A 47,048-nucleotide genomic window follows, 5' to 3' on the forward strand; every position below is an offset into this window, starting at 1 on the left:
GACATCCTTCAAAGCGGGTGTCGCGTCTTCTTGATAGCTAAATTCAATTTGATTGATTTCAATAATTGGCTTCATGGTTACACCTTCCCACTTCTTTGCAAATCTGTTCTAAGCCTAGCAAAAAAGCTACGTTTTATCAATCCTTGATACTCGATAAAATGCTTTTGTATACCGATCTGTCTTGACAGTATTTTTGGGTATAAAAAAACACTTTATGATGAGTGCCGGCTTCCCAGTCAATCTGGGAAGCGGCGCTGAGCTAGACTCGGAGAAAATCTCCAACATCATAACACTCTAAAAGAATCATCTATAAAGTGAAGAGTGATTATTATACAAGTTCTAAAACGACCATAGGCGCGTTATCGCCACGACGAGGTTCAGTTTTCAAGATACGAGTGTATCCACCTTGACGTTCAGCGTAACGAGGAGCGATATCGTTGAATAATTTTTGTAATGCAGATTCAACAACGATTGCTTCGTTTTCTTCACGAACATCAGCGACTTCATTACGTACAAAGCTAGCAGCTTGACGACGTGCATGAAGATCCCCGCGTTTTCCTAAGGTAATCATCTTTTCAGCAGTTGAACGAACTTCCTTCGCACGAGCTTCAGTCGTAACGATGCGTTCGTTGATAATTAAGTCAGTTGTTAAGTCACGCAACATCGCTTTACGTTGGCTAGATGTGCGTCCTAATTTACGGTAACTCACGTAGGTTTCCCTCCTTTGTAAACAATATTAATCGTCTTTACGTAATCCTAAACCAAGATCATGCAATTTAGCTTTCACTTCTTCAAGTGATTTACGACCCAAATTACGAACTTTGATCATTTCAGGTTCAGACTTATTCGTTAATTCTTGAACCGTATTAATTCCAGCACGTTTCAAGCAATTGTACGAACGTACAGACAAGTCTAGTTCTTCGATGGTCATTTCTAACATTTTTTCTTTTTGCGTTTCTTCTTTTTCAACCATGATTTCAGCGTTTTTCGCTTCATCAGTAAGATTTACAAAAATATCTAAATGTTCAGTCAAAATTTTCGCTGCAAGACTCAATGCTTCTTGAGCAATGATTGATCCATCAGTCCAAATTTCCATCGTTAATTTATCGAAGTCATCACGACGGCCAACACGTGTATTTTCAACTTGGTAGTTTACTTTACGTACTGGTGTGTAAATAGAATCGACTGGAAGGACACCAATTGGCATGTCTTCCTTTTTATTTTCGTCTGCTTGAACATAGCCTCGACCAGGTTTTACTGTTAAGCGAGCATGGAATGTCGCTCCTTCAGCAACAGTACAAATGTACATATCTTTATTCAAGATTTCAACGTCACTGTCAACAATAATATCGCCGGCAGTTACCGTAGCTGGTCCAGTAATATCGATCTCAAGGGTTTTTTCTTCTTCAGCGAATAATTTCAAAGCCAAACCTTTGATATTCAAGATGATTTGTACAACGTCTTCTCTTACACCTTTGATGGTTGAAAATTCGTGTAACACCCCATCGATTTGAATATTGGTAATGGCAGCGCCTGGTAAAGAAGAAAGTAGAATACGACGTAGAGAATTACCTAAAGTAGTTCCATAACCTCTTTCCAAAGGTTCAACAACGAACTTGCCATAATCTCTGTCTTCATCAATTTTTGTGATTCTTGGTTTTTCGAATTCAATCATTCTTGTCTTTTACCCCTTTCAAAACGAAAAGTGTCTTGTTCAATGACGTTCCTGTAAAACTCATAGAGTGGGGCACTCATTAAACACGACGGCGTTTTGGAGGGCGGCATCCATTATGAGGTACTGGAGTCACGTCACGAATTGCAGTTACTTCTAAACCAGTTGCTTGCAATGAACGAATCGCTGCTTCACGACCAGAACCAGGTCCTTTAACAGTTACTTCAACACTTTTCAATCCATGTTCCATTGCAGCTTTTGTTGCAGTTTCAGCAGCCATTTGAGCAGCGAAAGGAGTTGATTTTTTACTACCTTTGAACCCTAATGCACCTGCAGATGACCATGCTAAAGCATTTCCGCTTGCATCAGTAATCATGACGATTGTGTTATTGAAAGTCGAATGAATATGAGCAATACCAGTTTCGATATTCTTCTTCACACGACGTTTACGGTTGACTTTCTTTGCTACCATGAAGATTTAAACCTCCTTCACTAATTATTTTTTCTTGCCGGCAATAGCGCGAGCTGGGCCTTTACGAGTACGAGCGTTGTTCTTAGTGTTTTGTCCACGTGTAGGCAAGCCACGACGATGACGGATTCCACGGTAAGAACCGATTTCCATCAAACGTTTGATGTTTAAGTTAGTTTCACGACGAAGATCGCCTTCAACTTTTAATTTATCAACTTCAGCACGGATAGCGTCTGTTTGTTCGTTGGTTAAATCACGTACACGAACGTCTTCAGAAACGCCTGCATCGGCTAAAATTTGTTTCGCTGTAGTATTTCCAATACCGTAAATATAAGTAAGTGAAATTACCACGCGTTTATCACGAGGAATATCTACTCCTGCAATACGAGCCATACTTAATTACACCTCCAATTATCCTTGACGTTGTTTATGTTTTGGGTTTGCTGGGCAAATCACCATAACACGTCCATTACGACGAATTACTTTACAATGTTCACACATTGGTTTTACTGATGGTCTTACTTTCATGATTATACCTCCTGAAGTTTTACGGAGTACAACTTACTTAAAGCGATAGGTAATGCGACCACGGCTCAAATCATATGGAGAAAGTTCAACTGTAACCTTATCTCCAGGCAAGATTCGAATATAATACATCCGGATTTTACCAGATACGTGTGCAAGAACTTCGTGTCCGTTTTCCAATTCGACTTTAAACATTGCATTCGGCAAAGTTTCGACGACTGTTCCTTCGATTTCAATCATATCTTCTTTTGCCACGCAGAGTACCTCCTTGTAGTTGTTTCGCATTTTCACACGATAAAATGGCGGAAACTGCAGTTCCCACCCTAATTCTTAAGTTAACTTCTAAAAAAAGCTAGAAGTCGGACTGACAAATTCTATCATAAAACATCGAACTTGGCAAGATAAACTGCATCTCAAGTCGGTAGGCAAATTATTTTTCGATAATCTTTTCTACATCCGCAAATACGGCATCAATTTCACGATCTCCATCAACTGGATATAACAGACCTTCTTCATCATAATAAGCTAAAATTGGTTCACTGTTTTTAATGTTTACAGATAAACGATTTTTAACTGTTTCTGGCTTATCGTCTTCACGTTGGTAAAACTCATGACCACCGCAACGGTCGCAAGTTCCCTCTACTTTTGTAGGGTTGAAGATTTTATGATAAGTTGCACCGCAGTTTCGGCACATGAAGCGTCCTGCCAAACGTTCAACTAACACTTCTTCTGCTACTTGAATTTCAATCACAGCATCAATCTTTTTATTCAAGTCCGTTAACATTTCAGCTAATGCTTTGGCTTGATCTAAAGTACGAGGGAAGCCGTCTAACAAGAACCCTTTATCAGTGTCCTTTTGAGCTAAACGTTCCTTCACGATACCGTTAGTAACTTCGTCTGGGACCAAATCCCCTGCATCCATGTAAGATTTTGCTTTCAATCCGAGTGTTGTCTCGTTCTTGATTGCTTCTCGGAACATATCCCCCGTGCTGATATGTGGAATATTGTACGTCGCAACAATTCTTTCTGCTTGTGTTCCTTTTCCTGCTCCTGGCAGTCCCATTAAGATCAGGTTCATTGCTTTCCCTCCTAAGTATTTGAAGTGAGAACGGCGTTGAGGAAACCCTCAACACGCGAATCTACTCTTCATCCATGAATCCGACATAACGTCGTTTCAACATGAGTCCTTCTAATTGTTTTGCTGTTTCGAGTGCTACACCAACTACGATCAAAAGACTTGTACCACCTAAACCGATTGATTGAGGCAGGTTCCAAACCATTTGTGCAATAATTGGAATCAAAGCGATCAAACCTAAGAAAATGGCTCCGACTACGCTTAAACGCATCAAAATTGCAGAAACATATTCTTCTGTCCCTTTACCTGGTCTTACACGAGGAATGTAACTTCCTTGTTTTTGTAAGTTCTCAGCCAATTTTTCAGGATTAACCTGAACAAAGGCATAAAAGAAAGTAAAGGCAACAATAAGAACCGTATAAATCGCAGCACCAGGCACTGTGTTATAACTAAATAATTTGGTTAAAACATCGTACCAGCCTTCCGCGCTATACTTGCTAGCCAATGCTTGTAACACCGCATTTGGTGTCGCAATGAATGAGCTGGCAAAGATAACTGGGATAACCCCCGCAGCATTCACTTTTAATGGTAAATAGCTACTTGTGGGCGCACCAACGACTTGTTTTGTATATTGTATCGGAATTTTTCTTTCTGCTTGTTGAAAGTACGTTACAAAAACGACAATCAATACAATAGCAATAAGTAAAATCACAACAAAAATAACCGATTTCCATAGATCACTAGGATCGATATTTACGAAATAATCATCATAGATATCTTTGATACTTTGCGGCAATCGAGAGATGATACCCGCAAAGATAATCATTGATACACCATTACCGATTCCTTTTTCAGTAATCTGTTCTCCCAACCAAGTAACAAACATGGTACCTGCTGTAAGAATAATACCGATCGTAACGAATGTTTGAACATTACGATTTGGTACAAAACCGAATTGTGCAAAATAGTCAAATCCAGCTGTAATACTTACAGACTGAATGAAAGCCAAAACCAAAGTTAAATAGCGAGTCGCTTGATTCAACTTTTTACGTCCAACTTCCCCTTGTTTTGACCATTCGACAAATTTAGGGATGATATCCATCTGCAGCAATTGAATCACAATTGAAGCCGTAATATATGGAGAAACCCCCATCGAGAAGATCGAAAAGTTTTGCATAGCTGAGCCGCTGACCATATTCAACATTCTGAAAAATGGCATTTCGCTCAGGCCTTGCAATCCATGTGCATCAACTCCCGGTACAGTGATTTGCGCACCTAATCGGAAGACTAATAGCATCATGACAGTAAACAGGATCCGTGATCGGATGTTCTGAACTTTGAATGAATCTTTTAAAAGTTTGAACATTAAATCACCTCGATTGAACCACCAGCAGCTTCAATTGTTTCTTGAGCATGTTTAGAGAATTTTGCTGCTTTAACGGTTAGTTTTTTATCTAATGATCCGTTTCCTAAAACTTTGATTCCAGCTTTTTCGTTTTTCACGATTCCAGCTTCGACTAAAGCAACTGGAGTTACTTCAGCTCCATCTTCAAAACGATTTAAGACATCTAAATTGATAACAGCATATTCTTTACGATTCACGTTAGTAAATCCACGTTTTGGTAAACGACGGAATAAAGGAGTTTGACCACCTTCAAAACCTAAACGTACACCACCGCCTGAACGAGCCTTTTGACCTTTTTGACCACGTCCAGCTGTTTTTCCGTTACCTGATGAAGTACCACGTCCAACGCGGTTGCGAACTTTACGTGAACCTTCGGCAGGTTGTAATTCATGAAGTTTCATTATATTGGGCACCTCCTTAGATTTTAATCATCATTGTTTATTAAACTTCTTCTACGTCCACTAAATGAGACACGGTGTTAACCATACCTTTGATTGCATCATTGGCTGGTTTAACAACAGTGCTGTTCATTTTTTTAAGACCCAACGCTTTAACAGTGTCACGTTGGTTTTGAGGACGTCCGATAATACTGCGTTTTAAAGTAATTTTTAATTCAGCCATGTCATTCGTCCTCCTTAATTAGCTAAGTTTTCAACAGAGATGCCACGTAATTGTGCCACTTCTTCTGCCTTTTTCAATTGAGTTAAACCTTCAACAGTTGCGCGAACAACGTTGATTGGTGTGTTTGAACCTAAAGATTTAGAAGTTACATCGGCAACCCCAGCTAATTCCAAGACGGCACGAACTGGTCCACCAGCAGCAACCCCAGAACCTTCAACGGCTGGTTTCATCAAGATACGGCCGCCGCCGAATACACCAATAACTTCGTGAGGAAGCGTAGTTCCTACCATTGGTACTTCGACTAGGTTTTTCTTAGCGTCTTCGATTGCTTTACGAATTGCTTCAGGTACTTCTTGTGCTTTACCTGTACCAAAGCCTACGTGACCGTTTTTGTCACCGACAACAACAAGTGCTGCGAAACGTAGACGACGTCCACCTTTAACAACTTTAGTAACACGGTTGATCGCTACAACGCGGTCTTCTAATTCCAAATGTTTTGGATCGATATAAACCATGAATGGTGTTCCTCCTTCTCCTAAAATTCTAGTCCATTTTCGCGAGCTGCTTCAGCTAAAGCTGCTACACGGCCATGGTAAAGGTATCCACCACGGTCAAAGACTACTTTCTTAATACCTTTTTCTGAAGCACGTTCTGCCACTAATTTCCCAACAGCTTGTGCTTGTTCAGTTTTTGTTCCACCTGAAATTTCTTTATCCAAGGCAGAGGCACTTGCTAGCGTCACACCCGCTACGTCATCAATTACTTGCGCGTAGATGTTTTTGTTAGAACGAAAAACGTTCAAGCGTGGGCACTCAGCAGTACCAGAAATTTTGTTACGTACACGCATGTGGCGCTTTTGGCGTGTTTTATTCTTGTCTGGTTTTGTAATCACAATTGTCACCTCTTTAATTAAGCTGGCCTAAGCCGCGTGTAGGGTCAACCTACTATTTACCAGTTTTACCTTCTTTACGACGTACGTATTCGCCAACATAACGGATACCTTTGCCTTTATAAGGTTCTGGAGGACGAGTTCCGCGGATTTTCGCAGCTAATTCGCCTACTACTTCTTTATTAGATCCCTTAACAATTACTTGAGTGTTTGCAGGGACTTCGATTGTAACGCCTTCTGGAGCTACGATCTCAACTGGATGTGAATAACCAACGTTCAAAACAAGTTTTGATCCTTGTAATTGCGCACGGTATCCGACCCCGATTAATTCTAATGCTTTTTGGAACCCTTCTGAAACACCAACAACCATGTTATTGAAGTTTGCACGAGTTGTTCCGTGAATTGTTTTCATTTCTTTGCTGTCGTTTGGACGAGTAAATGTTACTTCGTTTCCTTCGATACTCATTTTGATATCAGAAGAAAAAGTACGAGTTAATTCACCTTTAGGTCCTTTAACAGTAATGTCATTTCCGTTTTGAGTTACTTCAACTCCTGCAGGTAAAACGACTAATTTATTACCAATACGGCTCACTTAAAGACACCTCCTCATGGATTGTTTGTTCTTACCAAACGTAAGCTAGCACTTCGCCGCCGACGTTTTTGCCTCTAGCTTCTTTATCAGTTACTAAACCTTCAGAAGTAGAGATGATTGCGATACCTAAACCATTTAATACTTTTGGCACTTCGTCAGCTTTGACATAAGCACGTAAGCCAGGTTTAGAGATACGTTTTAAGTTCGTGATAACACGTTCGTCATTTTTACCGTATTTAAGGAAAACACGGATCATGCCTTGTTTGTCATCTTCGATATATTCAACATCACGTACGAAACCTTCACGTTTAAGGATTTCTGCGATATCACGTTTGATTTTTGAAGCAGGTACTTCCACTGAATCGTGTTTTACCATGTTGGCGTTACGAATACGAGTTAGAAAATCTGCAATTGGATCTGTCATGACCATTGAACTGTTTACCTCCTTTATGCGAGTTTATTTTACCAGCTAGCTTTCTTCACGCCGGGAATTTGACCTTTGTAGGCAAGTTCGCGGAAGCAAATACGGCAAAGATGAAATTTACGATAAACTGAATGTGGACGTCCACAACGTTCGCAGCGAGTATATTCTTGCGTTGAATGTTTTGCAGGACGTTTGTTTTTAGCAATCATTGATTTTTTAGCCAATTTTTTCGCCTCCTTGATTATTTTTGGAATGGCATTCCAAGTTGTGTTAATAATTCGCGAGATTCTTCGTCTGTTTTAGCTGTTGTAACCACAACGATATCCATACCACGAACTTTATCAACTAAATCATAATCTACTTCAGGGAAGATCAATTGTTCTTTAACACCTAAAGTAAAGTTACCACGGCCGTCGAAGGATTTTTTGCTTACTCCGTGGAAGTCACGTACACGGGGAAGTGATACAGACACTAATTTGTCTAAGAATTCATACATTCTTTCTCCACGTAGTGTTACTTTCGCACCAATAGGCATTCCTTCACGTAAACGGAAACCAGCGATTGATTTTTTAGCTTTTGTAATGATTGGTTTTTGACCAGAGATCAAGGCTAATTCTTCAACAGCTTTGTCTAAGTTTTTTGCGTTTGATACCGCATCACCAACACCCATGTTGATGACGATTTTCTCAACTTTAGGAACTTCCATAACTGAATTATAGTTAAATTTTTCCATCAAAGATGGTGTAATTTCACTTACAAATTTTTCTTTTAGGCGGTTCATCTATAAGATCCTCCTTCCTTGTTTAATTATTTATCTAGAGCTTCGCCGGTTTTCTTAGAAACACGGACTTTCTTACCGTCAACCACTTTGTAGCCAACGCGTGTCGCTTCTCCATTTGAAGGGTCGATCACCATAACATTAGAAGCATGAATTGGTGCTTCTACCTCAACGATTCCTCCTTGAGGAGCTTCTTGAGAGGCTTTTTTATGTTTTTTCACGACATTGACGCCTTCAACAACGACTTTGTCTTTTTTAGGAAGGGCTTCTAATACTACGCCTTCTTTATTTCTGTCTTTACCAGAGATAACTTTTACTTTATCGCCTTTTTTAACGAACATTACTGTTGCGCACCTCCTTTGGTTGAATCTTTCGATTATAATACTTCCGGTGCCAATGAAACGATCTTCATGAAGTTGCCTTCGCGTAGTTCACGAGCGACAGGTCCGAAGATACGTGTTCCTCTTGGGCTCTTGTCATCACGAATGATAACAGCTGCATTTTCATCAAATTTGATATAAGAACCGTCAGTACGACGAGCGCCTGATTTAGTTCGAACGATAACGGCTTTTACAACGTCACCTTTTTTGACAACACCACCTGGCGTTGCTTGTTTAACCGTAGCAACAATCACATCACCGATATTTGCAGTTTTGCGACCAGATCCGCCAAGAACTTTAATAGTTAAAATTTCACGAGCGCCTGAGTTGTCCGCGATTTTTAAACGGCTTTCTGCTTGGATCACTTGTGTATCCTCCTTTCAGATTTAAGAAACATCTATATAGGAAAATCTCGTGTGATTAGATAATCACTGCTTTTTCAACGACTTCAACCAGACGGAAACGTTTGGTAGCTGATAATGGACGAGTTTCCATGATTTTCACGATATCGCCAATTTTTGCTTCATTGTTTTCATCGTGAGCTTTGTATTTTTTAGAATATTTCATACGTTTACCGTAGATTGGATGGTTCTTCTTGGTTTCAACGACAACAGTGATCGTCTTGTCCATTTTGTCAGATACCACACGTCCTTGATAAACTTTACGTTGATTTCTTTCTTCAGTCATACTGGAAATGGCCTCCTTCCACTATTTGTCAGCTTGTTCACGCAACACAGTTTTGATGCGTGCAATCGATTTACGTACTTCTTTAATACGTGCAGTGTTTTCTAATTGACCTGTTGCTAATTGGAATCTAAGATTGAACAATTCTTCTTTCAATTGTTTTTCTTGATCTAGCATTTCGGCAGTGGTTAATTCTCTGATTTCTTTAACCTTCATTCGATTCACCACCCATTTCCTCACGTTTTACGATCTTAGTCTTCATTGGTAATTTGTGAGAAGCAAGACGTAATGCTTCACGAGCAACTTCTTCAGGAACGCCGGCGATTTCAAACATGATCTTGCCGCGTTTAACTGGTGAAACCCAGCCTTCAGGAGCACCTTTACCAGATCCCATACGTACACCAATTGCTTTGGCAGTATAAGATTTGTGAGGGAAAATTTTAATCCATACTTTCCCACCACGTTTCATGTAACGAGTCATTGCAATACGGGCAGCTTCGATTTGGCGGTTAGTGATCCAATGTGAATCAACAGCTTGTAAGCCGTATTCTCCAAATGCGATTTCTTTACCACCTTTAGCTTCCCCACGCATTTTACCGCGGAATTCACGACGGTGTTTTACACGTTTAGGTACTAACATGATTATTTCCCTCCTTTCTCAGTGTTTTTCTTTGTAGGAAGAATTTCTCCACGATAAATCCACACTTTAACTCCTAGTTTTCCGTATGTTGTATCTGCTTCTTCCCATGCGTAGTCAATATCGGCACGCAATGTATGAAGAGGAACTGTTCCTTCAGAGTATCCTTCTGAACGAGCGATATCCGCACCATTCAAACGACCAGATACTTGTGTTTTAATTCCTTTAGCGCCTGAACGCATAGTGCGTTGGATCGCTTGTTTTTGTGCACGACGGAAAGCAACACGGTTTTCTAATTGACGTGCGATTCCTTCTCCGACTAATTTTGCATCTAAATCTGGTTTTTTGATTTCAACGATGTTGATGTGAACTCGTTTACCAGTTAATTTATTTAATTCTTTTCTTAGGCTCTCAACTTCAGATCCGCCTTTACCGATAACCATACCAGGTTTGGCTGTGTGAATTGAAATGTTTACACGATTTGCAGCGCGTTCGATTTCAACAGTTGACACAGCGGCATCAGCAAGTTTAGTTGCGATGAACTTACGGATTCTCAAATCTTCGTGTAGAAATTCAGCATACTCTTTTTCAGCATACCATTTAGCATCCCACTCACGGATGATGCCTACACGCATTCCAATAGGATTTACTTTTTGACCCACTGATTATCCCTCCTTATTTTTCTGATACCACAACGGTAATATGACTTGTACGTTTGTTGATTGGTGAAGCTGATCCTTTTGCACGTGGACGGAAACGTTTCATTGTTGGTCCTTCGTTAACAAATCCTTCAGAAACTACCAAATTTTCAACATCTAAGTCAAAGTTGTTTTCTGCGTTAGCAACTGCTGACATCATTACTTTTTCAATGATTCCTGCAGATTTGTTCGGTGTGAATTTCAAAATTGAAATTGCTTCTGCTACGCTTTTTCCTCTAATAAGATCCATTACTAAACGTGCTTTACGAGGAGAAGTGCGAACTGTTTTTGCAGTTGCCTTAGCTGATGTAATTTGTTCTGCCATGTTAATATCCTCCCCTCAAAATTAACGTCTTGTTTTCTTATCGTCGGCGGCATGTCCACGATAAGTTCTTGATGGTGCAAATTCACCTAATTTATGTCCTACCATGTCTTCTTGGATGTAAACTGGTACATGTTTGCGTCCGTCATAAACAGCAATTGTAAATCCTACAAAACTAGGGAAAATTGTTGAACGACGAGACCAAGTTTTAATAACTTTTTTCTTTTCAACACCTTGTTGCGCTTCAACCTTTTTCATCAAATGATCATCGACGAAAGGTCCTTTTTTCAAACTACGACCCATGGTGTACCTCCTCTCAAAATATGCGACACATAGTCAATGGTTCTATTTAGTCTTACGACGACGTACGATAAGCTTGTCAGATGCAGCTTTCTTATTACGAGTTTTGTAACCCAATGCAGGTTGTCCCCAAGGAGATACTGGAGCTTTACGTCCGACTGGAGCTTTACCTTCACCACCACCGTGTGGGTGATCGTTAGGGTTCATTACGCTACCACGTACAGTTGGACGTTTGCGCATCCAACGAGAACGACCAGCTTTACCGATATTGATCAATTCATGTTGTTCATTACCAACAGAACCGATTGTCGCACGGCAAGTAGCTAAGATCATACGAACTTCGCCAGAGTTTAAACGTACTAATACGTATTTTCCTTCTTTACCAAGTACTTGAGCACTTGTACCAGCTGAACGGATTAATTGTCCGCCTTTGCCAGGTTTCATTTCAATATTGTGGATCACAGTACCTACTGGAATATTTTCTAGTGGTAATGCATTTCCGATTTTGATATCTGCATCTGGTCCAGAAACGATTGTCATACCTACTTCTAAGCCTTTAGGGGCTAAGATGTAAGCTTTCACTCCGTCTGAATAATGAACTAATGCAATGTTTGCTGAGCGGTTTGGATCGTACTCGATCGTTTGAACTGTAGCAACCACGTTATCTTTATTACGTTTGAAGTCGATAACACGGTATTGACGTTTATGTCCGCCACCTTGATGACGTACAGTGATACGACCGTTGTTGTTACGACCGGCGTTGTTTTTCAATGGTTGTAATAACGTCTTTTCAGGCGTTGAAGTAGTGATTTCAGCGAAATCAGAACTTGTCATATTACGACGACCATTTGAGGTAGGTTTGTACTTTTTAATCGCCACGTCTAGTTTCCCTCCTATTTACTAGTGATTTTCTAACGCTTATTCAGCGTCGAAAAGTTGGATTTCTTTTGAGTCTTCAGTTAAAGTCACAACAGCTTTGCGACGTTTTTTTGTGAAGCCTTGGTATTTACCCATACGTTTTGCTTTTGGTTTAGCATTCATAATGTTTACGTTTTTTACTTTAACGTCGAAAGCAGCTTCTACTGCTTGTTTCACTAAAGTTTTGTTTGCGCGAGTGTCAACTTCGAAAGTATATTTCTTTTCGTCCATGTCTAACATAGATTTTTCAGTGATCACCGGGCGTTTAATTACGTCTAGTAAGTTCATTATGCAAGCACCTCCTCAATTTGAGTAAGAGCAGTTTGCGTTGCTAAGATTTTGTCATTAGCGACTACATCTAATACAGTAACGTTGTTTGAAGTAGTAACAGTTACGTTTGATAAGTTACGAGCAGCTAAACCTGCAACTTCGTTTTCTGTTTCTAATACAACCAATACTTTAGAATCAATAGACAAGCTAGTTAAAACTTGTTTAAATTCTTTTGTTTTAGGTGCGTCAAAGCTTAAAGCATCAACAGCAACTAAGTTATTTTCAGCAACTTTTTCTGATAATACAGATTTAATTGCTAAGCGACGAACTTTTTTAGGAAGTTTGTAGCTGTATGAACGTGGTGTAGGTCCGAAGACAACGCCACCCCCACGCCATTGTGGTGAACGGATAGAACCTTGACGAGCACGTCCAGTTCCTTTTTGACGCCATGGTTTGCGACCACCGCCACGAACTGCGCTACGATTTTTCACAGCGTGTGTTCCTTGTCTTAATGAAGCGCGTTGCATAACAATTGCATCGTAAACAACACTTTCATTTGGTTCAATTCCGAAGATTTCTTCATTTAAAGTGATGTCACCGTTTTGAGTTCCATCTTGTTTGAATAATGCTACAGTTGGCATTCCTTAGTTCCTCCTTTCCTCTAACTAATTATTTAGCTTTCACAGCTGATTTGATAGTGATTAAAGATTTTTTAGCGCCAGGAACATTTCCTTTTACTAAGATAACGTTGCGGTCAGCGTCAACACGAACAACTTCAAGATTTTGAATTGTCACGCGATTGCCACCCATACGGCCAGCTAAACGTTTATTTTTAAATACACGGTTCGGTGCAACAGGACCCATAGATCCAGGACGACGGTGGTAACGAGAACCGTGAGCCATTGGGCCGCGGCTTTGTCCGTGACGTTTGATAACGCCTTGGAATCCTTTACCTTTAGTCGTTCCGGTAACATCAATGATGTCTCCAGCTTGGAAAGTATCAACTTTCACTTCTTTACCTACTTCATAGTCTCCTAGCTCAACATCTTTGAATTCTCGAATGAAGCGCTTAGGAGCCGTGTTTGCTTTTGCAACATGACCTTTCGCAGGTTTGTTAGACAAAACTTCACGCATATCTTGGTAACCTAATTGAACAGCTTCGTAGCCATCATTTTCCATTGTTTTCACTTGTAAAACAACGTTTGGAGTAGCTTCGATAACAGTAACTGGAATAAGTTCGCCAGATTCAGTGAAGATTTGAGTCATTCCCACTTTTTTCCCTAAGATTCCTTTGGTCATGATTACACCTCCATCTTCTTAATTATAGTTTGATTTCAATATTCACACCTGATGGTAAGTCAAGCTTCATTAAAGCATCAACTGTCTTCGGTGTTGGGTTCACAATGTCAATCAGACGTTTGTGAGTACGCATTTCGAATTGTTCGCGTGAATCTTTGTATTTATGAGTCGCACGGATTACAGTGTAAAGACTGCGTTCAGTTGGTAATGGAATTGGACCAGACACGCTAGCTCCAGTTCTTTTTGCAGTTTCCACGATTTTATCCGCTGATTGATCTAAAATACCATGTTCATACGCTTTTAAACGGATACGAATTTTTTGTTTTGCCATCTTGTTCCCTCCTTCGCCTATTTTAAAAAGTAGACATAGCTCCACGAAAATCTCCGTCACGCTCGTTCGTGGCAAAGCGTCCGGGCGTGTCGCAACCTCTCGTTTCAAAGCCGACGGATTCTTTTCAGAACCCCCCCAGTGTCAGTTGCACTTCTGCAAACAGCACCTTTATGATTATATTATATGGCATCAATGATTGCAAGGATTTTCTCAGTTTTTTTGAATTTTCTATTACGTTTTCAGAAAATCAAAATATTACCTGCTTGATATGTTTCCTACTATATAATATAGCATTTCACTTTATCATCTATAACTAACGACAAGTTCTTCAGTCTTTGTAAAATCAAGACCAAACCAGATATCAATATTCGATCCAAAAAAAGAGTCACTGGAATTCCAGTGACTCTTTGCGTCCGAGCATAATAATTAAACTATAAAGCTAATTAAGCTTTGATTGTTGTTACAACGCCTGAACCAACAGTACGTCCGCCTTCACGAATAGAGAAACGAGTTCCGTCTTCGATCGCGATTGGGTGGATTAATTCAACTTCCATAGTTACGTTATCACCAGGCATTACCATTTCAGTACCTTCTGGTAGATCAACTACACCAGTTACGTCAGTTGTACGGAAGTAGAACTGAGGACGGTAGTTAGTGAAGAATGGAGTATGACGTCCGCCTTCTTCTTTAGTTAAAACGTAAACTTCTGCAGAGAATTTTGTATGTGGAGTGATTGAAGCTGGTTTAGCCAATACTTGTCCACGTTGGATGTCTTCACGTGCAACACCACGTAATAATGCACCAATGTTGTCGCCCGCTTCAGCGTAATCCAACAATTTACGGAACATTTCAACACCTGTAACAGTTGTTTTAGCAGTTTCTTCAGCAATACCTACGATTTCAACTTCGTCACCAACGCGAACTTGTCCACGTTCAACACGACCAGTTGCAACAGTTCCACGACCAGTGATTGAGAATACGTCTTCCACTGGCATCATGAATGGTTTGTCAGTATCACGAACTGGTGTTGGGATGTATTCATCAACAGCAGCCATTAATTCTAAGATTTTTTCTTCGTATGAAGCGTCGCCTTCTAAGGCTTTCAAAGCTGAACCTGCGATAACTGGAGTGTCGTCGCCTGGGAAGTCGTATTCAGTTAATAAGTCACGAACTTCCATTTCAACTAATTCTAGTAATTCTTCATCGTCAACCATATCCATTTTGTTTAAGAATACAACGATGTAAGGAACACCAACGTTACGAGATAACAAGATGTGTTCACGAGTTTGAGGCATAGGGCCATCAGCAGCAGATACTACTAAGATAGCTCCGTCCATTTGAGCAGCACCAGTGATCATGTTTTTAACGTAGTCCGCGTGTCCTGGGCAGTCAACGTGAGCATAGTGACGGTTGTCAGTTTCGTACTCAACGTGAGCAGTGTTGATAGTGATTCCGCGTTCGCGTTCTTCAGGAGCTCCGTCGATTTGAGCGTAGTCCATAGCTTGCGCTCCGCCTTGTTTAGCAAGTACAGTTGTAATTGCAGCTGTTAAAGTAGTTTTACCATGGTCAACGTGTCCGATAGTACCAATGTTAACATGGGGTTTTGAACGGTCAAATTTTTCTTTAGCCATTTAAAATGTTCCTCCTAAGTAAATGAGATTAGTTTTTTTATCTGATAGGTCCGCACCACACAAGCGATGCGAGCCCATATCATCAGTTAATTATTTTACATGAAACGTTACTAAAAATACAGTTCTTTTCGGAAAAGCAGTCAAAAACAATTGACTTTTAAGAATTAATCAGCTTTGCCGCCGTTTTTCTTAATAATTTCTTCTTGAACTGATTTTGGTACATCTTCATAGTGGTCAAAGACCATCATGAATGTACCGCGTCCTTGAGTAGAAGAACGAAGCGTTGTTGCGTAACCAAACATTTCAGCTAACGGCACAATAGCGTTAACGATTTGTGAATTACCATGTGCTTCCATACCTTCAACACGACCACGACGTGCAGTTACATGCCCCATAACATCACCTAAGTAATCTTCAGGAACAGTAATTGTAACTTTCATCATTGGTTCAAGAATTGATGGACTCGCTTTTTTCGCAGCCGCACGTAGCGCCATAGACGCAGCTACACGGAAGGCTGTTTCATTTGAATCGACATCATGGTATGAACCGTCATAAAGTTTAGCTTTGATATCAACTAATGGATAACCTGCTAACACACCGTTTGCCATAGCGTCTTCTAAGCCTTTTTCAACTGCTGGAATGTATTCACAAGGAACCACACCACCGACAATTGCGTTTTCGAATTCGAAGCCGGCACCTTCTTCGTTTGGTGTAAATTCAATCCATACGTGACCGTATTGACCTTTACCACCAGACTGACGTACAAACTTACCTTCTGCATTTGTCGCAGAACGGAATGTTTCACGATAAGATACTTGAGGTGCACCAACGTTTGCATCCACTTTAAATTCACGACGCATACGGTCAACCAATACGTCTAAGTGAAGTTCACCCATACCAGCGATAACAGTTTCGCCAGTTTCAACGTTTGTTTCAACGCGGAATGAAGGATCTTCTTCAGCAAGTTTTTGTAAAGCAACACCCATTTTATCTTGGTCAGCTTTTGATTTAGGTTCAACAGCCACTTCGATAACTGGATCAGGGAATTCAATTGATTCAAGGATAACTGGTGCTTTTTCGTCACACAATGTATCCCCAGTTGTTGTGTCTTTCAACCCAACAGCTGCAGCGATATCTCCTGAATAAACTGTTTCGATTTCTTTACGTGTATTCGCGTGCATTTGCAGAATACGTCCGATACGTTCACGTTTCCCTTTAGAAGCATTCAATACATATGAACCTGAGTTTAGAACACCAGAGTAAACACGGAAGAATGTCAAACGACCTACGAACGGGTCAGTCATAACTTTAAACGCAAGTGATGAGAATGGAGCAGAATCATCAGCTGGACGTTCAGTTTCTTCGTCTGTCTTAGGATCAAAACCTTTGATCGCAGGTACATCAGTCGGTGCTGGAAGATAGTCAATGACTGCATCCAACATCAATTGAACACCTTTGTTTTTGAAGGCTGATCCACAAAGAACAGGGTAGAAGTCTACTGCTAAAGTTGCGTTACGGATACCTGCTTTTAATTCTTCTTCAGTGATTTCTTCACCTTCTAAGAATTTCATCATTAGGTCTTCATCAGTATCAGCGACTGCTTCAACTAATTTTTCACGCCATTCTTCAGCTTGTTCTTGATATTCAGCAGGAATTTCAGTTTCTTGAATTTCCGTACCTAAATCGTTTGTATAGATTTCAGCTTTCATTTTAACTAAATCGATAATACCAGTGAAGTCATCTTCAGCACCAATTGGTAATTGGATTGGATGAGCATTCGCTTGTAAACGATCATGTAAAGTGCTTACTGAGTAAAGGAAGTCTGCTCCAATTTTGTCCATTTTGTTACAGAATACAATACGCGGAACACGGTATTCTGTTGCTTGACGCCAAACAGTTTCTGTTTGTGGTTCTACACCTGATTGTGAGTCCAGTACAGTTACTGCGCCGTCTAGTACACGTAATGAACGTTGAACTTCAATTGTAAAGTCCACGTGTCCAGGGGTATCAATAATATTTACGCGGTGACCCTTCCATTGTGCAGTTGTTGCAGCAGAAGTGATCGTGATCCCACGTTCTTGTTCTTGTTCCATCCAGTCCATTTGAGAAGCGCCTTCGTGGGTTTCTCCAATTTTATGGATTTTACCAGTGTAGTATAAAACACGCTCTGTCGTAGTTGTTTTACCAGCGTCAACGTGAGCCATGATACCGATATTACGAGTGTTTTCTAGAGAAAATTCTCTTGCCATTTCTTTGTTTGCTCCTCTCTTAAATTAAATTTAGCATTGTCTGGTCAGTTTTCTGTTGACCTTCGCCAGCAGAAAAAATCTTACCAACGATAATGAGCAAATGCACGGTTGGCTTCCGCCATTTTGTGTGTATCTTCGCGTTTTTTCACAGAAGCCCCAGTGTTGTTAGCAGCATCCATGATTTCTTTCGCTAAGCGTTCTTCCATTGTATGTTCGCCGCGTAAACGAGCGAAGTTAACAACCCAACGCAAACCTAAAGTAGTACGACGTTCTGGACGTACTTCAACGGGCACTTGATAGTTAGAACCTCCAACACGGCGAGCTTTAACTTCTAGTACAGGCATGATATTTTCCATTGCTTGTTCGAAAACTTCCAATGGATCATTCCCTGTTGATTCTTTGATAGTGTTAAAAGCGTTGTATACGATATTTGAAGCAGTTCCGCGTTTTCCATCAACCATTACACGGTTGATTAAACGAGTTACTAGCTTAGAGTTATACATAGGATCTGGCAAAACGTCGCGTTTTGCGATAGTTCCTTTACGAGTCATACGTAACTCCTCCTTCCGAAAATATGTCTTTATCTATTCGTTTGATTAAGCTTTAGGTTTTTTAGTACCGTATTTAGAACGGCTTTGTTTACGATCGTTAACACCGGCAGTATCTAGTGCACCACGAACGATATGGTAACGTACCCCTGGTAAGTCTCTTACACGACCACCACGTAATAGAACAACACTGTGTTCTTGTAGGTTATGGCCGATACCTGGAATATAAGCTGTTACTTCGATCAAGTTTGACAAACGAACACGAGCATATTTACGCAATGCTGAGTTGGGTTTCTTAGGTGTCATAGTCCCCACACGTGTACAAACTCCACGTTTTTGTGGTGAGTTCACGTTTGTTTGAGCTTTTTTAAAGCTATTATATCCTTTGTTCAATGCTGGTGAATTTGATTTTTCCACCTTTGATTTACGAGGTTTACGTACTAATTGATTAATTGTAGGCATTCCTTGTTTCCTCCTTCCTCGATCCGCTTTCTAGTACCACACATCCTGGTGGTTCTTTTTCAGCGATAAAAAATAATGCATCCCTGCATTCTCTATCAAGCGTACCTTGACACAGTCAGCACGTCTCTATTGAGAGACCTGTTCACAAAGCACCTTTGATAGCATACCATGATTGATTTTCGCTGTCAACAAACTATCTAGAGTTTTTTTACTTTGGATCAGCGTTTAGATTTTATATTAGAATAAAAAAATTTATTTAGATTAAGCAGCTTCTCTTGATGATTTATATATCAGCAAATAAAGCGGATTCACTTTTTTGGTCTTTTTTACTTAAAAGGCTATCTTTTTTCTTTTTTTGCGATTACAATAAACGTAACTTAGCAAAAGGTGGGATTTTTCAATGAATTTGAAAGAGTTAGTTGGGATCGAAGCAGCAAAATTTGTCAAAGATGGAATGATTGTTGGATTAGGCACAGGATCAACTGCTTATTACTTAGTAAAAGAATTAGGTCGCCGTGTCAATGAAGAAGGATTGAAGATCACAGGTGTTGTTACTTCTATTAAAACAGAAGAACAAGCAAAAGAATTAGGTATTCCCCTAAAAGCTATCGATGAGGTAGTGTCTGTTGATCTCACAATTGATGGCGCAGATGAAATTAGTGAGGACTTCCAAGGAATCAAAGGCGGCGGTGCTGCCCTGCTTTTCGAAAAAGTCGTAGCCACTTATTCAAAAGAATGTATCTGGATCGTTGATGAAAGCAAGATGGTTAATAAGCTTGGAAAATTCCCTTTACCAGTCGAGGTTGTTCCCTTCGGCAGCCACAACGTGTTTCGATTATTTGAAGCAAAAGGATACCATCCTTCTTGGCGATTGAACGATGCAGGAGAACTTCTAACTACCGATGGCGGTCATTACATCATTGATCTACATCTAGACATAATAGAAGACCCTCATGCGCTTGCAGCAGAGTTAGACACTTGCGTTGGTGTCGTTGAACACGGGTTATTTATTGATATGATCTCACGTGTTATTGTTGGTACTCCTAAGGGACCAAAAATTCTTGAGGTTCCAGCGAAATAATTCTCTAAAATTCCTGGCAAAGCTTGTGATTTGATAAAAAACACACTCAATTTAATGGAAATCACGACCGAAACATTGTACAATGAATCAGGAATTGAAAATTTCAGAAATTTCAAAAGGAGAGAATGATATGCCAAAATTAGTTTTTTCTCGTCACGGCTTAAGTGAATGGAACAAATTGAACCAATTTACAGGCTGGGCAGATGTTGATTTGGCTCCAGAAGGTGTCGAAGAAGCAAAAGAAGGCGGACGCAAAATTAAAGAAGCAGGAATTGAATTTGATGTAGCTTACACATCTGTTTTAACTCGTGCGATCAAAACTTGCGACTTGATCTTAGAATACTCTGATCAACTTTGGGTACCAACTGTTAAATCTTGGCGCTTAAACGAACGTCATTATGGTAAATTACAAGGATTGAACAAAAAAGAAACCGCTGAAAAATACGGTGACGAACAAGTTCACATCTGGCGACGTTCATACGACGTATTACCTCCATTGATGGAAGCAACTGACGAAGGTTCAGCAGCTCAAGATCGTCGTTACGCAATGTTAGACCCTCGCGATATTCCTGGAGGCGAAAACTTAAAAGTTACTTTGGAACGTGCATTACCTTTCTGGCAAGACGAAATCGCTCCTGCTTTGAAAGATGGAAAAACTGTTTTAGTAGCTGCACACGGTAACTCACTACGCGCATTGGCTAAACACATTGAAGGTATTTCTGACGAAGACATCATGGATTTAGAAATCCCAACAGGTCAACCATTAGTTTATGACTTGAATGATGACTTAACTGTCGCTAAAAAATACTACCTATAAAATTTCTCTCGACTCATTTTTAATGGGTCGGGATTTTTTTATACTTCGTTGCATTATCTCTGGCACATTGTTCTTTTTGTGCTAAAATAAATAAGTACTTTCTTTGCGGTCGTGGCGGAATTGGCAGACGCGCTAGCTTCAGGCGCTAGTGGTAGCAATACCGTGGAAGTTCGAGTCTTCTCGGCCGCATAATACAAGCTGTAAAAAGAGCAAGACAGAAGTTTTCTGTCTTGCTCTTTTTAATCATGATTCAAGAAACTTGCCACTTTTGTAGCAATCAGGTCAATGGCGACGTGATTCTCGCCGCCTTCAGGCACAATGATGTCTGCATAGCGTTTCGTTGGTTCGATAAATTGATGGTACATTGGTTTTACTACTGTTAAGTATTGATCAATTACCGATTCCAATGTCCGGCCTCGTTCGTTCATATCACGTTTAATACGGCGGATAATCCGAATATCATCATCCGTATCTACATAAATTTTAATATCCATCAGATCACGCAGCCGTTCATCTTCTAGGATTAAGATCCCCTCTAAGATGATGACTTCTTTTGGCTCTTGCAAATAAACTTCATCACTGCGTGTATGTTTTACGTAATCATAGATCGGTACTTCTACCGATTGATATTTCGTCAATTCCTTTAAATGCTCGATCAATAAATCTGTGTCAAACGCAAACGGATGATCGTAATTCGTTTTTAAACGTTCCTCAAAGCTGATACCGCTTTGGTCTTTATAGTAAGAATCGTGTTCCAACATCATAATTGAATGATTGGGAAACCGATTGTAGATTGCGCGGCTGACGCTAGTTTTCCCACTACCTGAACCGCCCGTTACGCCAATAATGATCGGCTTGTTTTCCATGCAACTAAAACCTCTTTCGTTTTTCATTAGTCCTATTATAGCGAATCATCGTTAAATTGCTATCAAAAAATTAAAATTCTTCTAAAATTTGATAGAGGTCGGTTAATTCTTTTATCTGAAATGTTGGTTTTATTTCTTGGGCTTCTTTTTCCTGAGGATTCATCCAAATCGTATCGATGCCGGCAACCTGTCCGCCCTTAATATCCGAGGTTAAAGAATCTCCCACAATCACTGTTCTTTCTTTTTCTATATGAGGAATTTCAGCAAAAACGATATCAAAAAATTCTTTCATTGGTTTGTGGACACCCATCTCTTCAGAAATAAAAAATTTCTTGAAATAAGGAGCTAGGCCTGATTTTGTCAAACGTTCATGTTGTGTTGCAGAAACCCCGTTAGTGACCACATAAAGATCTTTTTTCTGACTTAAATTCTCTACCACTTCCAGGCTATTCGAAATTAATTGATGCCCTTGATTCAAATAATGACGATAACGCGCCTCCGTCTTCGGTCCATCAACCTCTCTTTCATATTCTTCAAAGAACAAGCGAAAACGATTATCTAATAAATCTTGACGAGAAAGCAAACCAACTTCATGGTCTCGCCAAAACCCTTGATTCATTTTCTTATACTGATTTTTTACGGCTAAAGACGGCTCTACACCCATATCTTGAAATAACCAGCTTAAAGCTTGTTCCTCTGCGGCTTTGAAATCTAACAAGGTGTCATCAATATCAAATAAAATTGTTTTGTATCCCATTTCTATACCTTCTATCTAAAATATGTTTTTAATTGTTGAAGCTCCGCAATCGTTAGAGCTCGATACTCTCCCTCTGCTAAATCTTCTGGTAACACTAGCGGCCCCATAGAAACCCTCGTTAATCCAATAACTTTTTTCCCACAAGCCAGAAACATTTTTTTCACTTGATGGAACTTGCCTTCCTTAATCGTCAATAGCACCTCAGAAAACCTAGACGCGGAACTTACAATACTTAATCTCGCAGGTTGACATCGAACGCCTCCATGAAAAACGATCCCCGCTTTGAACGCCTTTACGTCCTCCATTGTTACCGCCTCATTGACAATCACTCGATAGGTCTTGGTAACTTTGGATTCCGGCTGCAAAAGGTCGTAACCCAACTGTCCGTTGTCTGTTAAAAGCAGTAATCCAGTCGTATCACGATCTAATCGCCCTACCGGATAGAGAGCTTCCGGACGTTCTGACTCTTTTACTAATTCTGTTGCCGTTTGAAACTTCGTATCTTTTTTTGCTGTTACGACACCTGAGGGCTTATTCAATAAATAGTATACGTGGTTCGTCTGCAGCTTTTGCCCATCGACTTGAATTTTATGAAGCTTGCTATCCACATTTCTCTGGGGGTTCATTTCCACTTTGTCGTCTATTAAAACTTTTTTCATGAGAAATAAACGTTTCATTTCTTTTCGAGTCGTTTTTAGGTTTTCTTCGATGATCTTATCTAGCCGCATGCTGATACTCCTTTAAATCTATCGGACTCATTATACCGAATTTTAAAAAAAGTCAAAACCCTAGAACTCCTCTTCCTATTATTTCTACTCCATACAGTGCTTTTTTACGTTCCTCAGCTAACCGATGAAAAAATAAATTCCTTATCAAAACCCTTTACTTAAAGCAATTCCAGGGAAAAATTCCACACTTTTCCAGTAGGTGCAAGGAGTTTATACTTGCATTTTGATTAGATGAGCCCTAGAATTTAATTATACGAGTCAGAGATTCGTATGATTAAGTGAATCGACACTCCGGTGTCAAAGGTTTCTCATACACAGCGTTATGACCTGGTAGAGAAAGTTGAACTTAGACTTTTTTTGGACAGTTGTGTATACGACTGTCTTTTTGCGTTTTTTTCGCAAAGCCATTGTGCTGAGAATAACCCATCACTTAAATAAAATCTGTCTGCTTAACCACAGACAGTCACATTTTAAGGAGGAATTTGGTTATGGCAGTATCATTGAAAGTAGAAGAAAGAGCAACTCGTCCCCGTTCCATTCGCAACCAGCTACGTCACGAAGGAAAAGTCCCTGCAGTCGTTAATGGGTATAAAGTAGAAAGTACCCCTATTTCATTCGACGAACGTGAATTTTCTAAATTATTACGTGAGAATGGTGCAAATACTGTTTTCGCTATCGAAATCGGTGGAAAAAAAGTGAATACCCTATTGCGTGATTCACAGGTGGATACCTTTACCCATCGCTTAACTCATGTAGAATTATTATCTGTAAACTTATCAGAAGAAACAGAAGCCGAAACAGAGATCAACCTAGTTGGTGAATCTGTTGGTGTGAAGGCTGGCGGTGTGTTGACACAAACACTTTATACAGCAACGGTTTCCGCTACACCAGAAAAATTACCAGAAGGTATTGAAGTCGATATCTCTGGATTAGAAATTGGTCAATCACTATCTGTTGGTGATCTACCTAAAAATGATGATTACACAATCGTTACGGATTCAGAAGAACAAATTGTAGCTGTCCAAGAAGCACAAGAACTTCCTGAAGAAGACGAAGCTTCTGAAGGTGCCGAACCAGAAGTTATCGGCGAATCAACAGAAGAATAAACAAACCAACGAGACATATCGAATGACTTTCGATATGTCTTTTTATCTTCCAATACAGGAAATCTGACAAGCCTTGGCTTCTGTAAATTTTTACGTTTTCTTATATACTAAGTACAATGAGTGGTTTTTTTAGCAAAAAAGAATTACAATAAGTCACTACAAAGCTTATTTGTACTTAAAGTAAGTGATTCCAACTAAAGGAGGAAAATCTATGTTTGAAACATTTGATTCTAAAAAAAGTCGTTATGCCTCTGTCGGTGTGGTGTCCAGTTTGCCAGGCGAGCTGATTGATAGTATCTGGTATATCATTGACTTAGACTTAAAGGGACTAATCCCATTAGAAAATATTTTGAGTTTTGATTTAATCAATAATGACGGCCACGTTACCATGCACTTCTCTCAAGAAGACAGTAGTGTTGAAATGGGCATTGATTTACCTTTTAGATATTCTAGTGAATTCCCACAAGAAGTATATGCTTACGATGATGGCAACCGTCAAACAATTTTGTTGCCAAATGAAATTCGCCAACGTTAATTCACGAGACATTCCTTTTCTTAAGGGATGTCTTTTTTTCTTAATAATTGAAAATTTATTCTTGCTTTCAGAAAATTTTGTGGTAATATCAATCAGAAAATTTTAATAGAAAGCGGGAAAAGAATGAAAGAATTAACTCATGGAAATCCAGCAAAATTGATCTTATTATTTACACTGCCCTTGTTCGTAGGAAATGTTTTTCAGCAATTTTATAGCATGATAGATATGTTAGTTGTCGGTCAGGTATTAGGTAAAGATGCCTTAGCTGCTGTTGGTGCAACAGGCAGCGTCAGCTTTTTAATTATTGGATTTGCACAAGGGCTAACCTCAGGTCTCTCAATTATTACCGCACAACGATTCGGTGCAAAAGACTTGCAAGGCGTTCGTAAAAGTTTTGCTGCCTCCATTGTAATCAGCTTAGTTGTCACTGTCATTTTAACGATTTTAAGTTTAGTCTTTTTACGTCCCTTGTTATTGTTGATGCAAACACCGCCTGAACTTTTAAATCAAGCGCAAGATTTTATTTCTGTCATTTTAGCTGGGATTTTTGCGGCCATGAGTTTTAATCTTTTGTCAAATATGGTAAGAGCTTTAGGCGATAGTCGAACACCCTTATTTTTCTTAGCCGCTGCTGTTGTTGTTAATGTTGTCTTGGATTTGATTTTCATTATCTATTTACATATGGGCGTCGCCGGTGCCGGTTATGCAACAGTTATTGCCCAAGTATTTGCTAGCCTTTTATGTGTTTGGTTTATTCGACGCAAGATTCCTTTGCTGCAAATCAGCCGTAAACATTTCTCTTTTGATAAAAAGGAGCTGGGGATGCATTTACGAGCAGCTTTACCTATGGGCTTCCAATCATCCATTATCGCTATCGGTGCTGTGATTTTACAATCTGCGCTAAATACGTTAGGGACAGATGTGGTTGCTGCTCAGGCGGCGGCTAGTCGGATCGACCAATTTGCGATCCTTCCTATGATGTCCTTTGGTATTACCATGACTACTTTCACGGCACAAAATTTAGGCGCAAAACAATACGGACGTATCCTGCAAGGAGTGAAGTATGGATTACTAATGAGTGGTGCATTTAGCTTGTTCGCTGGTCTGCTAGTTATTACATGCGGTCGCACATTCATTGCCCTGTTTGTCGCTCGCAGCGAAACGCATGTCTTTGATTTAGCGCAAACCTATTTCACAATTAACGGTTCTTTGTATTGGGTGCTAGCAACCTTACTAATTCTGCGTTACACATTGCAAGGCTTGGGGCAAGCAAAAATCCCTACAATCGCCGGAATGATGGAGTTGATTATGCGCTCCTTTGCTGCTATTATTTTGACCCACTCCTTCGGGTTTGCTGGCGCCGCTTTCGCTTCTCCACTAGCTTGGATTGGTTCAACACTTGTCTTGTTGGCCTCTTATTTTAAGGCCATACGCCGATTGAAACAATTGGATAATCAGCAGACCCTTGAAGCCGCAGAAATAAGCTTCGAACATTAAAAAGGCAAAAATCCGTTTGGATTTTTGCCTTTTTCTCTTATACTCATTGGTTTGAACAATCGAACAATCTCTTACTCATTGGCTAACTGATGGTAGATCGTTAACATCTGTTGCGAGAACTCTGATTGAAATTTTCTAGCATTATCAACAATTTGGTTGCATCTAGAAAAATACTCATGAAAATATACTTGCGAGTCATCTTCTAAAATTCGAGCAATCGCTGACGCATAGCTTGTATTCATCAACGTAATGATCGACTTATCTGATTCACCAAAAATACCAATAAAATCCAAACCACATTCAACAAAATACAATTCTACATCAATCAATGCCCGTTGGTTTTGACAGCTCTTACGAAACTTTCGCAGCAGCTCCTTTGCCTCGGATAAAGAACGATCAATTTTTCGATGTGGAAAAAAAGCTTGTTCCAGCTTTTGATTGGCTTCTTTTGCGATCCGTAGTCCATAACCATCCCCCAAAAAACGTGAATCTACAATCTGCTGAGCAACCTCCGATTGTTTGTATAGCTGACAAATCAGTTCTCTTAGCTGTTCATCATTCGCCTCGCCCAGTTTTTCCCGCAATCCCGAAATCGTCATTTCCATCTTGCAACCCTCACCTTCACTCTTTTTTAATCTTAATTTAACGCATTTCAAATAAAAAGAAAAGAACTTTTGACATCTGTTTGAGCCAAAAGTTCCCAGTCTATTTAAACTTTTTGAGGAAATGGAATAACGCTAGTCAATGAGCAGCTAGGACTTTCTCTCCTTAAGCCAGGTTTTTCTTGTTTCACCAACAATTAGTGGAACCGTCTCATAGGTAACCTCACTATACTCAATACCAAACCAGCGCTCTGGGGTAACTGTATGCCGTTTGATCGCTAATCTTGCCTGCATAACCTGTCGATCCCATTTATCAATTCGTGTCATGTTTGACAGCTCTTCTTGTATCATCACAAAACGGAAATCTCCAACTTGACGACCTGGAGTTAACGAATAGTGCTGCGGTTGTTTTGGTAAACGTCCTTGCTTCATTAAGTCATGAATAATTTGACGCAAATAAACATTCACATCTTGCGCAATTCGGAAACCTAAATACAATTTTACCTTCACGATAAAATCTGTTCCCATCATATCCACACTATATTCTTCTGTATATGGTTCATCAGTAACTTCCACATTTACAAACCAATAGACTTTGGCACGTTTCAACCGTTTATCCAAAATTGAATAAATAAATTGTTGCGGAATACTATCTTCCTCTAACCGCGGCACCAAAAAGACCACGTTTGTTTGATAATACGGAATCTTCTCATCATCATGAAGCTCCTGAAGTTGCGGCAGATAATCTTTAAATCGAACATCTTGACTTGCGTTTTCTTGAACACGATTGCTGCGGTGCCAGATGTACATCACACTCAAAATCACTAACGCCATCGCAACAGCAACAAATCCGCCGTGGAAGAATTTCGTAACACTCGAGATAAAGAAAAATCCTTCTAGCGTACCAAAAAAGAGCAGCATTAATGTAGCTAAAACACGTGAGGGGCCATTTTGCAATAAGTAATGATAGAGCAAGAAGGTCGTCATAAGCATCGTCACTGTAATTGACAGTCCGTAGGCTGCTTCCATATGAGTAGAGGTTCGGAAGGTCAGAACAATCAATGAACAAGCGGCCCATAAAATCAGGTTAATCGCCGGAATATACATCTGTCCGATACTTTTACCGGGATAAATGATGCGCATTCTTGGTAAAAGCTTCAATTTGATCGCTTCAGATACTAATGTAAACGAACCGGAGATCAATGCCTGAGAAGCAATAATTGCCGCTATTGTCGCAAAAACCACACCAAAAATCATCCAGCCATCCGGTAAAATTTGAAAGAATGGATTCAAGTTATCAATGGCTTCAATCGAAGCATTTCCTTTCGCATGAAGAATCCACGCTGCTTGGCCAGCATAATTCAACATTAAACAAATCAACACATAGGGCCAGCTAAAATGAATATTTTTCTTCCCCACATGGCCCATATCAGAGTAGAGCGCTTCTGCCCCGGTTGTCGCCAAAAAGATGCTCCCCAAAATAAAGATACCCATTTTATTCTCAGAACTGAATAACAAATGAATGGCATAATAAGGATTCAATGCTTTGATTACACTAAAGTCATAGGGAATGTTCATCAGACCCATTAACCCTAAAAAGGAGAACCACAAGAACATAATCGGCCCAAAGGCTTTTCCAACAAAGTCAGTTCCAAATCGTTGAATTAAAAATAAGAATAACAAGATGATTAATGTGATAATTACAATAACATTTTGATTGTTCCCGAACTTTTGATAGAAATCAGGAATCCCCCGCAATCCCTCGATAGCAGTGGTTACTGTTACGGCCGGTGTTAATACGCCATCGGCTAGTAATGCCGCCCCACCAATCATCGCCGGGATGATTAAATATTTTCCATCTCTGCGTACCAATGTATACAAAGAGAAAATTCCTCCTTCTCCATGGTTGTCTGCACGCAGGGCAATTAATACATACTTGACGGTCGTCAGAAGCATGACTGTCCAGAACACTAGCGAAACCGCACCAAGAACAAAATCTTGAGTAACGGTATTTAATCCGCCATTTTCTTCTAAAATAGCTTTCATTACATATAGTGGGCTCGTTCCGATATCTCCATATACAACGCCCATCGCTATCAGCAGACCTGCCGCTGAAAGCTTCTTGATATGGTCTTTCTTTTTTTCCATTTTGCACACTCCTGTTACAGGTTCTCATTGAATCGGTGGTGATTTCCATTTAAAAAGTTTTAGGCAGACAAAGCTTTCGGAAAAACAATCCGCTTCGCATATTCAGTCCCACTAGCCCTACTGAAGTAAGGAGTGAAACTCGCTGCTATTTTGTAGTGCGAAGTTCATTGCTCCGAAACCCTGAATCTCGCTACGCCTACCATCCTTCTAATCGCAGGAAAACGCGAAGAAGAACTTGCAAAAAAAGACCTAAACAACAGCTTTCACTATTGTTTAGGTCTTGCAAATTACCTCTTAGACCAGTGCTATGCACTAGTTGTTGATCTAAAAGCATAGAGCGGTTCTCTATGTCGCTACTCCCCTAAAACTTATCCGTATTATCCAGTTTCCAGAGAAAATTGTCAAAGAATAACCTCAAAATAGAAACTATTTTTCTTCTTTTTTGCTTTCTTCTTCCTTCAGCAAGGCTTTACGAGAAGCATTTACACGTCCTTGACGGTCGATTTCAGTGACTTTAACGAGTACTTCGTCCCCTAGTTTCACAACATCTTCCACTTTATTAACGCGTTCGTTAGCAAGTTGAGAAATATGAACCAGCGCGTCTTTGCCTTTAATCAAGTTTACGAAAGCACCAAATTTTTCGATACGAACTACTTTACCTAGATAAACTTCGCCGACTTTTACTTCTTTTGTTAGTTCTTCAATGATCTTGATAGCTTTCTTAATCATCTCAGCATCGGAAGAAGCGATGCTGACATTGCCTTCTTGATCAATATCGATTTTCACGCCAGTTTCTTCAATAATGCCATTGATTGTGTCGCCGCCCTTACCGATAACTGTCTTGATCTTATCTGGGTCGATTTGGATCATTTCAATCTTCGGTGCATAAGGACTTAATTCTTCACGTGGTTCAGCGATCGTATCCGTCAACACTTCTAAAATTTCCATCCGCGCTTTTTTCGCTTGTGTCAACGCTTCTGAAAGAATTTGTTCTGTAATCCCTTGGATTTTAATGTCCATTTGCAAAGCAGTGATACCATCTTTTGTTCCTGCAACCTTAAAGTCCATGTCGCCAAGATGATCTTCCAACCCTTGGATATCTGTCAAGATTGTATAGTTTTCTCCATCTGAAACTAATCCCATAGCGATCCCGGCAACAGGCGCTTTAATTGGAACACCCGCATCCATCAATGCTAAAGTACCTGCACAGATACTTGCCTGTGAAGACGATCCGTTTGACTCCAATACTTCCGCCACTAAACGGATTGTATAAGGAAAATCTTCTTCACTTGGAATAATTTGAGCCAAAGCACGTTCACCCAATGCTCCATGGCCAATTTCACGGCGACCAGGAGAGCCTGCTCGTCCTGTTGAACCAACAGAGAATTGTGGGAAATTATAATGATGAATGAATCGTTTGCTTTCAACTGTTCCTAACCCATCAATAATTTGATGCTCACCTAAAGGCGCCAAGGTACAAGCAGACAATGCTTGTGTTTGTCCCCGAGTGAACAAACCTGATCCGTGAACCCGTGGCAATAAGCTTGTTTCTGCTGCCAATGGACGGATTTCATCTAATTTACGACCATCCGGACGAATCTTGTCAATCGTGATTAATTCGCGCACGACATCTTTTTCAAGATCTTCTGCGATTTGTTTCACTTCTTTTGTGATTTGAACTAAGTCTTCGGTTTCAACATTCGCAAATTTTTCGCCATAGACTTCTTTCACTGTTTCTTTAACTTTTTCGATTTCATCTTCACGAGCCAATTTGTCCATTGTCATTACAGCTGTCTTCATTGTTTCGTAATAGCCGTCAAAAATTTCTTTTTTCAATTCTGGATTGACTTGTAATAAGGACACTTCCATTTTTTCTTTACCGACTGCTGCGACGATTTCAGATTGGAAAGCGACCATTTCTTTAATTGCTTCAAAACCGAACAATAATGCCCCTAACATATCTTCTTCAGAGACTTCTTTTGCACCAGATTCAACCATGTTAATAGCCTGTTTCGTACCGGCAACGGTTAAATCAATATCTGATGCCTCATGTTGTTCCGTCGTAGGGTTTAGCACATACTCGCCATTCACACGTCCCACATCAACGCCTGCGATAGGACCGTCAAACGGAATATCTGAAATAGCTAACGCTAATGAAGAACCAAACATCGCTGCCATTGAAGGGGAGCAATCTTGTTCCACACTCATTACCACGTTTGTTACTTGAACTTCGTTACGGAAGCCATCAGCGAACATCGGACGAATCGGGCGGTCAATCAAACGAGCGGTTAAAGTCGCATCTGTACTTGGACGTCCTTCACGCTTAATGAAGCCTCCAGGAATTTTACCTACCGCATACATCTTTTCTTCATAGTTGATCGTTAATGGGAAAAAGTCGGTATCCTTCGCTTCTTTTGAAGCAACCGCTGCACTTAATACAACTGTGTCTCCATAGCGAACCAATACTGCGCCATTCGCTTGTTTAGCAAGCTGACCAATTTCAACTTGCAGAGGGCGCCCGCCCCAAGTGGTTTTAAAAACTTGTTTTTCTGACATAATTTCTCCTTTTCCCTTTGACCAGTGCGACGCTACTAAACAAATGGAAACAGCGGGTGAAACATCCGTACACTGAAATTGCCAATAAACGGTGTACCAGAAGTAGCTTCTACGGAAATAAGTCCGTCAATCTCGAAAATATGAAAAGCTGTTTTCAGATTGCCTGTCTTATTTCTTGAAGCTGAACACTTCTGTTTCAACCTCTACTTGCATTTGGTTAGTAGAGTGACAACACGCTAATCAAAGGTCTTTTATTTTTTCCGAGAAAGTCTCGGTAATAGATTCACTTAGATATGAACGATCGCCTACTAATATTTTCTACGTTCGTATGATAAACTAGCAGCTAGCTCATTTTAAGTGAACTCATTTTTCTACAAACCAGAAAACCAGAAAAATGAATTGATTTTCGTACGCATACTATTTTACTAACCTGCTAAAGCAGGAAGTAAAACTAGCAACTATCTCGGAAGCAAAGTATTCATTTTCTCAAAAATAGAGAAAATGAACTTATTCTCGCTTCGCATAACATTTCATTAACGTATTGAAAATACGAAGTGAAACTGTCAAAAAAAGTGAGATTCCTAGGAACCTCACTTTCATAGTAGTACGAATTAACGACGTAGTCCTAGACGTTGGATTAATTCACGGTAACGTTGTACTTCATTCTTACGTAAGTAAGCTAGCAAGTTACGACGATGACCAACTTTTTTCATTAGACCGCGATATGAATGATGGTCTTTTTTGTGGACACGTGCATGCTCATTAAGTTGATTGATTTCTTCCGTTAATACAGCGATTTGTACTTCTGGAGAACCAGTATCTCCTTCATGGCGAGCATATTCATTGATGATTTCGTTTTTACGTTCTTTTGATAATGCCATGGTTTTCACCTCTTCCTTTTTTTCTTCCTACGACTGAGTAGAGCGTTGGTGAATCGCCCAACCAAGTGATAGGTGGTGCGCTTTGCACACTCTAACACTTTACTTTATTTACTCTAAAAAATCAAGCTGTACAGCAATTTAAGCAAGTCTTTTACAATCATTACAATTTTTTTAAAGAACGGCTTCTCTAGAAACAGTTTTTTTACCTTACTTACTTTTTGTGTTAAACTAACTTGATGAAATCATGTCTGAGAGGAGACTTTTTAATGATCACAATGGATGATATTATTCGGGAAGGCCATCCGACCTTGCGGGCTGTTGCCAAAGAAGTCCCGATTCCTCCAATCGCTGAAGATGTGGAGCTTGGCAAAGAAATGCTGCAGTTTCTTAAAAACAGTCAAGACCCCGTAAAAGCAGAAGAATTAAATCTACGAGGCGGTGTCGGCTTGGCCGCTCCCCAGTTAGACATCTCAAAACGGATCATTGCTGTTCATGTTCCAAGTGTTGATCCAGAAAAACCTGAGAACGGAATCAGTACAGTGATGTATAATCCGAAAATTTTAAGCCACTCGGTCCAAGAGGCCTGCTTAGGCGAAGGAGAAGGCTGCTTATCAGTTGATCGTGAAGTACCAGGTTATGTTGTTCGTGCTGCACGCATTACTGTTTCTTATTTTGATGCAGAGGGCGAGAAACATAAAATACGTTTGAAAAACTATAACGCAATCGTTGTACAGCATGAGATTGATCATATTAATGGCGTCATGTTCTACGATCATATCGATGAAAAGAATCCGTTACAACTAAAAGATGGCGTTTTAGTCATCGAATAGAAACACCATTCACTACGAATGGTGTTTTTCTTCATATAGAATCCCTTTTTCTGAAAGCGCCTGTTTGATTTCTGCTAAATCTTCTAACGTTTCATAGGCAATCGTGTGTAAATGAATCCCCGCTGTCAACTCGGATAAGAGGGTTACTTGCAGCTCATTCGCTTCTTTAATAAACGTATCCACGTCTTGCTGCGTTGTAAGATGCAAGCCTCCGACAAGTTCACCATACAAAGGATGTTCTACGACGACATCAATCACTTCACCGCCGTGTTCAACGATCGTTCGCAGTTCTTCCGCTGTTTGCTGTGGCGTATGTTGTACAGCTATCTTACTAATTAGCTTTTCAGATTCACGTTCTAACAGATAACCGCGGGCAGTTGCGATGATATTTTCTCCTGAGGCTCGCAATAATGCAACATCACCAACTACGATTTGACGGCTCACGCCAAATTCTTTTGCAAAGCTGGTGGCACTGATTGGTTTTTCCGTTTGCTGCAGCGCGCGTAATATTTCAGCTTTACGTTTATCCCCATCCATCATGCTATTTCAACCGCCTTTCTTGATAATTCCGTGATTGTTTCATAATATCCTTAAATGTCTCTACAATCGTTTCTCGATAGTTTTCATCCTTTACCAAATTCGCGACATTTTCCAACACTGCTTCTTCTCGATTAGTGTCTAAGACCGCTTTTTTTGTTTGCGCTTTATAAGCAGTCACTTCACTAACTGCCGACATTCGTTTTTCTAATAGACTCACGAGCTCCTGATCAATTTGATCAATTTTTTCACGTGCTTGAGTCAAGGCGTCCTTTTCCTTGTCTTCCTCGATCGTCTTGATAATCCGCGCTGGATTCCCCCCTACCACGACATTGTCTGGGAAGGACTTCGTCACGACTGCTCCCGCAGCAACAACAACATTATCACCCAAAGTCACACCTGGAATGATGACAGAAGAACCGCCGATCCAAACACTGTTCCCAATAGTAATTGGTTTGCCAAGTTCTTGTCCGCTGTTCCGTTTTCCTGGTTCTAGTGGATGACTAGCTGTATACAATTGAACATTCGGTCCAAACAGGCAGTTGTCACCAATGGTAATTGGACAAATATCTAAGAAAACATTATGGAAATTACAATAGAAATTCTCTCCAACAAAAATATTGTAGCCATAATCAAAGGAGATTGTCGGCTCGATGTATACACGGTTTTTAGTCCCGCCAAAGGTCGCCTTTACCAATTCCTCGCGTTTTTTCTTATCCATCTCTTGATTGATTGCATGCAATTTCACTCGTGCATCTTTACGGTCGGCTACTAATTCAGGATCACCCGCAAAATATAATTTGCCTGCAATCATTTTTTCTTTTTCTGTTAACTCCACTCATCTTCCTCCTAACTTTTATGTCACAATGCTCTTCTATTCTCTTAAAAACTGCAGATGGAACAGATACGTATCTACAATTTACTAAAAACTGCTACACCATTTGTTTGCACAAAATTATACTCGCCTGCCAATTGAATCGGTGTCTGGTTTATTACTAAAACATTCGCAGACTGTTGTTTTTCATAAATTAAATCACAAAACGGATGAACTTGAAAGCTTGTTCCTACGATAACTACAAGCTCAGCATTTCCAACTGCTTGGATTGCCTGCTGAATCACCTTCTCTTCAAATCCTTCACCGTATAAAACAATGTTTGGCCGAATCTGTCCACCGCATACGCGATGCCGATCACTTTGTAAATACTCTTCCCATGGCACGGCTTCTCCGCAATTACGACAATAACAGTCATATAAGGAACCATGGAAATTCACTAAATGCCGACTTCCTGCTGCTGCATGCAAACCATCAATATTTTGCGATACGACCCAGATTTTTTTCGTTTTTTCCATTTCCGCCATTGCTAGATGAATACTATTGGGTTGCGCCTCTTCATGGTATAAATGCTTTACAAATTGATAAAATTTTTCTGGCTCATGAACCAAGCACGCATTACTTAAAAGATATTCTGGCGCCTCAAGTCCATGATATACCCCTTGCAGCGACCGATAATCAGGGACTCCAGAAGGCGTTGAAACCCCTGCTCCTGTTAGAAATGTAATACTTTTGCTTTGTTAAATCATTTCTACAGCTTGTTCAACTGTGATTTCCATTTCTATCACCTCAAGAATCAGTATAGTATAAATTCAACACAAAACAAAAAGAGTTCCCCCAATTAAAAATTGAGGGAATTCTTTTTTATAGGCTGTTTAGTTGTTCTAAAATTTTTGTCGTCGTCAAGCCAAATTCCTCCTGTAGGAAAGCTGGCGTTCCTACTTGACCGAAACGCTCATCAACACCAACTCGTTTCAATGGTATCGCCAACCCGTTATCGGCTAAAACTTCGGCCACAGCACTACCTAGGCCACCAGTAATCGAATGGTTCTCAATCGTGATAACGACTTTCTTTCCAATGAATCGTTCCAGCAGCAATTCCTTATCTAAAGGCTTGATAGTAAACATATCAATAACTTCGACTGATTCTCCCTTCGCTTCTAAGGCGTTCGCTACTTCTAATGCTTCAGAAACAAGCTGACCTGTGGCAACAATCAAATAGTCTTGTCCTTCTCGCAATACATTGCCTTTACCAAGCTTGAAGGTCGAACCGGGTGCATAGATATTTTTTACACCTTTACGATTGCCGCGAACATAATGTACGCCTTTTAATCTAGCGAATTCCTTGATGATCCAATCCATCTGCACTTCATCGGCGGCGTCGCATATGATGACTTCTGGGATTGAACGCAATAGTGCGACATCCTCCCATGTGGTATGTGTCCCGCCATTATGCCCCGCAGTAAAGCCTGGATCTGAACCATAAATATTTATCGTGTTATCTGCGTAAGCACCAGATAGATAGATTTGATCTAACACACGACGCGTCGCAAAAGGACCAAAGGTGTGGATAAATGGTGTGTAGCCAGTCAGACTAAGTCCTGCTGCCACCCCGACCATGTTGGCTTCAGCAATTCCAACATTAATAAAACGTTCTGGTGTACTTTGAGCAAGCTCTGTCCACTTACTTGCGCCGCCCAGGTCCGCATCCAGTGCGATGATTTTCTCATCTACTGACATCGCCGCTTTCAAGGCATCTACTACCGTTGCCCGCAATTCTTTACCAACCTCATGATTCTCTGCTAAGGTGAACATATTTTAGGCACGCCCCTTTCTTAATTCCTCTAGGGCTTGATCTGTAGCCTCTTGAACGGCATCATTATCAAATTTTACTGAATGGTTGGCCGCCATTTCTTCAAAAAATTTTACCCCTTGCCCTTTTACGCTATCTAGAATAATACAAACTGCTTGGTCTTCAATTTTTTTACATGCTTCAATCGCTTGATCAATGGCGATTAGATCGTTTCCTTTGGCTTTTTGTACAGCAAAACCAAACGCGCGCATTTTTTCTGTAAGATCAAACGGATTCAATATTTCCTGTGTCGTGCCATCCAATTGCTTCTTATTTTCATCAATGATTACGATGCAGTGATTCAATTTGAAATGAGCAATGTATTGAAAAGCTTCCCAGCATTGCCCCTCATTTAATTCGCCATCCCCGACAATTAGATAGACATAGCTCTCGCTCTTTTGCAGTTTCAATCCAGTAGCTATCCCTGCCGCTAGAGAAGTTCCTTGTCCTAGTGAACCTGTAGTAGCATCCACACCAGGAGTTTTTCTTCGGTCTGGATGTGAGGGCAACTTGGTTCCTCCCTCATTCAATGTCCATAACCATGCTTCTGGAAAGAAGCCAACTGCCGATAATGCACTATACCAAGCTGGACCCGCATGTCCTTTTGACAATACTAAGCGGTCACGCTTTTCCCACTGAGGATTTTCGGGATCATAAACCATTTGCTTCCCATAAAGCACAGCTAATAGTTCAACAATTGATAGCGAACCCCCGATATGCCCCGCTCCGACTTTTCGAATAGCTTCAATACTATTGATTCGAATTTTTGTCGCCAAATCCTCTAACTCTTTGATTGTCACATTCTTCATTCCACACTTCTCCTCTTACTCTGAGACAGCTTTTGATTTTTTGTTTTTGCCTATGGCCGTTAATCCAACCAATACCGCTAAGACAGCCACAATTCCAGAAATGACTGCGATTTGTCCACCAGCATTTGCTAAGTTTCCTAGGAAGATACCCACGACACCATAGTCGGTATCTGAGAAGGTGGACCCCTGGAAGCCTAAATCACCCATAACCGGCATTAAAATAATCGGCATAAAGCTGATAATTACTCCATGAACAAAAGAACCAACGACTGCTCCTCGCAGTCCCCCAGTAGCGTTCCCGTAAACTCCAGCTGTTGCTCCGCAGAAGAAATGAGGTACGACACCAGGGATAATCACAGTCGTTCCAGTAAGAACCATGATCACCAAACTTACAATCCCGCCAACAAAACTAGTCAAGAACCCGATCAATACAGCATTTGGCGCATATGGAAATACGATTGGACAATCTAATGCAGGTACTGAATTTGGGACTAATTTCTCTGAAATCCCTTTGAAGGCTGGAACAATTTCCGCTAAGATCAAACGAACCCCAGCTAAGATGACGAAGACGCCCGCCGCAAACGACCCAGCTTGTTGTAAGGAATAGATGATGTAGTTTGTCCCATCACTTAAATTGGTCGTAACATAAGAATTTCCGGCGAAGAGAGCCACAATCACATAAACAACAGCCATCGTGATCGTGATACTGACAGTAGAATCTCGTAGGAAGGATAAGCCTTTTGGAAAATTAATATCCTCTGTTGATTTTTCCTTGTTGCCAACATATTTTCCGATGAGACCGCTCAAGGCGTAGCCGAAGTTTCCAGTATGTCCTAAGGCAACGGTATTATTCTTCGTAATTTGCTTTGTAAATGGTTGAGCCACCGCTGGAAAAATAGTATTGGCTATTCCTAAGGCTAGACCGCCAAACAGCACTAATGGAACGGCACCCATTTTCGTTACGCTTAAAATGACACCAATCATACAAGACATGTATAAGGTTGCATGCCCAGTCAAATAAATATATTTGAAACGTGTAAAACGCGCGATCAAAATATTAAAAAACATTCCGACTAACATAATAAGTGCTGTATACGTGCCATACTTCGTTAGAGCCAGCGCTACGATGGCCTCATTATTTGGTACCACTCCCTGCATGTTAAAGGCGGCTTGAAACATCTCACCAAACGGTGCCAACGAGCCCTCAACTACACCAGCACCCGCAGTTACTACCAAGAATCCAACAAACGTTTTAATTCCGCCTTTAACAATAGACGCTGTATCTTTTTTCTGCAAAACATTCCCTAAAATGGCTATTAATGCAACCAATAAAGCAGGTGTACTGGCAATATCGATCAAAATATCCAAAATTCCGTTCATTTGTATTCCTCCTATATCGTTTTCAAGTAACCCTCTTACTATCCGTTCAGATAGCTAAGAACAAGACATCTTTACTATCTAGCAAAAATGTTAGGAAAGCAGGTCCTTTTCTTGGCAAACCGCTTGAACCTTGGTTTTTAATTCATCCATATCAATAATGCTGTCTAAAACAACGACTTCTCCAAGATGCTTCGCGCTATCTGCTAAGTCTGTCCCCACAAAAAAGACATCCGCCAGATCGGGCGCGGCACTCCCCATATCGTAATGAGCAACTTCGACGTCTTTTACCCCTAATTCTTGTAATACGCTGTTAATATTCATTTCTACCATAAAGCTTGAGCCCAAGCCTGAGCCGCATACTGCTGCAAATTTCATTAGTTATTCTCTCCTCTAGTTAAAATAGTTGTGATTTCTTCTTTGGTTGTGGATGCCAATAGGTCATCCAAGTTCTCTCGATTGGATAATAATTTGGTTAGACTAGACAATGCACGCAAATGAGCTTCGTTGTCGACTGCTGCTAAACAAACAAATAGTTGAATGGCATGCTTTTCATCATTTAATAGTAAAACGGGCTTTTCCACCTTTAAGAGCGACATTCCTAATGCCTTTACACCGTCTTCAGGTCGTGCGTGGGGCAAAGCGATCCCTTTACCGATATGGATAAATGGTCCATACTGTTTTACTTTTTCAATCATTGCCTCCGAATAACGATCCTCGATTTTTTGGCTATCTAGCAAAGGCTGTGCCGCCAAACGAATCGCTGATTCCCAATCCGCAACCTCTGTGCTGATTTGGATCATATCCGGAGTAATAAGTTCTGTTAACATTGGACGATTGTCCTCCTTTTTCTCAATTAATCGATTCATTTTCTTATTTAACACTTTGTACAGCTTTTCTTCCGTCACCCCTTTTTTCAAATCAATATAGGGGTTCAGTGCCTTGAGTATTTCTTCCGCACTGGGCAGTGAATAACCAGGAACAAGCAATTCTTCCTGAACATGATTGATCAATTGATTTTTTTCCAGCTGCGACATTAGCGGCTTAACAAGATACACACGTTTCTTGCTATTCAATGGAATGGTTGAGAAAACCGCATCATAATTTTCCTCCGAAATATTCTGCAGCTGATCGATCGAGCCAGCTTCCTGGAAGCGAATCGTCGAAAACATTTTTTTTAACTCTGTTTGTAAGATCAAAGAAGAGCTGATCCCACTTGGACAAACAATGAGCGCCCGGACTTCCTTCTCAGCTTCTTCAGCCTTCTGGTTGGTAATCGCTCCACCAAACAAGATGGAAAAGAAACCAACTTCTTCAATGGGAATTTTTTGTCCTACAACTTGCTCTAACGGATAAAGTGCTTGTTTTGTAAAATCGAAAATCTCCGGATAATCCAGTTGAATATTTTCAATCAAAACATTAGGCAAGTAAAAACCGAACCGAATACGAAAATAAGCGGGAACTAGATGATAAAAAAGATTCATCAATAATTCTCTAAAATTTGAAAATTGAATTGCTGAATAATTTTCCATCCGATGGATAATTTCTGCCGAACAGCTTAGTAAGAAATCCAGTTGTAAATCACGAATTTCTCCTTGTACGATAGTCATTAACACCACCGTCAGATAGCCTGTTTCAATTGGATGATTTTTTTCAAAAAAAGTATCAAAAAACTGCTCACTCGCTTGATGGACCGTTAACGACTGTAAAATGTCCAAATCAGTCAATTGAGTCAAACGCTGTTCATTGATACGCTTATAGGACAATCCGATCAATAAGCAGACTTCCTCAATTCTACTTGGTACAATGGTCAGCCCTAGGTTACTCGTTAATTTCTGAATATGATCACGAATGCTCGCATACAATGTCAGATCAAACTGATTCAACCAATAGAACAAACCAAATTTTCCCGTCGTTTCCTGTACTAAACGAGCAACAAAATTTTGCGCGACTCGCCGAATCTCCAGTTCATTACCAGTTAGATAAAATCCTGCTCTTCTGGAATACACCAATTCAATCCCTTGGGTGGATAAATAGGTTCGAAGCTTTTTAACGTCAGCGATTGCCGTGCCTTTTGAAACCTCTAAAAAATCTTGAAAATGAAACAGTGACAATTCCTCAAATGCAGAGTAACTTAACAAATAAATCATTGCCTGACGCTGCTCCTCAGTATAAACAAGGTATTCATACGTATGATTCACAAGTTTTCGTGTCCATTGCTCGATAGAGAGCGGTTTAATGAACACATGCTGTTCTTCTGAAGCTGTCCCGCTTTCAACGGTCAAATTTAACTCCGCTAATTGAGTCGCGAGCTCATTAGTAGATAATCCCGTCTGCTGGGTCGCTTCTTTTAATGTTACGTAACGATTAAAATAATTGGATAGGAGATAGCTCATTTTGTAATTCACTTTCTCCTCACCTCCTGACTAAAGTATAGAGTGTAACCGTTTTATTATCGAACCTTCTTCAGTACAATTTACGTTTTGAAATTCAAAATGATTGTACCGAAAGCAAAATTATGTGCTGAGGCCGCTTAATCGTATTATTCAGAACGAATAGTACCGTTGCAATACTTTTATCCAAACAAAAAAGGACTTTTTTACTAAAAGAAAAATTATTTGCTAATATTTTTGGTCTTTTCGAACAAATAATTCAAAGTAATTAAAAAAACGAACAAGTTTTTTGTTCGTTTCAAATGATTTCCATTGACTTTTTCATTTCTAGGCTTTAGACTGTGAAACATAATAACTGAATACGAGATGCCTCAGAACAATGAGGTAGAGGTCGCGAACCTTATTAACCCTATGGAGTGCAGAGACACGTTGAAATAGGTCTAGGAAGTTTCGCCGAAATGTACAAAATTCTCTTTGTTTTGTATGTTGGGACGCAAGCGAATAACTTGCGGACTGTCTTAGCAGTGATGCTAAGTTGCGCTATGTTTTTGTGAGAGGGAACATCATCTTCTTATTATCTGCAAGCGGCCTTATACACAAATCGGCGGCTTTTTTTGTTGCAGATTTTCAAAGACAGCCCTTACCCAATCTCGTGATTTCAAGAAAGGGAGAAAATATGAATAGAAGAAAATTTTCAGTTATCGCACTCATTGCCTTATTTATTTCATTTTTAGGAGCCCCGCTAGTCACTCGGGCAGATGAAAAGACCCCTGAAGGAGAATTACGCGTGGGCATGGAAGCCGGCTACGCTCCCTTCAACTGGACGCAAAAAGATGACCGAAACGGCGCTGTCCAAATTCAAGGAGACAAGGCTTACGCCGGCGGCTACGACGTTCAAATGGCGAAAAAAATCGCTGATAAGATGAACCGCAAACTGGTCATTGTAAAGACCGAATGGGACGGATTACTCCCTGCACTGCAATCTGGCAAGATCGACGCGATCATCGCCGGAATGTCGCCAACGGCTGAACGCCGAAAGGAAGTCGATTTTTCTGATCCTTATTACGAATCTCAACTAGTCATCGTCACTCGTAAAGATACAAAGTATGCAAAAGCAACTTCAATTAAGGATTTTGCTGGCGCAAAAATTACCGCTCAGTTGAGCACGTTCCATTATGATGTCATTCCTCAGATCCCTGACGTAAACAAACAGGAAGCCATGGATAATTTCCCAGCGATGCGTGTCGCTTTGGAATCCGGAACCATCGATGGCTATGTCAGTGAACGACCTGAAGGGGTGACCGCTGAAAGTGTCAACCCTGATTTAAAAATGGTTGAGTTTGATAAAGCCGATGGTTTCCAAACCAATCCTGAAGATGTACAAGTATCTGTGGGTATGCGTAAAGGAGATTCTGATATGGCACAAGTCAATCAGATCCTAGCTGAAATTCCACAAGATGAACGTGTTGACATCATGGATCAAGCCATCAAAGACCAGCCAGCGACTGACGAAACACAAAGCTCTTCAGGTAAAAAGGAAAATGTCTTTGTTCGTATCTTAAAACAAAATGGTTCGATGTTCCTTCGCGGTACAGGGATGACCTTACTCCTTGCGATTGTCGGTACGACTGTTGGTACCTTAATTGGTTTATTAGTCGGCGTTTTCCGGACGATTCCAGAATCGGACAACCGTGCAAAACGTGGTCTGCAAAAAATCTTTGGCTGGCTGCTGAATGCGTATATCGAAATTTTCCGCGGTACCCCAATGATTGTTCAATCAGCGGTTATCTATTATGGAATCGCGATGGCCTTCGGAATTGATTTAAATCGTACCGCAGCTGCGCTATTCATCGTTTCGATCAATACTGGTGCTTACATGTCTGAAATTGTCCGCGGCGGAATCTTCGCTGTTGATCAAGGACAGTTTGAGGCTGCTCATGCCATCGGGATGACCCACGGGCAAACAATGCGTAAAGTCGTTTTACCGCAGGTTTTACGAAACATCCTGCCAGCAACCGGAAACGAATTAGTCATCAATATTAAGGATACCTCTGTATTGAGTATCATCTCTGTCTCTGAATTGTTCTTCCAAGGGAAATCAGCGGCTGGTACAAACTACATGTTCTTCCAGACCTACTTCATTATTTGCGTGATTTACTTCGTATTGACCTTCACAGCCACACGTATCTTACGAGCGGTAGAGAAAAAGATGGATGGTCCCTCCGCTTATGTCCGTTTAGACGATGTAGATGTAGCTGTTGGTGAGGATAAATAGGAAATTTCTATACGTTTTTCGCAGTTTGTTACTATGAAAGAATACTTATCCAAGGAGGATCATTATGAGCAGTATCATTGAAATCGAACATTTGAAAAAAAGTTTCGGCGATAATCTCGTCTTAAAAGATATCAGCATGAACGTCAACAAAGGAGAAGTTGTAACGATCATTGGTGCATCAGGTTCTGGTAAATCAACCTTCCTTCGTTGCATCAACTTGTTAGAAACACCAACAGATGGAAAAATCATGTATCAAGGAGAGAATGTTTTAGCTCCGGGCTACAATCTCCCAAAATACCGTACACATCTAGGCATGGTTTTCCAATCCTTCAATCTCTTTAATAATATGAACGTTTTGCAAAATTGTATGAGCGGTCAGGTCACCGTTTTAGGCCGTAAAGAAGAAGAGGCTCGAAAAATCGCATTAGAAAATTTAGAAAAGGTTGGCATGGATCGCTTTATTGACGCGAAACCAGCACAGCTTTCCGGTGGTCAGAAACAACGTGTAGCAATTGCCCGTGCTCTGTCTATGAACCCTGAAGTGATGCTGTTTGATGAGCCCACTTCTGCCTTAGACCCAGAGATGGTCGGTGACGTATTGCAAATCATGAAAAAATTAGCCGAAAGCGGCCTTACAATGGTTATTGTCACTCATGAGATGGCTTTTGCCAAAGAAGTCTCAGATCGCGTGATCTTCATGGACAAAGGCATCATCGCTGAAGAAGGACATCCAGATGATATTTTCGGCAATCCGAAAGAAGCACGAACCAAAGAATTTCTACATCGTGTATTGCATCCAGAACCTTAAAAAAAAATCACGACGGAAGTGTTCAACTTCTGTCGTGATTTTTTTTGCCAATGATTCTTTGATAGTATTGATCGGCTTTACGATAGGAAACAATCCAAATGCCAGAGACCAAAAATCGTCCAAAGATACCGATGGAAGGAAAAAAGAAGACTCCTGCTAAAACAGCCAAATTGATGATCATGGATAATTTGCTTCGTTGATCTCTTTTCAAAACCTTCACTACATGACTTTCTGGAGCATTCGCTTTGATGATTTGCTTCGATAAAATCCCATAGGAAAAACTCCACATCGTGTAGACGACGACATAGGAAAATTCAGGCCAAAAATGGTCAGGATTACGACCTACCCAACTCGTCACTGCGGGGCATAAAGTTAGCCAAAATAACCAAAAAATATTCGCCCAAATAACACGATAATTGATCTTTTCTGCCATTTGCATCATCCGATGATGGTTTACCCAGATAACTGCAACAAAAATGAAGCTAACCACGTAAGCAAATAATGTATTCGTAATACTTAGTAAAGAAGCCAAAGTTGGCGCATCTGGTATTTGAATATCCAATACCAGAACCGTTAAAACAATCGCGACGACTCCGTCTGTAAATGCCTCTAAACGTGACTTTGTCATTTTTTCACCTTCTTTCTTAGAATAGCATGAAAATTGTTTTTCTCTATATAATTTTACTCACTTTTTACCAGTTAATAACTGACAGGTTTTTGTAAATAAAGTACAATATAGGAGAAATATGCTTAAAAAAATTCAGATTAATCGCCTAATTTAATAAAGGAGGAAAACAGATGTTATATGAGGAACTTATGTTTGATGCGTCGCTCCTCTTGCGTTTTAATATCTTCAAATATTTAAACCAATCCACAAAACAAGTACTTGCAATTAGCCAATTGTCAGAAGATATGGATTTAAATTATCAACAAAGTGTTATCGAACTAAATGAAATAGATCAAGAATTGGCAGAAATCCGACCGAACCACGAAACCATCATGATGCGTGCCGGAAAAGTAAATTTGGAAAACCTTAATGCTACTGTTGATGAATATCGTTACCATTTACTCCAGCAGGCTGTCCCATTCCAGTTCATGTTATACTTTTTGAATGAAGAAAATCCAACAATTGAACAATTTTGTGAGAAATATTTTGTGAGTCGTTCCACAGTTTCTCGAAAAATTGATAAGCTGAAGAAACATTTGAAACGATTTAATATTCGCTTTACATATACAGAAGCCGGCATGTCAGGAGACGAACGGTTGATTCGCTTAGCTCTTTTCAATCTTCTATGGCTGGGAACTCGAGGAATCGAATGCCCGATCAATGTTGACCAGCAACAATTAACGCGAATCATTGATACTTACAAGGACTATTTTCCGCTATCACGAACTTATTTTGGCACACAAGAAATTAAATTGTTCACCAGTATTAATTTGACTCGTGTCAATAATAAGAAATTTGTTAAGTACGATCCCCGCTATAATTTCTTAATGAAGGACAATCCTTATTACGACTTTACTTCATTACGCGATTTAGTAGATGTTCCGATGACCACACGACAGTTAAAGGGCGAATCTAGCTTTATTTATTTCCTAGCTCATTATTCCCCGTTCTACACGATTCGTGATGATCAAAGCATGAAACAAACGATTCATGACTTTGAAGTACGAGCAAATCCAGTCAACGATTTTGTGACTGAATTTTGTAATTTCGCGAAAAAGGCGCTCTTCCCAGATCGGCCTACCGTCATGGATGACCCGCTGATTGTCGCCAACATGTTAAATATTACCTTTGGCTATTTTATTTTCCGTCAGCCATTTCCAAGTATTATTGAACTGGTCATGGACCCGAATGAAAAGCAAACCCGCGGCGAATATATTTTGTATCAAAATATCCAAAACTTTATGCAGATGAACAAGGACAATCCATCCTATAGTTTCATCAGCTCTGTTCATCCAATGATTACGCGAGCCTTCAAACGATTGTTGCTGCCGTATTTCAATCAATTTCCTTATGCTCAAAACTTGAAGGTGGGCATCGCTCTCGAACACAATGCGATTTTTGTCCGAGACTTATATCGCTTCTTAGAGGATCTGCGTTTTATCGATGCGGAGCCTTACGATGTATCTTTGAAGGATGATTATGATTTGATCATTAGCTCCTCATCGTTACTGAAAAAGGAGAAACCAAACATTCAGCTGTATCAGCTTGATTTCCCTTATACGAAAAATGAGTTGGTCCCACTTTATTTGGAACTGCGGAATATTTACGACAAGAAAAATCGAGTGTATGAATAGGAAGAAGCAGGAGTGATGCGCTCCTGCTTCTTTATTATAGAATCCGTCCTAGCTTTTCAACAATAAAGACTCTGCATCCATTTATCTATAAAAATCGAATAGGAACAACTTTCATTTTTATTGTTTATCGTTGATTCATTCAATTTTTTTAATCACAGCGTTAATTATCCTTATACATATATATAAGTGAGCTTTATTTTTTATAAAATTAATGGTTTCGCTAGTTTTTCATCATATTTTATTCATAACTACTTGCTATTATATAAGCATACCAACAAACA

The 47,048-nt window shown here is 40.1% G+C and carries 59 protein-coding genes, 1 tRNA gene and 1 riboswitch (1 of these 61 only partly in view); of the genes, 10 read left to right on the plus strand and 50 right to left on the minus strand.

From position 1 onward, the window contains the following. The 34 genes from RV13_RS03095 to rpsL all read right to left on the minus strand — a co-directional run. Window positions 1-75 carry the start of an energy-coupling factor ABC transporter ATP-binding protein gene (locus RV13_RS03095; protein ID WP_010747194.1) on the minus strand. Its footprint begins 762 nt before the window's first position, so 75 of the gene's 837 nt are visible here — the first part of the coding sequence; the start codon lies at window positions 73-75; its stop codon lies beyond the left edge, outside the window. A 253-nt stretch (window positions 76-328) separates the two neighbouring features. Beyond that, complete coding sequence (gene rplQ, locus RV13_RS03100) at window positions 329-709, minus strand: 50S ribosomal protein L17 (protein WP_010747195.1); 381 nt, start codon at window positions 707-709, stop codon at window positions 329-331. Window positions 710-736: 27 nt separating this feature from the next. Further along, window positions 737-1,675, minus strand: coding sequence for a DNA-directed RNA polymerase subunit alpha (locus RV13_RS03105; protein ID WP_010747196.1), 939 nt, complete (start codon window positions 1,673-1,675; stop codon window positions 737-739). 79 nt (window positions 1,676-1,754) lie between these two features. Next, a complete protein-coding gene (gene rpsK / locus RV13_RS03110) occupies window positions 1,755-2,144 on the minus strand; it encodes a 30S ribosomal protein S11 (protein ID WP_010747197.1) in 390 nt (129 codons plus the stop codon). Between the two features lie 24 nt (window positions 2,145-2,168). After that, the gene (gene rpsM, locus RV13_RS03115; RefSeq protein WP_010747198.1) at window positions 2,169-2,534 is read right to left on the minus strand and encodes a 30S ribosomal protein S13; all 366 of its coding nucleotides are present in this window, start codon (window positions 2,532-2,534) and stop codon (window positions 2,169-2,171) included. A gap of 18 nt (window positions 2,535-2,552) precedes the next feature. Further along, window positions 2,553-2,669, minus strand: coding sequence for a 50S ribosomal protein L36 (rpmJ, locus tag RV13_RS03120; RefSeq protein WP_010742772.1), 117 nt, complete (start codon window positions 2,667-2,669; stop codon window positions 2,553-2,555). 33 nt (window positions 2,670-2,702) lie between these two features. Beyond that, window positions 2,703-2,921, minus strand: coding sequence for a translation initiation factor IF-1 (infA, locus tag RV13_RS03125; RefSeq protein ID WP_010742771.1), 219 nt, complete (start codon window positions 2,919-2,921; stop codon window positions 2,703-2,705). A gap of 175 nt (window positions 2,922-3,096) precedes the next feature. Beyond that, complete coding sequence (locus RV13_RS03130; RefSeq protein ID WP_010747199.1) at window positions 3,097-3,744, minus strand: adenylate kinase; 648 nt, start codon at window positions 3,742-3,744, stop codon at window positions 3,097-3,099. Between the two features lie 61 nt (window positions 3,745-3,805). Then, the gene (secY, locus tag RV13_RS03135; protein WP_010747200.1) at window positions 3,806-5,107 is read right to left on the minus strand and encodes a preprotein translocase subunit SecY; all 1,302 of its coding nucleotides are present in this window, start codon (window positions 5,105-5,107) and stop codon (window positions 3,806-3,808) included. After that, window positions 5,107-5,547: a 50S ribosomal protein L15 gene (rplO, locus tag RV13_RS03140; protein ID WP_010747201.1), complete on the minus strand. Its 441-nt coding sequence runs from the start codon at window positions 5,545-5,547 to the stop codon at window positions 5,107-5,109. Before rplO ends, secY begins: the two co-directional genes overlap by 1 nt. Window positions 5,548-5,587: 40 nt before the next feature. Beyond that, entirely contained in the window at window positions 5,588-5,767 is a 180-nt protein-coding gene (gene rpmD / locus RV13_RS03145; RefSeq protein WP_010747202.1) for a 50S ribosomal protein L30, read from the minus strand. A gap of 14 nt (window positions 5,768-5,781) precedes the next feature. Beyond that, window positions 5,782-6,282: a 30S ribosomal protein S5 gene (gene rpsE / locus RV13_RS03150; RefSeq protein ID WP_010747203.1), complete on the minus strand. Its 501-nt coding sequence runs from the start codon at window positions 6,280-6,282 to the stop codon at window positions 5,782-5,784. A gap of 20 nt (window positions 6,283-6,302) precedes the next feature. Further along, a complete protein-coding gene (gene rplR, locus RV13_RS03155) occupies window positions 6,303-6,659 on the minus strand; it encodes a 50S ribosomal protein L18 (RefSeq protein ID WP_010747204.1) in 357 nt (118 codons plus the stop codon). Window positions 6,660-6,711: 52 nt separating this feature from the next. After that, window positions 6,712-7,248, minus strand: a complete 537-nt coding sequence (gene rplF, locus RV13_RS03160) for a 50S ribosomal protein L6 (RefSeq protein WP_010747205.1) — start codon at window positions 7,246-7,248, stop codon at window positions 6,712-6,714. 31 nt (window positions 7,249-7,279) lie between these two features. Beyond that, window positions 7,280-7,678, minus strand: coding sequence for a 30S ribosomal protein S8 (gene rpsH / locus RV13_RS03165; protein WP_010747206.1), 399 nt, complete (start codon window positions 7,676-7,678; stop codon window positions 7,280-7,282). Window positions 7,679-7,710: 32 nt separating this feature from the next. After that, window positions 7,711-7,896, minus strand: a complete 186-nt coding sequence (locus RV13_RS03170) for a type Z 30S ribosomal protein S14 (RefSeq protein ID WP_028020384.1) — start codon at window positions 7,894-7,896, stop codon at window positions 7,711-7,713. Window positions 7,897-7,913: 17 nt separating this feature from the next. Beyond that, window positions 7,914-8,453: a 50S ribosomal protein L5 gene (gene rplE, locus RV13_RS03175; RefSeq protein WP_010747207.1), complete on the minus strand. Its 540-nt coding sequence runs from the start codon at window positions 8,451-8,453 to the stop codon at window positions 7,914-7,916. 26 nt (window positions 8,454-8,479) lie between these two features. Further along, window positions 8,480-8,791 (minus strand): 50S ribosomal protein L24, encoded by a 312-nt coding sequence (rplX, locus tag RV13_RS03180; protein WP_010747208.1) that lies wholly within the window; start codon window positions 8,789-8,791, stop codon window positions 8,480-8,482. A gap of 35 nt (window positions 8,792-8,826) precedes the next feature. After that, window positions 8,827-9,195 (minus strand): 50S ribosomal protein L14, encoded by a 369-nt coding sequence (rplN, locus tag RV13_RS03185; protein ID WP_010742760.1) that lies wholly within the window; start codon window positions 9,193-9,195, stop codon window positions 8,827-8,829. Window positions 9,196-9,250: 55 nt separating this feature from the next. Then, entirely contained in the window at window positions 9,251-9,517 is a 267-nt protein-coding gene (rpsQ, locus tag RV13_RS03190) for a 30S ribosomal protein S17 (protein ID WP_010747209.1), read from the minus strand. A gap of 21 nt (window positions 9,518-9,538) precedes the next feature. Beyond that, complete coding sequence (rpmC, locus tag RV13_RS03195) at window positions 9,539-9,730, minus strand: 50S ribosomal protein L29 (RefSeq protein ID WP_010747210.1); 192 nt, start codon at window positions 9,728-9,730, stop codon at window positions 9,539-9,541. Continuing rightward, complete coding sequence (gene rplP, locus RV13_RS03200) at window positions 9,720-10,154, minus strand: 50S ribosomal protein L16 (RefSeq protein ID WP_010747211.1); 435 nt, start codon at window positions 10,152-10,154, stop codon at window positions 9,720-9,722. The genes rpmC and rplP overlap by 11 nt, the downstream gene beginning before the upstream one ends. Before the next feature lie 2 nt (window positions 10,155-10,156). After that, window positions 10,157-10,813, minus strand: coding sequence for a 30S ribosomal protein S3 (rpsC, locus tag RV13_RS03205; RefSeq protein ID WP_010747212.1), 657 nt, complete (start codon window positions 10,811-10,813; stop codon window positions 10,157-10,159). 13 nt (window positions 10,814-10,826) lie between these two features. After that, window positions 10,827-11,174 carry a 50S ribosomal protein L22 gene (gene rplV, locus RV13_RS03210; protein WP_010747213.1) on the minus strand — a complete coding sequence of 116 codons (348 nt, stop codon included), beginning with the start codon at window positions 11,172-11,174 and terminating at the stop codon, window positions 10,827-10,829. 21 nt (window positions 11,175-11,195) lie between these two features. Next, entirely contained in the window at window positions 11,196-11,474 is a 279-nt protein-coding gene (gene rpsS, locus RV13_RS03215; RefSeq protein ID WP_010742754.1) for a 30S ribosomal protein S19, read from the minus strand. Window positions 11,475-11,516: 42 nt separating this feature from the next. Next, window positions 11,517-12,350, minus strand: a complete 834-nt coding sequence (rplB, locus tag RV13_RS03220) for a 50S ribosomal protein L2 (RefSeq protein ID WP_010747214.1) — start codon at window positions 12,348-12,350, stop codon at window positions 11,517-11,519. Between the two features lie 39 nt (window positions 12,351-12,389). Further along, the gene (locus tag RV13_RS03225; RefSeq protein WP_010747215.1) at window positions 12,390-12,677 is read right to left on the minus strand and encodes a 50S ribosomal protein L23; all 288 of its coding nucleotides are present in this window, start codon (window positions 12,675-12,677) and stop codon (window positions 12,390-12,392) included. Further along, on the minus strand, window positions 12,677-13,300 hold the full coding sequence (gene rplD / locus RV13_RS03230) for a 50S ribosomal protein L4 (protein WP_010747216.1): 624 nt from the start codon (window positions 13,298-13,300) through the stop codon (window positions 12,677-12,679). Before rplD ends, RV13_RS03225 begins: the two co-directional genes overlap by 1 nt. A gap of 28 nt (window positions 13,301-13,328) precedes the next feature. Beyond that, window positions 13,329-13,958 carry a 50S ribosomal protein L3 gene (rplC, locus tag RV13_RS03235; RefSeq protein ID WP_010747217.1) on the minus strand — a complete coding sequence of 210 codons (630 nt, stop codon included), beginning with the start codon at window positions 13,956-13,958 and terminating at the stop codon, window positions 13,329-13,331. Between the two features lie 22 nt (window positions 13,959-13,980). Further along, on the minus strand, window positions 13,981-14,289 hold the full coding sequence (gene rpsJ, locus RV13_RS03240; RefSeq protein ID WP_010756438.1) for a 30S ribosomal protein S10: 309 nt from the start codon (window positions 14,287-14,289) through the stop codon (window positions 13,981-13,983). A 443-nt stretch (window positions 14,290-14,732) separates the two neighbouring features. Continuing rightward, complete coding sequence (gene tuf, locus RV13_RS03245; RefSeq protein WP_010747219.1) at window positions 14,733-15,920, minus strand: elongation factor Tu; 1,188 nt, start codon at window positions 15,918-15,920, stop codon at window positions 14,733-14,735. A gap of 164 nt (window positions 15,921-16,084) precedes the next feature. Next, entirely contained in the window at window positions 16,085-18,169 is a 2,085-nt protein-coding gene (gene fusA, locus RV13_RS03250) for an elongation factor G (RefSeq protein ID WP_060789097.1), read from the minus strand. Between the two features lie 80 nt (window positions 18,170-18,249). Beyond that, window positions 18,250-18,720: a 30S ribosomal protein S7 gene (rpsG, locus tag RV13_RS03255; RefSeq protein WP_010747221.1), complete on the minus strand. Its 471-nt coding sequence runs from the start codon at window positions 18,718-18,720 to the stop codon at window positions 18,250-18,252. A gap of 45 nt (window positions 18,721-18,765) precedes the next feature. Next, entirely contained in the window at window positions 18,766-19,179 is a 414-nt protein-coding gene (rpsL, locus tag RV13_RS03260; protein ID WP_060789096.1) for a 30S ribosomal protein S12, read from the minus strand. Between the two features lie 400 nt (window positions 19,180-19,579). Between rpsL and rpiA the strand changes: the two genes are divergently transcribed. From rpiA to RV13_RS03275, 3 genes are all read left to right on the plus strand, one after another. Further along, window positions 19,580-20,260: a ribose-5-phosphate isomerase RpiA gene (rpiA, locus tag RV13_RS03265; protein ID WP_010747222.1), complete on the plus strand. Its 681-nt coding sequence runs from the start codon at window positions 19,580-19,582 to the stop codon at window positions 20,258-20,260. A gap of 130 nt (window positions 20,261-20,390) precedes the next feature. Then, entirely contained in the window at window positions 20,391-21,077 is a 687-nt protein-coding gene (gpmA, locus tag RV13_RS03270; RefSeq protein ID WP_010747223.1) for a 2,3-diphosphoglycerate-dependent phosphoglycerate mutase, read from the plus strand. 105 nt (window positions 21,078-21,182) lie between these two features. Next, window positions 21,183-21,266: transfer RNA gene (locus RV13_RS03275), tRNA-Leu, on the plus strand. 50 nt (window positions 21,267-21,316) lie between these two features. On the opposite strand, the gene udk is transcribed toward RV13_RS03275, so the two are convergent. From udk to RV13_RS03290, 3 genes are all read right to left on the minus strand, one after another. Further along, window positions 21,317-21,943: a uridine kinase gene (gene udk / locus RV13_RS03280; RefSeq protein WP_010747224.1), complete on the minus strand. Its 627-nt coding sequence runs from the start codon at window positions 21,941-21,943 to the stop codon at window positions 21,317-21,319. Window positions 21,944-22,013: 70 nt separating this feature from the next. Continuing rightward, window positions 22,014-22,700: a YjjG family noncanonical pyrimidine nucleotidase gene (locus RV13_RS03285; protein WP_010747225.1), complete on the minus strand. Its 687-nt coding sequence runs from the start codon at window positions 22,698-22,700 to the stop codon at window positions 22,014-22,016. Between the two features lie 11 nt (window positions 22,701-22,711). After that, the gene (locus tag RV13_RS03290) at window positions 22,712-23,428 is read right to left on the minus strand and encodes a 16S rRNA pseudouridine(516) synthase (RefSeq protein ID WP_010747226.1); all 717 of its coding nucleotides are present in this window, start codon (window positions 23,426-23,428) and stop codon (window positions 22,712-22,714) included. Between the two features lie 488 nt (window positions 23,429-23,916). On the opposite strand from RV13_RS03290, the gene RV13_RS03295 reads away from it, so the two are divergent. The 3 genes from RV13_RS03295 (at window position 23,917) to RV13_RS03305 (ending at window position 26,566) form a co-directional block, all read left to right on the plus strand. Next, window positions 23,917-24,534, plus strand: coding sequence for a 50S ribosomal protein L25/general stress protein Ctc (locus RV13_RS03295; RefSeq protein WP_010747227.1), 618 nt, complete (start codon window positions 23,917-23,919; stop codon window positions 24,532-24,534). Window positions 24,535-24,745: 211 nt separating this feature from the next. After that, window positions 24,746-25,069, plus strand: a complete 324-nt coding sequence (locus RV13_RS03300; protein WP_010747228.1) for a DUF960 domain-containing protein — start codon at window positions 24,746-24,748, stop codon at window positions 25,067-25,069. Window positions 25,070-25,192: 123 nt separating this feature from the next. Further along, window positions 25,193-26,566, plus strand: coding sequence for an MATE family efflux transporter (locus RV13_RS03305; RefSeq protein WP_010747229.1), 1,374 nt, complete (start codon window positions 25,193-25,195; stop codon window positions 26,564-26,566). Window positions 26,567-26,637: 71 nt separating this feature from the next. Here RV13_RS03305 and RV13_RS03310 read toward each other — a convergent pair whose 3' ends face one another. The 4 genes from RV13_RS03310 to rpsO form a co-directional block, all read right to left on the minus strand. Next, complete coding sequence (locus RV13_RS03310) at window positions 26,638-27,171, minus strand: hypothetical protein (RefSeq protein WP_010747230.1); 534 nt, start codon at window positions 27,169-27,171, stop codon at window positions 26,638-26,640. 147 nt (window positions 27,172-27,318) lie between these two features. After that, window positions 27,319-29,316: a KUP/HAK/KT family potassium transporter gene (locus RV13_RS03315; RefSeq protein WP_010747231.1), complete on the minus strand. Its 1,998-nt coding sequence runs from the start codon at window positions 29,314-29,316 to the stop codon at window positions 27,319-27,321. A 426-nt stretch (window positions 29,317-29,742) separates the two neighbouring features. Then, window positions 29,743-31,872, minus strand: a complete 2,130-nt coding sequence (pnp, locus tag RV13_RS03320; protein WP_010747232.1) for a polyribonucleotide nucleotidyltransferase — start codon at window positions 31,870-31,872, stop codon at window positions 29,743-29,745. Window positions 31,873-32,483: 611 nt separating this feature from the next. Next, on the minus strand, window positions 32,484-32,753 hold the full coding sequence (gene rpsO, locus RV13_RS03325) for a 30S ribosomal protein S15 (protein WP_010747233.1): 270 nt from the start codon (window positions 32,751-32,753) through the stop codon (window positions 32,484-32,486). Window positions 32,754-33,019: 266 nt separating this feature from the next. Between rpsO and def the strand changes: the two genes are divergently transcribed. Next, window positions 33,020-33,583 (plus strand): peptide deformylase, encoded by a 564-nt coding sequence (def, locus tag RV13_RS03330; protein ID WP_010747234.1) that lies wholly within the window; start codon window positions 33,020-33,022, stop codon window positions 33,581-33,583. Between the two features lie 12 nt (window positions 33,584-33,595). On the opposite strand, the gene RV13_RS03335 is transcribed toward def, so the two are convergent. The 8 genes from RV13_RS03335 to RV13_RS03370 form a co-directional block, all read right to left on the minus strand. Next, the gene (locus tag RV13_RS03335) at window positions 33,596-34,123 is read right to left on the minus strand and encodes a transcription repressor NadR (RefSeq protein WP_010747235.1); all 528 of its coding nucleotides are present in this window, start codon (window positions 34,121-34,123) and stop codon (window positions 33,596-33,598) included. A 1-nt stretch (window position 34,124) separates the two neighbouring features. Then, a complete protein-coding gene (locus tag RV13_RS03340) occupies window positions 34,125-34,958 on the minus strand; it encodes a chorismate mutase (protein ID WP_010747236.1) in 834 nt (277 codons plus the stop codon). A gap of 74 nt (window positions 34,959-35,032) precedes the next feature. Then, on the minus strand, window positions 35,033-35,680 hold the full coding sequence (locus tag RV13_RS03345) for an NAD-dependent protein deacylase (RefSeq protein ID WP_249024456.1): 648 nt from the start codon (window positions 35,678-35,680) through the stop codon (window positions 35,033-35,035). 136 nt (window positions 35,681-35,816) lie between these two features. Continuing rightward, complete coding sequence (locus RV13_RS03350) at window positions 35,817-36,767, minus strand: transketolase family protein (protein ID WP_010747238.1); 951 nt, start codon at window positions 36,765-36,767, stop codon at window positions 35,817-35,819. Window positions 36,768-36,770: 3 nt separating this feature from the next. Further along, the gene (locus RV13_RS03355; protein WP_028020386.1) at window positions 36,771-37,613 is read right to left on the minus strand and encodes a transketolase; all 843 of its coding nucleotides are present in this window, start codon (window positions 37,611-37,613) and stop codon (window positions 36,771-36,773) included. Window positions 37,614-37,628: 15 nt separating this feature from the next. Then, window positions 37,629-38,993, minus strand: coding sequence for a PTS ascorbate transporter subunit IIC (ulaA, locus tag RV13_RS03360; RefSeq protein ID WP_010747240.1), 1,365 nt, complete (start codon window positions 38,991-38,993; stop codon window positions 37,629-37,631). Between the two features lie 90 nt (window positions 38,994-39,083). Then, the gene (locus RV13_RS03365; RefSeq protein ID WP_010747241.1) at window positions 39,084-39,368 is read right to left on the minus strand and encodes a PTS sugar transporter subunit IIB; all 285 of its coding nucleotides are present in this window, start codon (window positions 39,366-39,368) and stop codon (window positions 39,084-39,086) included. Then, window positions 39,368-41,398 (minus strand): BglG family transcription antiterminator, encoded by a 2,031-nt coding sequence (locus RV13_RS03370; RefSeq protein WP_010747242.1) that lies wholly within the window; start codon window positions 41,396-41,398, stop codon window positions 39,368-39,370. The genes RV13_RS03365 and RV13_RS03370 overlap by 1 nt, the downstream gene beginning before the upstream one ends. A 362-nt stretch (window positions 41,399-41,760) precedes the next feature. Continuing rightward, window positions 41,761-41,934: riboswitch (Lysine riboswitch) on the plus strand. 125 nt (window positions 41,935-42,059) lie between these two features. Between RV13_RS03370 and RV13_RS03375 the strand changes: the two genes are divergently transcribed. Together RV13_RS03375 and RV13_RS03380 are read left to right on the plus strand one after the other, a co-directional pair. Next, window positions 42,060-43,658 (plus strand): ABC transporter permease subunit, encoded by a 1,599-nt coding sequence (locus RV13_RS03375; protein ID WP_010747243.1) that lies wholly within the window; start codon window positions 42,060-42,062, stop codon window positions 43,656-43,658. Between the two features lie 64 nt (window positions 43,659-43,722). Further along, window positions 43,723-44,466, plus strand: coding sequence for an amino acid ABC transporter ATP-binding protein (locus RV13_RS03380; protein WP_010747244.1), 744 nt, complete (start codon window positions 43,723-43,725; stop codon window positions 44,464-44,466). 22 nt (window positions 44,467-44,488) lie between these two features. Here RV13_RS03380 and RV13_RS03385 read toward each other — a convergent pair whose 3' ends face one another. Next, window positions 44,489-45,094 (minus strand): TMEM175 family protein, encoded by a 606-nt coding sequence (locus tag RV13_RS03385; protein WP_010747245.1) that lies wholly within the window; start codon window positions 45,092-45,094, stop codon window positions 44,489-44,491. A gap of 170 nt (window positions 45,095-45,264) precedes the next feature. Between RV13_RS03385 and RV13_RS03390 the strand changes: the two genes are divergently transcribed. Continuing rightward, window positions 45,265-46,767 (plus strand): helix-turn-helix domain-containing protein, encoded by a 1,503-nt coding sequence (locus RV13_RS03390; RefSeq protein WP_010747246.1) that lies wholly within the window; start codon window positions 45,265-45,267, stop codon window positions 46,765-46,767. The last annotated feature ends 281 nt before the right edge of the window (window positions 46,768-47,048 follow it).

This window comes from Enterococcus raffinosus (assembly GCF_001886185.1).
GTDB lineage: Bacteria > Bacillota > Bacilli > Lactobacillales > Enterococcaceae > Enterococcus_A > Enterococcus_A raffinosus.

What these genes read in the sequence shown, in the direction of transcription:
- RV13_RS03105 (WP_010747196.1), bottom strand. Translation starts at nt 1,675, where the DNA reads ATGATTGAATTCGAAAAACCAAGAATCACAAAAATTGATGAAGACAGA.
- rpsK (WP_010747197.1), bottom strand. Translation starts at nt 2,144, where the DNA reads ATGGTAGCAAAGAAAGTCAACCGTAAACGTCGTGTGAAGAAGAATATC.
- rpsM (WP_010747198.1), bottom strand. Translation starts at nt 2,534, where the DNA reads ATGGCTCGTATTGCAGGAGTAGATATTCCTCGTGATAAACGCGTGGTA.
- rpmJ (WP_010742772.1), bottom strand. Translation starts at nt 2,669, where the DNA reads ATGAAAGTAAGACCATCAGTAAAACCAATGTGTGAACATTGTAAAGTA.
- RV13_RS03130 (WP_010747199.1), bottom strand. Translation starts at nt 3,744, where the DNA reads ATGAACCTGATCTTAATGGGACTGCCAGGAGCAGGAAAAGGAACACAA.
- secY (WP_010747200.1), bottom strand. Translation starts at nt 5,107, where the DNA reads ATGTTCAAACTTTTAAAAGATTCATTCAAAGTTCAGAACATCCGATCA.
- rplO (WP_010747201.1), bottom strand. Translation starts at nt 5,547, where the DNA reads ATGAAACTTCATGAATTACAACCTGCCGAAGGTTCACGTAAAGTTCGC.
- rpmD (WP_010747202.1), bottom strand. Translation starts at nt 5,767, where the DNA reads ATGGCTGAATTAAAAATTACTTTAAAACGCAGTATTATCGGACGTCCT.
- rpsE (WP_010747203.1), bottom strand. Translation starts at nt 6,282, where the DNA reads ATGGTTTATATCGATCCAAAACATTTGGAATTAGAAGACCGCGTTGTA.
- rpsH (WP_010747206.1), bottom strand. Translation starts at nt 7,678, where the DNA reads ATGGTCATGACAGATCCAATTGCAGATTTTCTAACTCGTATTCGTAAC.
- rplE (WP_010747207.1), bottom strand. Translation starts at nt 8,453, where the DNA reads ATGAACCGCCTAAAAGAAAAATTTGTAAGTGAAATTACACCATCTTTG.
- rplX (WP_010747208.1), bottom strand. Translation starts at nt 8,791, where the DNA reads ATGTTCGTTAAAAAAGGCGATAAAGTAAAAGTTATCTCTGGTAAAGAC.
- rpsQ (WP_010747209.1), bottom strand. Translation starts at nt 9,517, where the DNA reads ATGACTGAAGAAAGAAATCAACGTAAAGTTTATCAAGGACGTGTGGTA.
- rpmC (WP_010747210.1), bottom strand. Translation starts at nt 9,730, where the DNA reads ATGAAGGTTAAAGAAATCAGAGAATTAACCACTGCCGAAATGCTAGAT.
- rplP (WP_010747211.1), bottom strand. Translation starts at nt 10,154, where the DNA reads ATGTTAGTACCTAAACGTGTAAAACACCGTCGTGAATTCCGCGGTAAA.
- rplV (WP_010747213.1), bottom strand. Translation starts at nt 11,174, where the DNA reads ATGGCAGAACAAATTACATCAGCTAAGGCAACTGCAAAAACAGTTCGC.
- rpsS (WP_010742754.1), bottom strand. Translation starts at nt 11,474, where the DNA reads ATGGGTCGTAGTTTGAAAAAAGGACCTTTCGTCGATGATCATTTGATG.
- RV13_RS03225 (WP_010747215.1), bottom strand. Translation starts at nt 12,677, where the DNA reads ATGAACTTACTAGACGTAATTAAACGCCCGGTGATCACTGAAAAATCT.
- rplD (WP_010747216.1), bottom strand. Translation starts at nt 13,300, where the DNA reads ATGCCAACTGTAGCATTATTCAAACAAGATGGAACTCAAAACGGTGAC.
- rplC (WP_010747217.1), bottom strand. Translation starts at nt 13,958, where the DNA reads ATGACCAAAGGAATCTTAGGGAAAAAAGTGGGAATGACTCAAATCTTC.
- rpsJ (WP_010756438.1), bottom strand. Translation starts at nt 14,289, where the DNA reads ATGGCAAAACAAAAAATTCGTATCCGTTTAAAAGCGTATGAACATGGT.
- tuf (WP_010747219.1), bottom strand. Translation starts at nt 15,920, where the DNA reads ATGGCTAAAGAAAAATTTGACCGTTCAAAACCCCATGTTAACATTGGT.
- fusA (WP_060789097.1), bottom strand. Translation starts at nt 18,169, where the DNA reads ATGGCAAGAGAATTTTCTCTAGAAAACACTCGTAATATCGGTATCATG.
- rpsG (WP_010747221.1), bottom strand. Translation starts at nt 18,720, where the DNA reads ATGACTCGTAAAGGAACTATCGCAAAACGCGACGTTTTGCCAGATCCT.
- rpsL (WP_060789096.1), bottom strand. Translation starts at nt 19,179, where the DNA reads ATGCCTACAATTAATCAATTAGTACGTAAACCTCGTAAATCAAAGGTG.
- rpiA (WP_010747222.1), top strand. Translation starts at nt 19,580, where the DNA reads ATGAATTTGAAAGAGTTAGTTGGGATCGAAGCAGCAAAATTTGTCAAA.
- gpmA (WP_010747223.1), top strand. Translation starts at nt 20,391, where the DNA reads ATGCCAAAATTAGTTTTTTCTCGTCACGGCTTAAGTGAATGGAACAAA.
- udk (WP_010747224.1), bottom strand. Translation starts at nt 21,943, where the DNA reads ATGGAAAACAAGCCGATCATTATTGGCGTAACGGGCGGTTCAGGTAGT.
- RV13_RS03285 (WP_010747225.1), bottom strand. Translation starts at nt 22,700, where the DNA reads ATGGGATACAAAACAATTTTATTTGATATTGATGACACCTTGTTAGAT.
- RV13_RS03290 (WP_010747226.1), bottom strand. Translation starts at nt 23,428, where the DNA reads ATGCGGCTAGATAAGATCATCGAAGAAAACCTAAAAACGACTCGAAAA.
- RV13_RS03295 (WP_010747227.1), top strand. Translation starts at nt 23,917, where the DNA reads ATGGCAGTATCATTGAAAGTAGAAGAAAGAGCAACTCGTCCCCGTTCC.
- RV13_RS03300 (WP_010747228.1), top strand. Translation starts at nt 24,746, where the DNA reads ATGTTTGAAACATTTGATTCTAAAAAAAGTCGTTATGCCTCTGTCGGT.
- RV13_RS03305 (WP_010747229.1), top strand. Translation starts at nt 25,193, where the DNA reads ATGAAAGAATTAACTCATGGAAATCCAGCAAAATTGATCTTATTATTT.
- RV13_RS03310 (WP_010747230.1), bottom strand. Translation starts at nt 27,171, where the DNA reads ATGGAAATGACGATTTCGGGATTGCGGGAAAAACTGGGCGAGGCGAAT.
- RV13_RS03315 (WP_010747231.1), bottom strand. Translation starts at nt 29,316, where the DNA reads ATGGAAAAAAAGAAAGACCATATCAAGAAGCTTTCAGCGGCAGGTCTG.
- pnp (WP_010747232.1), bottom strand. Translation starts at nt 31,872, where the DNA reads ATGTCAGAAAAACAAGTTTTTAAAACCACTTGGGGCGGGCGCCCTCTG.
- rpsO (WP_010747233.1), bottom strand. Translation starts at nt 32,753, where the DNA reads ATGGCATTATCAAAAGAACGTAAAAACGAAATCATCAATGAATATGCT.
- def (WP_010747234.1), top strand. Translation starts at nt 33,020, where the DNA reads ATGATCACAATGGATGATATTATTCGGGAAGGCCATCCGACCTTGCGG.
- RV13_RS03335 (WP_010747235.1), bottom strand. Translation starts at nt 34,123, where the DNA reads ATGATGGATGGGGATAAACGTAAAGCTGAAATATTACGCGCGCTGCAG.
- RV13_RS03350 (WP_010747238.1), bottom strand. Translation starts at nt 36,767, where the DNA reads ATGTTCACCTTAGCAGAGAATCATGAGGTTGGTAAAGAATTGCGGGCA.
- RV13_RS03355 (WP_028020386.1), bottom strand. Translation starts at nt 37,613, where the DNA reads ATGAAGAATGTGACAATCAAAGAGTTAGAGGATTTGGCGACAAAAATT.
- ulaA (WP_010747240.1), bottom strand. Translation starts at nt 38,993, where the DNA reads ATGAACGGAATTTTGGATATTTTGATCGATATTGCCAGTACACCTGCT.
- RV13_RS03365 (WP_010747241.1), bottom strand. Translation starts at nt 39,368, where the DNA reads ATGAAATTTGCAGCAGTATGCGGCTCAGGCTTGGGCTCAAGCTTTATG.
- RV13_RS03375 (WP_010747243.1), top strand. Translation starts at nt 42,060, where the DNA reads ATGAATAGAAGAAAATTTTCAGTTATCGCACTCATTGCCTTATTTATT.
- RV13_RS03380 (WP_010747244.1), top strand. Translation starts at nt 43,723, where the DNA reads ATGAGCAGTATCATTGAAATCGAACATTTGAAAAAAAGTTTCGGCGAT.
- RV13_RS03385 (WP_010747245.1), bottom strand. Translation starts at nt 45,094, where the DNA reads ATGACAAAGTCACGTTTAGAGGCATTTACAGACGGAGTCGTCGCGATT.
- RV13_RS03390 (WP_010747246.1), top strand. Translation starts at nt 45,265, where the DNA reads ATGTTATATGAGGAACTTATGTTTGATGCGTCGCTCCTCTTGCGTTTT.